Origin of the sequence: Shinella sumterensis, assembly GCF_004514425.2 — a bacterium.
GTDB classification, from domain to species: Bacteria; Pseudomonadota; Alphaproteobacteria; order Rhizobiales; family Rhizobiaceae; genus Shinella; species Shinella sumterensis.
In genome coordinates this window covers 1-57671 of record NZ_MYFN02000017.1, presented here as the reverse complement: position 1 = coordinate 57671, position 57671 = coordinate 1, and the positions used below count along the sequence as shown (strand labels likewise).

The window sequence follows — 57671 nt, the reverse complement described above, 5'->3', positions numbered from 1 at the left end:
GCGCGATATCGGCCGAGGTCAGCGGGGCGCGGAAACGCTCGAAGCGCCTGACCACGTCGCCGGCGAAACTTTGCAGTGGCTCGCAATGATCGCCGGGTACCAGCGCGAAGAAGGAACCGAGGCGCCCGACCACGAGCTCGGGAATGTCGAAGGCTTCCATCTCGCAAACGAAGCGGCCGATTTCGGCGACAAGCTCGGCTTCGCTGCGGCCTTCGGCCAATGCGAACGGCGCCTTCAGGGTGGCATGGAAACCGTAACGGCGCGGGTCTGCCGTCAGCCCCGCGACCGCCGACGCCTCGAAATTGCCGATCGCCGGCTGCTCCAGCGCAGCACCGGTAAAGGCGTTGCGTCCGAGCCAGCGCTGGGCGGCAAGGGTCAGAGGATCGCTGGCGGGCGGGGTGAAGTAAAGGGCGTATCGCAAAGGCTCATTCCTGTGAACTCGTTCGACGTCGCCCGCGAAGGCGACGCCGGATCATGAAAGCATTCCTGTGGCAGCATCATGCCGCCATGCCATCAATGCATCGGCTTTCCGATCAATCGCGACCTTAGCGCATTCGAAATTCCATCGAACACAAAGACCACGATGAGGATCAGCACCACCATATAGGCCACCTTGTCCCAATCGGCATTCGTACCCATCGCCTCCAGGAGCTTCAGGCCGATGCCGCCGGCGCCGACCGCGCCGATGATCGTCGCGGACCGGGTGTTCGATTCCCAGAAGTAAAGCGACTGCGAGACGAAGACCGGCAGGACCTGCGGCAGCACACCGAACCGGTTGACGGTCACGGACGATGCCCCGACGGACTTCACCCCCTCGCGCTGCTTTTCATCGACATTCTCCAGCGCCTCGGCATAGACCTTACCAAGCGCGCCCGTGTCCGTGAAGAAGATCGCGGCGATACCGGGGATCGGTCCGGGGCCGAAACCGCGCGTGAAGAACAGCGCCCAGATCAGCATGTCGATCGACCGCAGGAAATCGAAGAGCCGCTTCATGCCCCAGTTCGCGGCGCGGTTCAGCGTGATGTTGCGGGCGGCAATGAAGGCGAGCGGCAGGGCAAACAGCGTGCCGAGAAGCGTGCCGACGAAAGCCATGACCAGTGTCTGGAGCAGCTTGGACAGGATATCGGCATGCTGCCAGGCGCTATTGCCCAGGAAGTCATCGACCATATGGCGCACGTTCGAACGATCCGGATCGACGCGCTCGGCCAGGAGCGCGAGGTTCGCGATCTCGCCGAACGATTTCCCCCAGAAGGGCGAACGGATATCGAAGAAGAAGTTCGCCCAGCCGAGGAACCGGCGCTGGACATAGACCTGCGATCCGCGGATCTCGGCACTGCCCTCGAAGCCATAATCGACCATGACCTTCGTGCCGTCGAAAACAACGCCCGCAGGCGCGCCCTCCGGCGGCTCCACACCCTCCGCGGTGATGTCGACCGGATAGGATGCTCCGTCGACAAAGATATCGACGCGATCGGGATGGACGTCCAGCCGGTTCCCTTCACCGTCGTAAATCACGCTATAGCCACCATTCGCCATCGGGCGCAGCCAATCGATATCAGCACCCTCAGGATATTGCCGGCGGCTCGACCATTGCGGCACGACGGCGTCATCGACGAAACGCAGGCGCGGTTGCGCGCGCCAGGAATACCAGTCCTGGACATAGATGGCGGCACGGTCCCAGCGCCCCTGCATGAACGCGGGGCCGACATTGAAGGCAACAAAGCAGACGGCGAGATAGAGGACGGTAACGCCGGCACACAGCGCCAGTCCCCAACGCTGCCAGAAGCTGCGCCGGAAGACATCGGGATAGGAGGCCAGAAGCCGATCGCGCTCGGCGGCGTGGATCATGGTCGGCGACATCAGACGGCTCCCCGTGCGGCGTCGAGGAACTGCTGGCCGATCAGGCGCCGGCGCAGCCACGACGAAAACTGGTCGACCGCGATGATGGTGACGAGCAGGAGGATGACGATCGCATAGGTCTTGGCGGCGTGGTCGCGGCCGATGGCCAGGCGGAACACCTCGCCGATGCCGCCACCCCCGACGGCGCCGATGATCGTCGAGGCCCGCACATTGATCTCGGCACGCAGCAGCGTGTAGGACACGAAATTCGGCAGGACCTGGGGAACGATGGCATAACGCACGCGCTCGACCCAGCGCGCGCCGGTGGCGCGCAGCCCCTCGTCGGGTCGCATATCGACGTTCTCCACGACCTCGAAGAACAGCTTTCCGAGCGCGCCGATCGTGTGGATGGTGATCGCCACGATTGCGGCAATCGGCCCGATGGACAGGATGGCGGTCAGGAGGCCGGCGACCACGATTTCCGGAAAGGCGCGCATGATCTCCATGATCCGGCGTACGACCCAGCGCGTGGCGCCCGCGCCGACGAGATTGGTCGAGGCGAAGAAGCAGAGCAGGAAGGCCAGCACGAAGCCGATGATCGTGGCGATCAGCGCAATGTTCACGGTGATGATCAACTGGTAGATGAAATGCGGGATATAGAAGCCATCCGTGATGTAGACCCGCTCGGACGTATAGTCGTAGCGCAGTGACCCGTCGGCATAGGGCGACGGCAGGTCGAACATCGCACGCACGATTTCCATCGGGCTGTCGGGCACGAAATTGCGGATGAAATCGAAAACGTACGGCAGGCGTTCGAAGAACTTGCCGGAATTCGCGCTGTTGGCGAAATCGAGCGACGCCCACAGCGCGACGAGGAAAACGACGATCGCGAGGACGGTATAGATCCGCCGCGTGCGCAGCTGCTGCTGGTAGTGCCGCATCACCGCGGCGGCGGACGGTCCAAGACCGTTCATCGTGTTTTCAGCCGTGCCGGACGCCATGCCGCTTCCTCCTGTGGGGTGGGTGGCGTCTGAAGACGCCACCCACAACATGTTGGCGATCAGCCGCCGATGACGGACTTACGGGCGTCGATGATCGTCTGGTAGAACGACTGGTCGACCTTGATGTAGTCCTTGTTGGCGCCCTGCGTGTAGGACTGGAAGCAGGCCAGGTCCTTCTTCGGCAGCTCGAAGAAATACTGCTCGACCTTGGCGCGCATGTCTTCCGGCAGCTTGTTGGACACCATCAGCGGGCCGTTCGGGATCAGCGGCGACTTCCAGACCTCGACGATGTCGTCCATGTCGAGGTTGCCCTTGTTGACCATCTGGTAGAGGTTGCCGCCCGTATACCCCTCTTCCCACTTGCCGACGCCCGAACCGAAGGTCGTGCCGACATCGAACTTGCCATCGAGAACGGCGAGAACGAGGTTCTCGTGGCCGCCGCCAAAGCCGGTTTCAGAGAAGTATTCCTTGACCGGCATACCGATTTCCTTCGGCAGCGTCACGCTCGGAACGAGGTAGCCCGAGGTCGAATCCGGGTCGGCGAAGCCGATCTTCTTGCCCTTGGCGTCGGCCAGCGTCTTGATGCCGGAATCCTTGCGGGCGACCATGATGGAGTAATAGCCGCTGGAGCCGTCCGACTGCGTGTAGGTCAGGATCGGGTCGACAGCCTTCGGGTCCTGAAGGTAGATGGCGGCGTAGGACGAAGCGCCCATCGAGGCGATGTCGATCGTGCCGCCGAGCAGGCCCTGGATGACGCCGTTATAGTCCGGCGACGGGAAGATCTGGACTTCCGGCACGCCGGTCGCGGCCTTCAGGCCGTCGGCAACGCACTGGGTGTTGCGGATCTGGTCGGCTTCGTTTTCCGAGCCGTCGAGACCGATGCGCAGGACCTTGACGTCCTGGGCCATGGCGGAACCGGCCGTCACGGCGATTGCGACGGCGGCGAGCAGAGCTTTCTTCAACATTGCGTTCTCCTTTTGCCGGCCTCGCCGGCAGTCGAATCCTGTCGGTCTGTGTTGCCCTTGACGCGGGCGTTCGATCCCGGCGGGTCAGAGACCGGCCAGTGCCAGCGGTGTGGGGCTGGCGGATTCCTTGTCGTTGTCGGGTTCGTTGTCCTGCCGGGCAGGATTGCGAATGGCAGTGGACGTGACCCTCTCGTCGATCTCCGCGCCATCTGAACCCGTGCCGTAGATCGTGCGCACCGCCTCGGCGTCCAGCTCCCGCGACGGGCCGTCGAAGACCACCCGGCCGCCCGACATGCCGATGATGCGCTCGCAATAGGCGCGCGCCGTATCGAGGGTGTGCAGGTTGGTGACCACGGTGATGCCCTCGCGCTCGTTGATGTCGCGCAGCGCATCCATCACGATCTTGGCGTTCAGCGGGTCGAGCGAGGCAATGGGCTCGTCGGCAAGCAGCATCTTGGGGTTCTGCATCAGCGCGCGGGCAATCGCCACGCGCTGCTGCTGGCCGCCCGACAGCGTGCCCGCGGGCTGGAGCGCCGTCTGCTCGATGCCGAGCCGTTCCAGCGCGGCAATTGCCATGATGCGCTCGTCGTTGCTGAAGATGCTCAGCAGGCTGAGGATGGTCGAACGATGGTTGAGGCGGCCGAGCATGACATTGGTCAGTACATCCAGGCGCGGCACGAGGTTGAACTGCTGGAAGATCATCGCGCAGTCGCGCTGCCAGTTGCGCAACGCCGGGCCGCGCAGTGACGACACCTCGATATCGTTGAAATGGATCGTGCCCTCGCTCGGATCGGCAAGGCGGTTGATCATGCGCAGCATGGTCGACTTGCCGGCGCCCGAACGGCCGATGACGCCGACCATCTGGCCCTGCGGGATATCGAACGTCACGTTGTCGACGGCAACGCGCTCGCCGAAACGGCGGGTGACATTCTTCAGTCGGAACATGGCAGCTCCCTCTTCCTTCGTTCGGCGCCCGGGCTTGGGTCCTGTCGCTTTCGGGACTGGCTCTAAACGTCGTTGATGAAGGGGCCATGTCAGTTCCATGTCGGAAAAATAACAGTCCACAGGCCTGGTTTTCAGGCGTTGCGGTACGTCTTCTCACCCGCCGTAGCGGGAAAGGAAGGCTTCTGCCTCAAGTTTGCGAAAGTCATCGAGCGCGCTGCGCAGCCGGGCATGATCCCAGTCCCACCACGCCAGTTTTTCCATGCGATCGGCGATACTTCGCGGGAAGCGCTCGCGAATGACTTTCGCCGCGACACCGCCGACGATGGTATAGGGTTCGACGTCTTTGGTGACGACCGCACCCGATCCCACGACCGCGCCGTTGCCGATCGTAACGCCCGGCAGGATGGTCGAACCGTGGCCAATCCAGACATCGTGCCCAATCGCGACCCGATGCTCGCGTCGTTGCGCGAAGAAATCCGCCTCCTGGTCGGCATCGGGCCAGTAATCGTTGGCGCGGTAGGTGAAGTGATGCAGCGTCGCGCGCCACATCGGATGGTTCGTCGCGTTGATGCGCACGCAGGCGGCGATGTTGACGAACTTGCCGATCGTCGCGCACCAGACCGAGCCGCTCTCCATGATATAGGAATAGTCGCCGATTTCGGCCTCGCTGATGCGGCAGTTCTCGGAAACTTCCGTGTAACGGCCAAGCATCGTATCGGAGACGATCGCCGTCGGGTGGATCAGCGGCGTTTCGGAGAGCTTCGTCATGCCACGGCCTTTCTCGGCGAGAAGGCGGAGACATCCACGATGCGATCGGCGACCCTTTCGCGCACATCTTCGTCGTGGAAGATGCCGAGAAGCGCCACCCCTGCGGCCTTCTTCTCCTCGATCATATCAACCACGACGGCACGGTTCTTCGCGTCGAGCGAAGCCGTCGGCTCATCGAGCAGGAGGATACGGTGATCGGTGATGAAACCGCGGGCGATGTTGACGCGCTGCTGCTCGCCGCCGGAGAAGGTGGCGGGCGGCAATTGCCACAATTCACGCGGCAGGTTGAGGCGCGCCAGCATGGCCTCGGCCATACCCCTCGCCTCTTTCGCGTCCGTTCCCCGCGCCGTGAGCGGCTCGGCGACGACATCGACAGCCGCGACCCGTGGCACCGTTCGCAGAAACTGGCTGACATAGCCGAGCGTTGCCCGGCGCACGGACAGGATCGTGCGCGGATCGGCGCTCGCCAGGTCGAGCAGGCGGCCGCCGTGTTCGATGAGGATCTGGCCGCCATCGACGGCATAATTGCCATAGACCATCTTGAGCAGCGAACTCTTGCCAATGCCGGAGGGACCGCCCAGCACGACGCATTCGCCGGCCTTCACCGAAAAGGTGACGTTGGACATGACGGGCAACCGGATGCCGTCGCGGAGATGCATGGTGAAGCTTTTGGCGACTTCGGAAACGACGAGAGGAGTAGCCATGGTTAAACCTGCAAGATCGAGGAAACGAGGAGCTGGGTATAGGCTTCGCGCGGGTCGTCCAGCACGCGGTCGGTCAGGCCCTGCTCGATGACGAGGCCGTCCTTCATCACCATTATGCGGTGCGAAAGCAGGCGCGCGACGGCAAGATCATGCGTGACGATGATCGCCGAAAGGCCGAGATCCTGAACAAGGCCGCGCAGGAGATCGAGCAGGCGGGCCTGCACCGAGACGTCGAGGCCGCCGGTCGGCTCGTCCATGAAGATCAGCCGTGGCGACGTCACGAGGTTGCGCGCGATCTGCAGGCGCTGTCGCATGCCGCCGGAGAAGGCGCGTGGCTGGTCGTCGATGCGGTCCCCGCTGATCTCCACCCGGCGCAGCCAGTCGCCGGCTGTATCGCGGATATTGCCATAGTGCCGCTCGCCAACGGCCATCAGCCGTTCGCCGACATTGGCGCCGGCCGAGACTGCCATGCGCAGGCCGTCCGCCGGATTCTGGTGCACGAAACCCCAGTCCGTACGCATCAGGAAGCGGCGCTCCGCCTCGCTCATACGGGAGAGGTCGCGCATCTGGCCGTCACGCATGCGGTATTCGACGGAACCTGACGTCGGCATCAGCCGGGTGGCAAGGCAATTGAGCAGCGTCGTCTTGCCCGACCCGGATTCGCCGACGATGGCCAGCACCTCGCCCGGCCAGAGGTCGAAAGAGACATTCCGGCAACCGGTGCGCGCGCCGTAGAATTTGGAGATATCGCGGGCCTTGAGAATGGGCGTGTCGGTCATTCGGCAGCCTCCTTATCATAGGCCAGATGGCCGCGGTGGCCCCGTGCACAGCGGTCTTCGCAATGGTCGGTGTCGGAGCAGACGAACATCCGTCCGCCCTTGTCGTCGAGCACGACCTCGTCGAGATAGACGTCCTCGGCGCCGCACAGGGCACAGGGCTTGTCGAAGGTCTGGATCTCGAAGGGATGGTCCTCGAAATCGAGGCTGACGACCTCGGTGTGGGGCGGCACAGCGTAAATGCGCTTCTCGCGTCCCGCGCCGAAGAGCTGGAGCGCTTCCGACATGTGCATCTTCGGATTGTCGAATTTCGGCGTCGGCGAAGGATCCATGACGTAACGCCCCTCGACTTTCACCGGATAGGCATAGGTCGTGGCGATATGGCCGTTCCTGGCGATGTCCTCGTAGAGCTTCACATGCATGAGGCCGTATTCCTCCAGCGCATGCATCTTGCGGGTCTCGGTCTCGCGCGGTTCGAGGAAGCGCAGCGGCTCGGGGATCGGCACCTGGTAGACCAGCGTCTGGCCGGCCGTCAGCTTTTCCTCCGGGATGCGGTGGCGTGTCTGGATGATGGACGCTTCGCGCGTCCTGGTGGTCACCGCGACATTGGCGACCTTCTGGAAGAAGGCACGGATGGAAACGGCGTTGGTTGTGTCGTCGGCTCCCTGGTCGATGACCTTCAGCACATCATCGGGCCCGAGTATCGCCGCCGTCACCTGCACGCCGCCGGTGCCCCATCCATAGGGCATGGGCATTTCGCGCGAGGCGAACGGCACCTGATAGCCGGGAATGGCTATGGCCTTCAGGATTGCTCGGCGGATCATGCGCTTCGTCTGTTCGTCGAGATATGCGAAATTGTAGGTTGCGAGATCGCTCATTTGCTCACCGTCTCCAGCCTGGAATAGCTCGCCAGCCGCTCGTCGAGCGTGCCGCTGTGCAGTTCGAAAAGATGGTTGTCGTCGTCGTGGAAATAGAGGGATCGACCCTCCCCCTCCACGCGCGGGCGTGGCGGCCGCACATCGAGGCCGAGCCGTTCGATGCGCTCGCGATAAAGGTCCAGCGTGTCATCAGGCACCTTGAAGGCGATGTGATTGTACGTGCGCTCGCAGAGCGGCTCGCCTTCCATGATGGCAATCCAGAGCCCGCCGATGACGAAGAAGCGCTCCGGCGAAAGGGAGAACTGCCGCTTTCCGCTGGCATAGACCTGCTTTGCGTCGAAAACGCCCTGCAGAATGTCCGTCATCCGGTCGAGATCACGCACGATGAACGTGATGTGGGAAAGGCCCTCGATCATTCCGCGGCCTCCGCGATGTCATCGGTACTGCCGGCCAGCTTCTCCTCGTATTCACGCCGCATGCGGCGCACGAGGGCAAGTTCGGCCTGGAAGTCCACGTAGTGCGGGAGTTTCAGGTGCTCGACGAAACCGGTCGCCTGCACATTGTCGGAATGGGAGATAACGAATTCCTCATCCTGCGCGGGCGCAACGACATCCTCGCCGAATTCCTCCGCGCGCAAGGCACGATCCACCAATGACATCGCCATGGCCTTGCGTTCGCTCTGGCCGAAGACGAGCCCGTAGCCGCGCGTAAACTGCGGCGGGGTCTTCGCTGAGCCCTTGAACTGCGCGATCATCTGGCATTCGGTGATCTGAATGCGGCCGAGCGACACGGAAAAGCCGAGCTCCGTCATGTCGAGCTCTACCTCGACTTCGCCGATGCGCACTTCCCCGACGAAAGGATGGGTGCGGGCATAGCCGCGCTGGGTGGAGTAGCCGAGCGCCAGCAGGAAACCCTCGTCGCCCCGAGCGAGTGCCTGCAAGCGCAGGTCGCGCGCCATCGGGAACTCCAGCGGCTCGCGGGTGATATCACCGGGCACATGGCCGTCCGGCAGGCTGCCGTCGTCCTCTACAAGGCCTTCTCCGGCGAGGATATCGGACACGCGCATGACCGGCTCCCCGCTGTCTTCGCGCTCCAGCGGCGCGTCGATATCGGCGTCCGCCAGCAGGGACGGGTCGAGTAGACGGTGCGTATAGTCGAAGGTCGGGCCGAGAAGCTGGCCGCCGGGCAGATCCTTGTAGGTCGCGGAGACGCGGCGCTCGATCACCATGGCGGACGTATCGACGGGCTTCGAATAGCCGAAGCGCGGCAGGGTCGTACGGTAGGCGCGCAGGATAAAGATCGCCTCGATCATGTCGCCCCGCGCCTGCCGGATGGCGAGCGCCGCAAGCGCCCGGTCATACAGCGAGGCTTCCGCCATCACGCGGTCCACGGCAAGGCCGAGCTGCGCGACGATCTGGTCGATGCCGATCGCCGGCAGTGCGCGATCGCCGCGGCGGCGATCGGCGAGAAGGCGGTGAGCGTTGGCAATGGCGGCTTCGCCACCCTTGACGGCAACATACATGGCTCAGGCCTCCTTGATGTGCAGAACGGTGGTGCGCGGCAGGCAAAGGACCCTGCTGCCGGCGACAAGGATCAGGTCGACACCGCGGGGGAAATTCTGTCGGTTCTGCGCCCGAAACTGCGCAAACATGTCGGGCAGACCCACCGGCGCGATAACCTCTTGCGTGCGAATACCCGGCCCGGTGAGCGTGAACGGGCTTCCGCCTTCGAATGCCTCGATCTCGACCACAAGCGTGGTGGAACGATCCGGGTAGTCCTGCGTGCCCTGCGCGAAGAGGCAAAGATCAGGCAGGACGCCGCCCTTTTCGACGAAGGCAAATCGGGCGTCCTGTCGCTCGGCGGTAATGGCCGCACCCGTGTGAAAGGCAAGCCAGGCGGGCAATGCCGATGCGGCAAGCGCCGGGGTCAGCCACACGGCCGTATCGTGATCGCACAGCGTGAGTGCAATGGCGCCGGCTGCCGGAGAGAGAGGTGCGGGCGGCACCGCATCGCCGGTGATGTCGCCGACCGTGCCGGGACGGGCCATGCCGTCCATCAGCGTGCGAAAGACGGCCTGCGCTGCGAAGACCGGCTCCGGGAAACCGCCGGAAAAGGTGTCGGTATCGGGTGTCATCAGTCCTCTCCGCGAACCATGGTGAAGAAATCGACGCGGGTGGCGGCCGTCTGGCGAGCCTTTGCGGCATCCTCGCCCGCAACACGCGCCGCAATGGCCGCAAGAAGCCTCTCGACCGCGGCCTTGCTTGTCGGCTGCTGGAAAAGCGCGTCGAAGATCGCCGCAAGCCGGGCCTTCGCGCCGTCCGTGCCCAGCGTCTGGCCGTGGCCGACCGTGCCGTCCCCAAGTCGAATACTGGCGCGGCTCACCGTCGCCTCCCCGAGATTGAACGGCGCGCCACCGCCGCCGATACGCCCGCGAACCATCACGAGGCCGGTCTCCGGGCCGCGGACCGGCTGCGCGTCCGGCTTGTCATCAAGCGCGTCGAACGCGGACTGCAATTCGGCGCGGGTCGCTTTTGCCAGAAGGCCGATCGCTCTGCGCCGCTCGCCATCGGCATCCGTCGCGCCGGGGTCGGCAGATTTTTGAACTGATGCCATTGCCTCACTCCTTAATGTCTATTAATCTAGATAACTATACATCTAATTCTTGTCTTAATCCGGCGGAATGACAAGGGTGTGACAGATCTTTACTAGGGCGGCGAAAATGGTGGAACGACAAACGGGCGTGGCGCTCTGGCGGCAGATTGCAGACCGCATGCGCCTTGCGATCAACAATGGTGATTTCGACGAGACCGGAATGATGCCGCCGGAGACGGTTCTTGCCGCACGGTTCGGCGTGAACCGCCATACGGTGCGCAGCGCCATGGCGACGCTTGCAGATGAAGGCATCGTGCGCGCCATCCAGGGTGTCGGCACCCGCATCGAGCGGCGCGACAGGCTGCGGTTTCCGATTTCACGGCGAACGCGCTTCTCGCAGGGCCTCGGAAATCAGGCGCGCGAGATCGAAGGCCGGATGCTGGAGGCGGACACGGACGTTGCGCCCGCTTTGGTCGCGCAGGCGTTGGGATTGGCGGCAGGAACGCCGTGCGTGCGAATGGAAACCGTCAACAGTGCCGACAAGCGCCCCATATCACGTGCAACGCACTATTTCCCTTCGGAACGGTTTGCCGGCATTGCCGAAGCTTACGAGAAGACGCGTTCGATTACCGCAGCGCTTCGCGAACTTGGCGTGTCCGACTACGTGCGCCGGTCGACGGAGATTTCCGCGATCCATGCCGAAGGCGACGACATGCGCCACCTGAAACTCTCGCCTGGCGCGATCATCCTTGTCGCGACGGCCATCAACACCGATCTCGCGGGTATGCCGATCCAGTATTCGCGCACACGCTTCGCCGCGGATCGCGTCAAGCTGACGGTGGAGCCCGAAAATGACGATATCGGTGACCTTGGCCAATCCGCCTAGGTCACCGACCGTCACGTTTCTCGGATTACAGGATCAGTTCGCGGTGCCGTCGGGCGTCACGCGCTGGCTTTCACCGCCCGTGCCGGACTGTGGCGTGGGATCGCGGTCTGTCGGAACCGTCTGGCCGTTATCGGGAGCGGTGTCGTCGATCGCGCCATTTGGTGTGGCGTTGCCGGTGCCCGTCGATGTGCCGCTGGTCGATGTGGCCTGACCGCTATCGGTGGGGTCGGAGGGCGCGATACGGTTGCCCCAGATCTCGACCACGCCCCAGACGAGAAATGCGAGCACGAGGCTCACGCCCAACACCTTCAGAATGGGAACGCCGGGACCGCCCTGCCTCGTCTCGCGAGCCGCATATTCCTTTCGGACGGGCTCGTGGGTGCGGGTGATCGGATCGCCGCGTTCGTCTTTCTGATGGGCCATGTCAGCACTCCCTGCATTTGATGTCAGGAAGGGAACTTCTCATCGGCACGAAAGTTCCGGGCCTCAGGCTTCCGCGGGCCCATCCAGCCCGAGTGCGTCGATCAACCGGCGCTGCCTGAGCAGGAGCGTGGTGAGCGCGACGACGTCGCCGCGCGTCGGCTGGTGCGTCATGCTTTCCTGCACCGCCTCGACGATTGCCTCCAGCGTATCGGTGATTTCGCGCGAGACATCGTGCAGGTCCAGGAAACGCGGATCGGCGGCCGCGGCCGCGAGCGTTGCAACCGAGACGCGCCCGATACCGTGCGGCACCTTCGAGCCTGCATCGCTGTAGCCCTCCGGCAGGTCGCCCTTGAGGTTGCTGACCCGTCGCCTGAGGATGACATCCATGATCTGGTCGACCGCCTGGCAGGCACCCGCCACGCGGGAGGGATGATCGGTATCGGCGGCCGCATGCGGTAGAAGTTCCAGCTTGCCGGGATGCCGCTCCGCGACCTTGAGATAGGGCAGCATCGGCCCGCTCAGGACGCCGCTCGTCGCATTCTTGAAAAGATCGGCATCGATTGCGGCGTGGCGCAGCCGGCCGGAGGTGAGTGCCCTGTCGAGCGCGGCCGTATCCACCACCTCACCGCGGTCATAATTGACCAGAACGGCGCCCCGGTTCATCGCCGAAAGCACGGCCTCGCCGACGAGCCCGGCATTGGCATAGCGGCGGGTTTCCGCATCCAGCCGGCCCAGGCCGACATGGACGGACAGCACATCCGCGCCGCTCGCTGCCTCGACAGGCGTTGGTGCGAAGTCGAAGCCTTCGGCTCCAATCCATTGCCGATGACTCGGGCGGGCGTAGATCGACACCCGCATGCCGAAGGCACGGGCGAGCTTCGCCACTTCGCGGCCGATATTGCCATAACCGAGCACCGCCATCTTGCGGCCCTCCAGCTTGGCTGTGGGGTAGGATTTCAGGTCGCGGCCCGTGTCGAAATCACCCGCCGCAACACGCTGGTGCAGCACATCGACCGGGAGATCCGGGATCACGTTCAGGATCGCCTTCATCACCATCTGCGCGGTCGCGCGGCTGTTGATGCCGGGCGTGTTCATGAGCGGCGCGGTACCGCCCTCCCCGTTGCCGCCGCCCCAGGATGCCGATCTCATATTGCCGGTGCCGGCGCCGATGCGCGAGCCGCCGAGTGGAAAGACGGCTTGTTTGGGGATGAAGGTCGCAGCGGCGATCAACGCATCGTAGCGACCGTCCGCGGTCTGCGCGATGATTTCAACCTCGGCGCTGAGATCGGGCTGATAGAAGAAGTGAATGCCCGGCGGCAGATCCTCGCGCTTGTAAGCCCCGTCGTGAAAATGCCCGCCGCGGGCTTCGATATAGGCGCGCACTTCGCCTGCGTCGGGCCGCCCCTCCGCATCGAAGCGCAGGCCGACCAGATCGGCGATCAGGACCTTGTAAGCGCGATCGAGGCCATCGGTCGTTTCGGTTTGCCGCTCCTGCATGTTCCCCTCCAAATCCTCACCCGTTTCGTAGGCGAGATTGCCGGACCGGGCAAGCCGATCCGGTTGTCAGGTGCCGCCCAGCGGCGCGGAAAGAACGGGACTGTCCCCGCTTTCCAAGAACTCCCGCACCGTTGGCGGAAGCAGTCTGGAGTTCTGCGGCATCACTCCGCAGCGTGACAGCAGGAGCCGGCGGTCGGTATCGGCGCCGAGATGGCGCCAGATGGCCCGCGACGCATAGGGCTGGTTCTGCTTCCGCCAGGATATGCCGAGCGTCATGCCCTTCAGATAAACGCGCTGATGGGTTTCGAACGGCGCCAGGATGGTCTCGGCGATCATCGGCTCGTCGCGCGTGCTGCGCTCGACGATGAAGATGCGGTTCTGCAGGAAAGAGGCCAGCCCGACATACTTCGTGAATTGCCGGATCTCATGCGGACGATCTTGAATTCGCTCGATGGTTTTGACGCGGACCACGCCGTCTTTCTCGTCGATCCGGGCGCAGGAACAGACGATCATGCCCGGCCATGACAGGGAGACGTGGTAAGTCTGGTAATAGCCGAGATGCCGCCGCAGCGCCGGGAGATTGCCCGGAAAGCACGCCTGGAGCGCGTCCGCCTCGAAGGCAGCGCCCGATGAACTGAGCAGGCGCTGCTCGAATTTCACCGGATCAAGCGAGAAATCGCCCGGCCGCATGCCGAAGAACGCCGCGATACGTGCCAGATTGTGCGGCGACGGCATTGCCTCGCCGTTCACATAGCGATTGAACTGCTGGCGGTTGACGCCGAGCTGGCGGCAGATCTCCGACACCGACTTGCGCGTGCTGCAAGCGTGGCGGAGATTGACCGCAAATGATGTGTCCTGCATGTCGATCCTTTGCCACGGTAGCGTAAACCAGCGTAATCTCGCGTCAAGTCGTGAAATATCAACGCACCAGGATATTCGCTACGACTGGGCACGACGACCCCGGCCATGTTCCGGGGTGACCACAAGAACGGGAACCGCCCACATGACGCCTACCTGGAAGTCCGAACCCCACGCCAATGCCGGCCTCAACCGCCGCGCCTTCCTCGGGGGCACCGCAGCCCTCGGTGTTCTCGCTGCGACCGCGACGAGCCTTGCGCCCGGCCGCGCGAAGGCCCAGGAGCCGAAGCGCGGCGGACACCTGAAGCTTGGCCTGAACGGCGGCGCTGCGACCGATATGCTCGACCCGGCAGGCTACAGCGCCGGCGTCGCCTTCGTCACCGGACGCTGCTGGGGCGACACGCTGGTGGAATCCCATCCCGAAACCGGCGCGGCCGTCCCATCGCTCGCCGAATCCTGGGAGCCGTCTGCGGACGCTTCGGTCTGGACCTTCAAGATCCGCAAGGGCGTGCAGTTCCACGACGGCAGCGAGATGACCGTCGCCGATGTGCTGGCCACGCTCAAGCGTCACGGCGACGCGGGCTCCAAGTCCGGTGCGCTCGGCCTTCTCGGCTCCATCAAGTCGATCGAGGACAAGGCGGGCGACCTCGTGATCACGCTTACCGAAGGCAATGCCGACCTGCCGCTGATCCTGTCGGACTATCACCTGATCATCCAGCCGGGTGGCGGCGTGGAGAACCCGCACGCTGCAATCGGCACGGGCCCCTATAAGTTGACCTCCTTCGAAGCGGGCGTGCGCACGACCTTCGAGAAGAACGCGAACGACTGGCGCAGCGACCGCGGTTTCGTGGAAAGTGTCGAGATCATCGTGATGAATGACACGACGGCGCGCATTGCGGCCTTGTCGTCCGGACAGGTCCATTTCATCAGCATGGTGGAGCCGAAGACCGCCGCTCTCCTGAAGCGTGCTCCGACGGTGGAAATCCTTCAGACCGGCGGCAAGGGCTTCTACAGCTTCCTGATGCACTGCGACACCGCGCCGTTCGACAACAACGACCTGCGCCTCGCGCTCAAATATGCCATCGACCGCCAGGAAATTCTCGATCGCGTGCTCGGCGGCTACGGAAAGCTCGGCAATGACTATCCGGTCAACACAGCCTATGCGCTGGCGCCCGACGATATCGAGCAGCGCATGTTCGATCCCGACAAGGCCGCGTTCCATTTCAAGAAGTCTGGCCATTCCGGCGCAGTCGTCTTGCGCGCTGCCAATGCGGCTTTCCCGGGTGCCGTCGATGCCGCCGTGCTCTTCCAGGAAAGCGCCAAGAAGGCCGGCATCGCCATCGACGTCAAGCGCGAGCCGGATGACGGCTACTGGACGAATGTCTGGAACCTCCAGCCGTTCTGCGCCTCCTACTGGGGCGGCCGGCCGACGCAGGATTCGCGTTACGCGACCTCCTATGTCTCGAACGCCGAATGGAACGATACGCGCTTCAAGCGTCCGGACTTCGACAAGATCATCCTCCAGGCACGCGCCGAACTCGACGACACCAAGCGCCGCGAACTCTACCGGACGGCGGCGCTGATGGTGCGCGACGAGGGCGGACTGATCCTGCCCGTTTTCAACGACTACCTCAACGCCTGCTCCAAGCAGGTGAAGGGCTATGTCCACGACATCGGCAACGACGTCTCGAACGGCTATGTCGCCAGCCGCGTGTGGTTCGACAGCTGAGCCCAGCGCCGCATCGGCCTGACGGGGTGATCGATCCCGTCGGGTCAGCCGCCTCCCTTTGACCAAACGGATACTGTCCATGTCCCGCGCCTTCACCGTCATTGAAAACGAATGGATCACGCTTGCCGATGGCACGCGGCTCGCCGCCCGCATCTGGATGCCGGACGGCGCGGTCGATGATCCCGTGCCCGCCGTCTTCGAGTTCCTGCCCTACCGCAAGGGCGATGGCACGAGCCCGCGCGACGAATCCACCTATCCGGTCTTCGCCGCTGCCGGCATTGCCGGCGTGCGCGTCGATATCCGCGGCTCGGGTGAATCCGACGGCGTCATTGACGGCGAATACACGCCGCTCGAGCTGGCCAATGCGTGCGAACTCATTGAATGGATTGCAGCACAGCCCTGGTCGAACGGCTCGGTCGGCATGATGGGCATCTCCTGGGGCGGGTTCAACTGCCTGCAGGTCGCGGCCCTCAAGCCGCCGGCGCTGAAGGCCGTCATTTCCATCGCCTCCACCGTCGATCGCTACAATGACGACATCCATTACAAGAACGGCACGCACCTTTCCGCCCAGCTGTCCTGGGCCGCAACGATGCTGGCCTATCAGTCGCGCTCGCCCGATCCGGCGATCGTCGGCGACCGCTGGCGCGACATGTGGCTGGAGCGCCTTCAGAAAGAAGACTTCTTCATGGAGGAGTGGCTGCAGCACCAGCGCCGGGACGCCTTCTGGCAGCACGGTTCCATTTGTGAGGATTTCGACGGTTTCCCGCTGCCCGCGCTCGTCATTGCTGGCTGGGCGGACGGCTATCGCAACACGCCTCTGAAGGCGGTCGAAGGCCTTGGCGACAAGGCGAAGGCACTGATCGGCCCCTGGGTGCACAAATATCCGCATTTCGCCTGGCCGAAGCCGCGCATGGACTTCCATGCGGAAGCCATTGCCTGGTGGAACCGCTGGCTGCGCGGCGAGGAAAACGGCATCGAAAAGACGCCGCAGGTCCGCGCCTATATCCAGGATGCGCCCAAGCCCGCGCTGCGCCGCGAATTCGACCCCGGCTTCTGGGCCGCGAAGGATAGCTGGGAGACGCCCGAAATGGCGACTTTCTATGTCGAGCAATATGGCACCCTTGCGCCCGGCATGCCGATAACGGGTGCGTCCGGGCATGACCGCTACCTGAAATCCCCGCTCGATACCGGGATAATGGCGGGTGAGTGGTTCACACTGAAGCCGGATGCGGAAATGGCGCTCGACCAGCGGCTCGACGATGCCGGATCGCTTGTCATTGAAACGCCACCGCTTGCCGAAGCGCAGGATTTTCTCGGTCAGCCCGTGCTCGAACTCGACATCTCGACGGAGGCGGAGATCGGCAACCTCTGCGCCCGCCTTGTCGATATTCATCCTGACGGTACGGCGACACGCGTCACCTTCGGCGTTCTCAACCTTGCCCATCGCGATGGAAATGCCGAGCCGAAGGCGATGCCGAAGGGTGAGAAAACCCGCATCCGCCTCGTGCTGGACGCGATGGGCTACCGGTTCCGCCCCGGCCATCGCATTCGCCTGTCGCTCTCCACCGCCTATTGGCCCATGGTATTGCCGCCGCCGGTCGATGCGGGGGTGACCATCGACCTCGCCTCGCTCGGCCTTGCCCTGCCCAAGCTCGGCGAATTCAGGGTTATCGGCCTTCCCGAGCCTGAAAATACCGATCCCTTGCCGAAATACACCGAGTTCGCGCCCGGTGAAACCGCGCGCGGCGTGGAGCGCGACCTGACGAATGGCCTCACGGAGTACACGATCTACGAGGATACCGGTCTCCACGAGCATCCGGGCACGGGACTGGCGACACGGCAGGTGCGTGACGAGCTTTGGTCCATCGCCGAAAATGACCCTCTGTCGATGACCGGCACCTCCGTCTGGACCTGCGACATGCAGCGCCCCGGCTGGTCCGTGCGCACGATCTCCACCTCGTCCATCGCCTGCACCGCCACGGACTGGCTGATCTCCGCGAACGTGCGGGCCTTCGAGGGCGACACACAGATCTTCGAGAAGACCTTCGAGAAGAAAATCCCGCGCGATTTCATGTGACCCAAACCATTTCCGGTGCATGTGAATTCACCGGAAATGGCTCTGTCTTTTTGTTTTCGCGGATTTTCCGACGACGAAGCATTCCCTACTTCGGCTGGGAATATTCTAGTGAAAATCGCGCGATTTGACTCGGATTTCGTCGATATGGCCGTAGCCGTCGACAAGATTGCGCAGTTTGACGAGTTTCGGCATGTCGCGCCTGTCGGGCGAGGGACTGCCGTGGTGAAACTCGTCACCCCGGCCATGCGGCAACGGGAAGGGTCCTTCGCGCCGGCCGACGCTGGCGAGCATGCCGGACAGGTCCGTGAGGTGCTGCGCCACGACATGCACCACCTCGCCTTCCCGCTGGACATAGCCCTTCACGCCCAGCATGGATGCCCCCATCACGACCCTGCGATAGGTGGCGAATACCTTCTTCCAGACGACGAGATTGGCGATGCCCGTCTCGTCCTCGATCGTCACGAAGATCACGCCCTTTGCCGAGCCCGGCCGCTGGCGAACGAGAATGACGCCGGCTGTCTCGACCGGTTGCCGGTCGCGCAGATTGGCCGCGACATGACAGGAAACGATCTTTCGGCGCGCCAGATCTTCCCGCAGGAAGCTGACGGGATGTGCGCGCAGCGTCAGTCCGACATGGCCGTAATCCTCGACGACCTCGTTGCCGGCGGTCATGGGACGGAGGGCAACCTCGGGTTCGTCCAGCTCCGCGATGACCGCCTCTTCCCGCCGTGCCGCCGCGGCAAAGAGCGGCAAGGGTTCGTCGCGTAGCGCGCGGATCGCCCAGAGCGCCTCGCGCCGGGCAAGGCCGAGCGACGGCCGGAAGGCATCCGCATCCGCCATTTCGACAAGGGCGGCAACCGGCAGGCCGGAGCGGCGCCAGAGATCGTCCACCGAGGCGAAGGGCTCATCGGCCCGCGCCTGGATGAGCCTGCCTGCCTCCGTGTTGTTCATGCCCTTGATCATCCGCAGCCCGAGCCGCACGGCAAAACGATCCGGGTCATCCGTGGGCTCCAGCGTGCAATCCCACCGGCTTTCATTGACGCAGACCGGCAGCACCTTGACCCCATGCTCCTGAGCATCACGCACGATCTGTGCCGGGGCATAGAAACCCATCGGCTGCGAATTGAGCAGGGCCGCGCAGAAGACATCGGGGTGGTGGCATTTCATCCAGGCTGAGGCATAGGCGATGATCGCGAAACTGTAGGCATGGCTCTCGGGAAAGCCATAGGAGCCGAAGCCTTCGAGCTGGCGGCACATGCGTTCTGCGAATTCCCGGCTATAACCTTTGTTGAGCATGCCATCCCGTAATTCATCCCGGAACTTATCGACGCCGCCCGTCTGCTTGAATGTGGCCATCGCCCGGCGCAACTGGTCGGCGCGGCCAGGTTCGAAACCGGCGCATTTGATCGCAACTTGCATGGCCTGTTCCTGAAACAAAGGAACACCAAGGGTTTTCTTGAGAACCTTCTCGAATTCCGGCTTGGGGTACTCGACCTTCTCCAAACCTTGCCGGCGCCTGAGATAAGGATGCACCATATCGCCCTGGATGGGGCCGGGACGCACAATCGCCACCTGAATGACCAGATCGTAAAGCTTTTGGGGCTTGAGCCGCGGCAGCATGGACATCTGCGCCCGGCTTTCGATCTGGAAGGTACCGAGCGTATCGGCCTTTGAGATCATATCGAACGTCGCCTCGTCCCTGTCGGGTATAGAAAGCGTACAGATCGTCCCCTTGTGCTCTCTTAGGAGATCGAAGGCTTTGCGCATGCAGGTGAGCATGCCCAGTGCCAACACATCCACCTTCATGAAATTGAGGCTTTCGATATCGTCCTTGTCCCATTCGATCACCTGGCGATCGTCCATGGCGGCAGGCTCAATGGGTACGAGATCATCAAGCCTGTCCTGCGTCAGTACGAAACCGCCTGGATGCTGGGAGAGATGGCGCGGCGCGCCCGTCAGTTCTCGCGCAAGCTCGACAAGAAGACGCATGCGCCGGTCATCGACATTGAAGCCGATATCCTCGATCTGCGCCTTAGGAATATCGTTCGACCACCCCCAGACTTGAGAAGACAGCGCCTTAAGCACATCTTCCGGCATGCCGAGCGCACGCCCGACATCCCGCATGGCACCGCGCGAGCGATAACGGATGACCGTGGCACAGAGGGCCGCATGGTTTCTGCCATAGGTCTCGTAAATCCACTGTATGACCTCTTCTCGCCGCTCATGCTCGAAGTCGACGTCGATGTCAGGAGGCTCGCCGCGTTGTTCGGAAACGAAGCGCTCGAAAAGCAGGCCGTTGTTCGTGGCATCGACAGAAGTAATGCCCAACACGTAGCACACCGCACTGTTGGCCGCAGATCCCCTACCCTGGCAGAGAATGCCCATCTTGCGGGCCTGGCGGACGATGGAGTTCACCGTCAGGAAGTAAGGCGCATAGTTCATGCGCGCGATGAGGGCCAGTTCGTGGTTCAGCTTCTCGCGCACTTCCTGCGGCATGCCCTGGGGATAACGCTCCTCGGCCCCCTCCCAGGTGTATTTCTCCAAAGCCTCCTGCGGCGTGTAATGCGCGTATTCTTTTTCCTCGGGATACTGGTATTGCAGCTCGTCCAGCGAGAAACCGCATCGCTTGACGATCTCCAGCGTACGCCCGAGCGCCTCAGGGTAACGGGCGAAAAGCCGGTGCATCTCCTCCGGCGGCTTGAGGTAGCGGTCGGCATGGCGCTCGCGCAGGAAACCCGCATTGTCGATGACCACATTGTGGCGGATGCAGGTGACGACGTCCTGCAACATGCGGCGGCCGGGCTCATGGTAGAGCACGTCATTGGTCACGACGGTGGGAACCCCATGCTGGGCGGCGAGATTGGAGAGCTGCCAGAGCCGTAGCTGGTCGTTCGGCCGCCGGCGCAGGGTCAGCGCCAGATAGCAGCGCCCGCGGAAGGTCTCAGTCAGTCGGCGCAGATGAAAACCGGCCGTTTCATCGGCCTCGTCAGGCACGAGGACGGCCAGAAGCCCCTCGCTCCACGCTACCACGTCGCGCCAGTCGAGATGGCACTTGCCCTTGCCGGCCCTCTTCTTGCCGATGGTGAGCAGGCGGCAAAGCCGGGCATAGGCCTCCCGGTCCGTGGGATAGACGAGCAGGGACATGCCATCGACAAGGTCCAGCCGGCAGCCGACGACGAGACGGACCATGTTTCCATCGGCCGGCAGTTCCTTGACCGCGCGATGCGCCTGGACGATGCCGGCAAGACTGTTTCGGTCCACCACGGCCAGGGCTTCGATACCCAGCGCGCTGGCCTGGGCGAACAATTCCGCGCAACTGCTCGCCCCGCGCAGGAACGAGAAATGGGACGTGACCTGAAGCTCGGCGTAGCGCGGGTTCATGCGAAAATCCCGTGCAGGAACCAGCGGCCGAGGCCGCCCGCGGCCTGAACCTCATCGCCGGAACGAAACAGCCAGAAGCGTTCCCCCACGGCATCCTCGACCTGGAAATAATCCCGCACGGCCGCGCGTTCGCCGTCACGCTTCCACCATTCGCCGAAGACGCGCTCGGGGCCATCGGCACGTTTCACCAGCCGCCGCACGCCGCGCCAGGTGAAGGAGGCCGGCGGATGGTCCGGCAGGAGCGCCATCACCTCTATGGGTTCAGGGCGGGCCAGCAGACGCGCCGGACGTGGCCACTGCCCCTGCCATGTCGCACCGGCATCCGGCGCCAGCGGCGCGACACGCTGGAAGGACCGTTCCGGGACATCGCTCTCGACCGGGGCGATGCGGTAAAGGCGGGCGGCGCCGATGCGGTTGGCGATGACATCGACGAGGCCGGCAATATCGGCAGGCGCCTCCTCGATCAGCGAGGTCGCCGCCTGTTGCAGGACAAGCGGTTCGGCCAGTGTCGCGGAAAGCTCCATAACCTCGATGCCAAAGCCGGGCTCGATGGTCTCGATCCGGTCGCAGAGCAGCCGGGCAAGGCGTTTTTCATCGCGTACCGGACGGGCCGTCCCGATACGGATCGCCTGCAGGGAATTGTCGACGCGGTGAAAGATGAGGTCGAGCCGGCGGGCGCCGAGGCCGCGCTTTTCCAGGGCTAGACAAAGGTCATGGACCAGCGCCGTCGTATAGCGTGCAATGGTTTCGGGCGCACCGATCGGCTCGCCGAAGCCTTTGCGTGCGACAATCCGCTCCGGGTCGCGCAGCGGGTCTACGGGCTCGCGGACAATCCCTTCCAGCTGGTCCAGCCGGCGGCCAAGGAGAGGCCCGAAGCGCAGCACCAGCGGTGCGCGCGGCACGGCGAGCAGGTCGCCGATCGTCGAAAAGCCGAGCACATGCAGCCCCGCCACGATCTCGGGGGGAATGCGCAGCCCGTGGATCGGCAGCGGCGAAACGCTTTCGACGGCGCTTCCCGGAGGGATGACACGGACCGGATCGGCAAGGAAGCGGGCTGCTGCAAAGGCTGCGCCCCATGTATCGGCCACCGCGGCGCGAGCGATAATGCCGGAAGCGCCGAGGCGATTGACGAGGCCGCTCAGCATAAGCGCTTCTCCGCCGTGCAGATGGTCGGCGCCGGTCGTGTCGATGACGAGGCCATCCGGCGGATCGGGCGCGACGATGGGGGCATAGTGCTGGAGAGCCCAGAGCGAAAGCCGCTCGAGGGCTGCCGCATCGGCCGCAGGATCGGCCGGCAGGGTGAGGATGTCAGGCAGGAGCGCGTGGGCCTTGGTAAGCGGCATGCCGACACGCAGGCCAGCCTGCTCGGCCGGGCGGCTGACCGCCGTCACGACGCGGCGCGTGCCCTCGCGACCGACAAGCACAAGCCGACTGTCAGGCGGAGGCGCTTCCGCGCCAAGCGCCCGCCGCAGCCGGTCGATCGGCCAGCCGGGGAGAAAAAGCGATACGACCCTCGGCATCGGATGCCTCCACTTCGAATTCCGCCGCCTCGCCCGCGCGGCATCGGGTAAGCTCCAGCAGCCATCGCGCCCGGCCGACGCCGGGCACCGGAAGCGGCACGGATGGCCGCACGGAAACCCGCCAGCGCGTCACCGCGGCCGATGGCAAGGTGAAGGCATCCGCCTCGGCACGGCTGCGAAAGCGGCGCACGGCAAGCCCGAGCGTGCCACCGGCCTCCGCCGCGAGTTGCAGGCGGCGCGACGCGGTCATGGACAGACGCGCGACTTCCGCCACCACAGCCCCAAGCCCGCCATGGCGCAGCCCCTCCTCGAAACAAAGGAGCAGGCTCTTCTCGTCACCGGCTTCCACGTAAAGGACGCGCCCCGGGGCAAGCCCCGCCTGGGCAAGCGCCGGCGCAAACAGGTCGGGCCGGGTCAGGCACCAGAGCACCTGCCCCCGGGTCCGCGCGGCGATACCCGCGGCAAAAAGCATGGCGGCCGCGCCCTGGACGGCATCGTTGCCGCCGCCGCAGACTTCATGAAGGCTGGCAAGCACAAGCCCGCCGCCGGGCAACCGCTCATCGATCTCCGGCACGCCGAAGGGCAGCACCGCCCGGTCGCGCACCGCCCGGCCATCGAATTGCCGGATGCGGTCGCGCAGGCCGGCGAGGACAGCGCGGGCGGCGGCGGAGGACATCGATACAAAACTCCCTGCTCGGACAGAATGTTCTTTATTTGTTCTCAATCTTAAAAAGAGTCAATTGCTCTTGCCCATGGGAAAGATCACAGTTTGAATCATCTGTGGGAACCAACTTGCCCGGCGGAAGTTTCCCCTCACGCCATTCCAACAATCCAGGAGACACATCCATGGCTGACGAAAAGAGCACCGGAAAGCGCACGCTCGGCGTCGTTGAAGGTATCGACAGCATTTCAGAGGAAGCCCGCACTGCTGCAGCCGAGGCGGACATCAGCGCACAGATCGAGGCCCTGAAGACGGAAATCAGCCGCATGAAGGAATCGGTCGGTCTCATTGCGGAAGGAACCGGTCAGCTTGCCGTCGCCAAGGCGGAATCGCTGCGCGAAGATCTGCGCCAGACGATCCAGGCCAATCCCCTTGCCACCCTCGCCGGTGCGGCCTTCATCGGTTACCTGTTTGGCCTGCGGCACCGCTGAGTTTTTCGCAAGCCACACCAAAAAGCCCGGCAATGCCGGGCTTTTCCGTATCGACGATCGCTGTTCTTAGAACCAGCGCTGGCGGCGGGGCTCGCTTTCATAGGAGCCGAGCAGGTAACCGATAAGGACGCCGGCAAGTCCAGCCGTCAGAACCACGGTGGAAACGGCAGCCGGATGCTCGCGTGCGGTCTGGGCAACAGCAGCACCTTCATTGCGGACATAGCGGGTAGCAGAACGCACGGCAGGGCGCGCAGCGTCTACAGCCTCCCCTGCACGCTCACGGACCGCTTCGTAAGCCTCGGCGCCACGCTCCCCAAGATCCTTCTGGAGGGCTGCGATTTCTTCACGAAGAGCGGAAATCTGGGATTGAACGTCATTGCTTGCCATTACGGTCTCCTTCTTAGCAATGAGACACGAACGGTTGGCGCGTAACTTGGTTCCAGGGCTGCGGCAGAATTACAGGTCAGCTCGCCTGCCGGCGGCCGTCGCGGCGGATCTGCGAGGGCGTGTCGCCGAAGGCAGCGCGAAAGCGGCGCGTGAAATGCGACAGGCTCTCGAAACCGGTTTCAAGCGCGACTTCGATCAGCGGCTTGTTGCTGCGCATCACCATGTTCAGCGCCGCCGCCATGCGGATCTTCATGTAGACCGCGCTCGGCGAAGCCCCCATGTCGCTTTCGAAAAGGCGTTCGAGCTGGCGGCGGGAAACATTCGTCATGTTGGCGATGCTGTCGATGGAAAGCAGATCCTCGGTGTGCTGCTCCATCATCATGATGGCGAGATGGACCCGGCGATCGCGGGCCTCCAGGCCGAGCGGGTTGCGCGGCTGGATATCCGTCGCATCACGCCGATGGCGGATCTGCAGGATTTCCAGCGCATTGCGCTCCGCGGCCTCACCGACATGGTGGCGCACCAGCGTTGCCGCGAGATCCGCGACGCTGCTGCCGCCGGCACAGGTCGCAACCTTGCCGTCGAAACGGAAAATCTGCTCGGACGTCGCCTCGATATCGGGATAGCGCGCGCGGAAATCGCGGTGATGCAGCCAGCTCACACAGGCCGTGTGGCCCTTGAGCAAGCCGGCCTCGGCCAGGATGAAGCTGCCCGTACACAGGCCGATCAGCCCGACGCCCGCCTTGGCCGCCTTGCGCAGATAGTCCCGGGCATAACTGTCGATCGGCTCCTCGACCGACAGAAGGCCGCCGACGACGGCGATGTAGTCGAAACAGGAGGGGTCGGCAAAGGGCGCGGTCGGCGCGACCTGGATACCGCTGGAGGAGGAGATGAAATTGCGCGTGCTGCTGATCACGTCCCAATCGCAGTTGACGCGGCGCGAGCGATCCTCGCTGTCGCTGGCAAGCCTGAGCGTATCGACGAACAGGGCGAATGCCGACAGGGTGAAACTCTTGGACAGGATAAAGCCGACGCGCAGCGCCTTCGGCGCCGATACGCCGTGCATCTCTTTCGATGTCCGAACCCCTACGCCCATCCATATCTCCTATTGTGCCTGCCACTATGGCCGCCAATCGGCCCTTCTGGCAAGAGGCTCATCGCATTCGGCTGCCGTTGGCCAATCCCCGGCAGGCATCAACCGCGCTCCTTGACCGTCTCCATCGCCACATTCGTCGACGTGCTCGCGACATAGGGAAGATTGGAGATACGCTCGCCCAGCACCAGGCGGTATTTCTTGATGTCGCGCGTGCGGATCTTCAGAAGATAATCGAAACGCCCCGCGATCATATGGCATTCCTCGACCTCCCGGATCTTCTTGACCGCCGCATTGAAGCTCATCAGCGCCTCTTCCTGCGTATTCGTCAGCTTCACCTCGGCGAATGCGATATGATCCAGGTTCATCTTGGCGGGATTGAGGATCGCCTTGAAGCCCTGGATGAAGCCATCGGCGATCAGCCGCTTGAACCGGTTCTGGCACGGCGTCTTGGAAAGACCGACCTTTTCGGCAAGTTCGGCCACCGGAATGCGGCCGTTTTGTGCAAGCTCCTCGAGGATTTTCCGGTCGAAGGAATCCAGCGGACTATCAGCATTGACTATTTCAGGCAAAGAAACCTCCAAAATTGGAAAAATAGAACCAGATGGCCTAATTTTCAGCAATATGAGGTCAATTCGCTTTCGTGCGCAATGGTATTGTTTTGATGTCTTTCCGTGCAGACATCGAACCGCTTCCGATAGGTCCTTCCATGCAGAACTCTCCAGCCGCTTCCGCTTCCCCCTCCGGCGAAGTCGTTCCACCATTTTCGCACTTCGCGCCGCCCATTCGCGAGCAAAGCGAGTTGCGTCGGGCGATCACCGCAGCCTATCGCCGGCCTGAGACCGAGTGCCTGCCGCCGCTCGTGGCCGCCGCGCGTGTTTCCGAACGCCAGCGTTATGACATTCGCAGCACCGCCCGCACGCTGATCGAGGCGCTGCGCGCCAAGCACAAGGGCACGGGCGTCGAGGGGCTGGTGCAGGAATATTCGCTGTCGAGCCAGGAAGGCGTGGCGCTGATGTGCCTTGCCGAGGCGTTGCTGCGCATCCCCGATACGGACACGCGGGATGCGCTGATCCGCGACAAGATCGCGGAAGGGGACTGGACCTCCCATATCGGCGGCGGCAAGTCGATGTTCGTCAATGCGGCGACCTGGGGCCTCGTCGTCACCGGCAAGCTCACCTCCACGGTGAACGACCGCGGCCTGTCCGCCGCCCTCACCCGGCTTATCGCGCGCGCCGGCGAACCGGTCATCCGCCGCGGCGTCGACATGGCCATGCGCATGATGGGCGAGCAGTTCGTCACCGGCGAGACCATCGAGGAAGCGCTGAAGCGCTCCAAGCCGCTCGAGGCGCGCGGCTTCCGCTATTCCTACGACATGCTGGGCGAGGCCGCGACCACCGCCGCGGACGCCGAGCGCTACTACCGCGATTACGAGAAGGCCATCCATGCCATCGGCAGGGCCTCCGGTGGACGCGGCATCTATGACGGTCCCGGCATCTCCATCAAGCTGTCGGCGCTGCACCCGCGCTACGTTCGTGCACAGGCCGGGCGCGTCATGAGCGAGCTGCTGCCCAAGGTGAAGGCGCTCGCCGCCATCGCCAAGAGCTACGACATCGGCCTCAACATCGACGCCGAGGAAGCAGACCGCCTGGAACTGTCGCTCGATCTGCTCGAAAGCCTTTGCCTGGATGCGGACCTCAAGGGCTGGAACGGCCTGGGCTTCGTGGTGCAGGCTTACGGCAAGCGATGCCCCTTCGTGCTGGATTACATCATCGACCTCGCCCGCCGCGCCGGCCGCCGCATCATGGTGCGCCTCGTCAAGGGCGCCTATTGGGATGCCGAGATCAAGCGCGCACAGCTCGACGGCCTCGAGGGTTTCCCGGTCTATACGCGCAAGATCTACACGGACGTCGCCTACGTCGCCTGCGCCCGCAAGCTGCTGGCCGCGCCGGATGCCGTCTTTCCGCAGTTCGCCACGCACAACGCGCAGAGCCTCGCCACCATCTACCAGCTCGCCGGCCCTGATTTTTCCGTCGGCAAGTACGAGTTCCAGTGCCTGCACGGCATGGGCGAGCCGCTCTATGACGAGGTGGTCGGCAAGGACAAGCTGGACCGTCCCTGCCGCATCTATGCGCCGGTTGGCACCCATGAGACGCTGCTTGCCTATCTCGTGCGCCGCCTGCTCGAAAACGGCGCCAACTCTTCCTTCGTCAACCGCATCTCCGATCCGAAGGTTTCGGTGGAATCGCTGATTGCCGATCCCGTCGATATCGTCGCCGCGATGCCGGTCGTCGGTGCGCCGCATGACCAGATCGCCCTGCCCGACGCTCTGTTCGGCAAGGCCCGCGCAAATTCGAAGGGGCTCGACCTTTCCAACGAGACGACACTTGCGGAGCTTGCCGGCGAACTCGCGGACACCGCAGCACAATCGTGGCATGCCGCACCGCTGCTGGCCGACGGCGCCAGCGACGGCGAAACAAGCGACGTGCTGAACCCGGCGGATCATCGTGACGTGGTCGGCCGTGTCACCGAAATCCGGCCCGAGGATGCGGAACGCATCGTTGGCGTCGCGGCGGACAATGTCGCCGCCTGGTCCGGCGTTTCGCCGGCCGAGCGGGCCGCCTGCCTGGACCGCGCGGCTGACATCATGGAAGCCCGTATCGAACCGCTGATGGGCATCATCATGCGCGAAGCCGGAAAGTCGGCGGCGAACGCCATCGGCGAGGTGCGCGAGGCGGTCGATTTCCTGCGCTATTACGCCGAGCAGGCGCGCCGTACGCTGGGCCCGTCGCATCTGCCGCTCGGCCCCGTCGTCTGCATCAGCCCGTGGAACTTCCCGCTCGCCATCTTCACCGGGCAGGTTGCCGCCGCCCTGGTGGCGGGCAACGCGGTTCTCGCCAAGCCGGCCGAGGAAACGCCGATCATCGCGCATGAGAGCGTGAAGATCCTGCACGAGGCGGGTGTCCCCGTCGGCGCGCTGCAATTCGTGCCCGGCGCAGGCCGCGTCGGTGCAGCCCTCGTCGGTGCGGCGAAGACGGCCGGCGTCATGTTCACCGGTTCGACCGAAGTCGCCCGCCTCATCCAGGCGCAGCTTGCCGAACGTCTCTCGGCCGGCGGCAAGCCGATCCCGCTGATCGCCGAAACCGGCGGTCAGAACGGCATGATCGTCGATTCCTCGGCACTTGCCGAACAGGTCGTCGGCGATGTCATCGCATCGGCCTTCGACAGCGCCGGCCAGCGCTGCTCGGCGCTCCGGGTGCTCTGCCTTCAGGACGACATTGCGGACCGCACGCTCACCATGCTGAAGGGCGCGCTCAACGAACTGACGCTCGGGCGCACCGACGGCCTCAATGTCGATATCGGTCCCGTCATCACCGCCGAGGCCCGCGACGGCATCGTCAAGCACATCGAGCATATGCGCAGCCTCGGCAACAAGGTGGAGCAGCAACCGCTGCCTTCAGGCACGGAAAACGGCACCTTCGTCGCGCCGACCATCATCGAACTGAAGACGCTCGCCGATCTCAAACGCGAAGTGTTCGGCCCGGTCCTGCACGTCATCCGCTTCCGGCGCGCCGATCTCGACCGGCTGATCGACGATATCAACGCCTCCGGCTACGGCCTGACGTTCGGCCTGCACACGCGCCTCGACGAGACGATCGCGCATGTCACGAGCCGCATCAAGGTCGGCAACGTCTACGTCAACCGCAACATCATCGGCGCGGTGGTCGGCGTGCAGCCCTTCGGCGGGCGCGGCCTGTCCGGCACCGGCCCCAAGGCCGGCGGTCCGCTCTATATCGGCCGCCTCGTGCAGAAGGCCCCCGTGCCGCCGCAGCAGGATTCGGTGCATACCGATCCGGCGCTCAGGGATTTCATCACCTGGCTCGACCGCAAGGGCAAGACCGACGAGGGCGAGACCGCCCGCAGCTTCGCCAACCGCTCCGCGCTCGGCCTGGAGCGGGAACTGACCGGGCCCGTTGGTGAACGCAACATCTATGCGCTTCATCCGCGCGGCCGCGTGCTGCTCGTTCCGAAGACCGAAACCGGCCTTTTGCGTCAGGTCGCCGCCGCACTGGCGACGGGCAACCAGATCGTCATCGACCATGTCGAGGGCCTGAAGCCCGTCATCGCGGACCTGCCGGCCGCCGTTGCCGCCCGCCTGTCGTGGTCGACGGACTGGACGAAGGACGGCCCGTTTGCCGGTGCGCTGGTGGAGGGAGACGCGGCGGACATTCAGCGCGCCAATGCGCGAATTGCCGGCCTGCCCGGCCCGCTCGTGCTCGTACAGGCCGCGACGACCGACGAACTCGTTGCTGATCCCGAAGCCTACTGCCTCAACTGGCTGCTGGAGGAAGTCTCCACCTCCATCAACACCGCCGCTGCCGGCGGCAATGCCAGCCTGATGGCCATCGGCTGACGCTGTAGTGGTACGGCCCGCGACAGGCAGGCCGTACCCTCCTTCCCTTCACGACCTCCGCTGCTCGCGGATATGCGTGCCGAAGGAAACGCCGACCAGCAGCAGGCAGAAGCCGAGCGCCAACGGCGCGTAGAACGCCTCTTCCTGCAGCACGGCATTCGCGCAGATCGTAACGACGGTGACGAAGGCGAAGAGGAAATCGGGCTCCCCCGTCTCCGACAGCCGGCGGCCGGCGGCGACGACTATGCCGGCCAGGAAGCCGAAGAAGGCGAGGCTGCCGATCCCCATCTGCGAGAGCATCACGCCCACCGCGCTTTCGACGGGAACCGCCGAGATGCCCTCCCCCTGCGCACGGTCCCAGTCCAGATTGGCGCCGTCGCTTGAGAGATTGCCGCCAATGCCGAGCCCCTGCCCGAGCGGGTTGCCCAGAAAATCGCGAATGCCTGCAAAGAATCCGAGCACATGGTAATCGCCATGGCGCGCACCATAGACGGTGGCGGCGAGCGTCCACACTGTGGCAAGCGAAAGGACGACGGCGAGCGTCAGGCGGAGGCTGGACGCCCGCCAGAGAAGGCGGCTTATCAGTGCAACGCACAGCAGGAAGGCTGCCCCCTTGGAGCCGATCAGCAACAGAAGCGGAAAGGCGGCAAGCGGCAGCGCGCGATGCCCCCGGAAAAGCAGCCAGGCGGATGAGAGGCTGAGAGCATAGGCATAGCTGATCGGATGGAAATTCGGCCCGGCATTGCGGAAGATCCGCGGCAGCGCATCGCCGAACAGGGCGGTGTTGAAGAAGGTTGCCGTCATGGTGTCTTCCAGCCCCCGCAGCACGAAACCCGTCTCCCGCAGGGTCTTCTCCCAGACGCCCGCCTCGATCTGTGCCTTGAGGCCCCGCTGGACATAGAGATCGCCATGGAAAAGCCCCAGGAAATCCATGCGAAAGACCTGCTCGAAATAGCCGTAGGCCATCGCGATGATGCAAAGGCAGATCATCGGCAACCGCAGGTCCACGCGGTAGAGCGTGGCGGCAACGATCGCGATGTGAAAGCAGGCGATCGGGGTGATCGTGTTTCGGAAGTAAACGATCGCATCCCGCGGCTCGCCACGGACCGCGCCGAGCAAAAGATAAAGCAAGATCACAAGGCAGAGAACGAGGGTCATGACCAGCCATAGCCGCAGCCCCGACACTGAACGAACCCGGGGCGAGAATGCCGCCAGCACAAAGAGGCCGAAGCCTGTCATCAGGATGACGAAGTTGGCGCCGCGCAATGCATCGAACGTGCCATCGTCAGGCACGAACGGGGTGAACCACGCGACGACGAGATTTTGAAACAGGAACGCGCAGGCGATGACCGCCGGCAGCGCCGGTGGCACGGCAATGGCAAGAACGGCCGTCAGGAGACCCGTGGCGACGACGCCGAAGGGCGTCCATACGGCGAACGACGCCACTGCGACGATGATCGTCATGAGGGCCAGGAAGAGATGAAAGGCGCCGTCGGCCGGCTCGACGACCGGCCCGAGCGCATGAGGCTGAAGAGAGGCCGGAGCTGCGATTTCAACCTTCGCCATCAGATCGGTCTTTGATAGCGGGATCATCATCGACGGCGACGATAAGGGTCGCACTTCGTTTCACGTCATCGTCTCGAAGTTTGTGGCGCAGCTGGTCGCGCATCCGCGCACCGGCATCCGCCGGCGTGAAGGTGAACAGCATCAGATCGGCGGAGGCGAAAAAAGCCGTTTCCCATCCATGAAAATCACTCGGCGGCGCGAGCAACAGGATAAAATCGAAGCCGTCGGCGAGATGATCCTCAAGCATGAAGGCCGTGCCGTCCGTGCCCGGGGCAAGCGGCCGTACGATGGTCGGCAGGCCGCTTGCCCCGTTGACGGATACCCCGGCCATGACCGAACCGGAGCGTCCGTGTTTCACGAATTCGACGATGAGGACCTTCTGGCCCGCTTGCTGTAGCCCAAGACCGATCATCGCGCCTGTCAGTTGCGCTTCCGATGAACTGTTCACGGAGGAGACCAGCAGCGTGTAGGGCGCCGGATGCTCTTCGAGACGAGCGACGATACGCCGGATGAGCTGGAGCGTGCTTCTGGAAAAGACGGCTCCGGCTGGCTGGAGAAGCCGCCGCCTCATGGCGCGGATGCGGGCGGGGATACTCGATCCCGGCAAACCCGGAAGTTCATAGCGGCCGAGATGGACGGGCACGGCCTGGCTGCCTGAGAGCGATCGGTGCGCGCGCATATCCACCGGCTTGTCTTCGGCGCGGCCCGACGGGACGGATCCGCCTGCCGCGGCAAGCCCACACCCCGCAAGGAAGCCGATGGCGGCGCTGACCGGCAGGATAAGCGCGGGTGTCGGCCAGGACGGCTGGACGGGCGGCGACGCAACGCCGATCACCCTTGCCTCGGACAGCTGGAGACCCCGCATCTGTGCGGTCTCCTCCGTCCGTTTCAGCACATCGTCCAGCACTGTGCGGGCCGCCTCTGCCTTTGCTTCCAGCCGGCGCAGTTCCACACGCGCCGCATCGGCCGCCTGCGACTTGGCGCGCATCTCGACGAGCTTGGTTTCAAGAACCCGGACGGCGTCGTCGGCCAGGTCCCGCTTTGCTTTCAGCTCGCGCGTGATGCGCCCGGCTTCGGCGGTCATCAACGCCTTGGTCCGGGACAGTTCCGATCGGAGGCGGCGCACGGTCGGATGATGAGGCTGATAGACCGTATCGGCATTGGCGATGGCCGCGGCGCGCTGGTTGTAATCGGCGCGCAGTCCGTCCAGAGCGACCGACGAGACGATTTCCGAAAGCCTTGCCGCGCCCGGCTGCGCCCGCTCAGCCGCGACCGCCTGTTCGTAGCGCCCCCGCGCGGCATCGGCCTTGGCTCGCGCGTCGATCACCTGCGTGGTGAGCTGGTCGATCTGCGATTGCAGCGTGCCGCCGGCTGCGGGATCGAGAAGTTCGTGCCGAACCTTGAAATCGGCGACGGCACGCTCCGCTTCGGCGACATTGCGCTGGAGGTTGGAAAGCCTTCCCTGCAGGCGTGCATTGACGTCGTCATTGGCGTTCTCGCGCTCGCCGGCAAGACCCGCGGTGTAACGTGCCACGATCGCATTGGCGATTGCGGCTGCCTTCTGCGCGGAGCGGGACTTGAAGCCGACCTTGATCACATAGGTCAATCCTGCGCGTTCCACGGACACGCGCTTTTCGAAACGGCGGAAGATGGCATCCCGTTCCCGGCCGCCTGCCCCCGTCAGGAAGGAGAGGATGCCGGGATCTGAGAATTCCGGATCCTGCGCGATGCGCTGGCTTTCGAACACGCGCATCAGCAGATCCCGCGACTCGATGACGAAGACCTGGCTTGCGACGGCTGCGCTGTCGGCGCCGATACCGGGCAGAACCGTCTCGAACTGGGTGGAGCGCGCATCTCGCGGGTCGACGAGCAAGGACGCCGTCGCCGTATAGGTCGGCGTCGTCATGGCAAGATAAAGCAGCGCCAGCGAAAGAGCGGCGCCCACACAGAACAACACCCGCCAGCGCCCGCGCCAAAGGCGCGCCGAGAGGTCTCCGACGTCGAACAATGGCGGGAGAAAACTCCCGGCCGATGCAAGTGCAGTCATCCCTGCCGTCCATGTGAACCGGGGCGAGCATAAGCCGCGCCGTCAACCACTACCCAAGGTTACCGTAACCGCAGAAAGTAACCATAAGGTGTATCTTTTTGAATTGTGCCTCATGGGTTGTGTTATTCGTAAACACACGCATTAAGGGATTTCCTAAAGTCATACAACCGAAGGATAGACGATGAGCCAGCGCCCGATGCTTTCCCTCCATGTGCTCGCCGGCAAGGGCGTGGCCGCAGGCGTGGTGAAGCTCGCGAGCGCCGCCCTCACCTTCACGGTTTTCGTCGTTGTCGCCGCCACCATGGACGAGCGTCAGTTCGGCCTGTTCAGCACCGCCTATGCCGGCGCAAGCCTCGTCTCCTTTTTCTCGCTCGCCGGCCAGCATGCCGCCGTCCTGCGCTTCTGGCCGCAATATGCCGGAAGCCGTGACGACGGCCGCGCCAACACAATGATGGCTCTGTCCATCCGCATCACGGCGGCCGCCGTCGCCGTCGCGGCTCTCGTGGTTCTGGCGGCAAGCGCGCTTCCGCTCTCGCTTGGCCCCGAATGGCCGGCGATCATGGCAGCGACCGCCCTTCTTGCGGCGGCACTCGGCTGGTCGGAATTCAGCGCCTGCGCCATGCGTGCAAAAGGCGCCGTCGTCAGCAGCCTGCTGCCGCGGGACGTCGTCTGGCGCGTCCTGAGCATCTTCGTCTTTGTCATCGCCGGGCGCCTCGCGACGGACATGACCGCGGTCACCGCCCTCTGGCTGACCGCCCTGCTGCTCATTGCCAGCGTCCTGCCCCAGACGGTGACATTGCTGCGTGACACGCTGCAGGTGCCGCAAACCCCTCTCAGCGCCGGAGAGGCCGCTGAATTCCGCGCTGTGTCTCTGGGCTTGTGGGGCGTCACCGCCCTGCCGCCGGCCCTTGGGCAGGCAAGCACGCTCGTCGTCGCAGCGCTGCTCGGCCCGGAAACGGCAGGCGCGGTCTTCGTGGCCGATCGCATCACGCGCCTTGCGGCACTTGCGCTGAACGGCATCAACCAGGCGGCCGCACCGCAGATCTCCGCCGCTTTCCATGCCGGCGACCGGGTCCATGTGCAGCGCATAACCGGCCTCGTCGCCATGACCGGCTTTGCCGCCGCACTCGCCGTGCTTGCGGCGCTCGTCGTCGCAGGCAGCCCGATACTGGCGCTCTTCGATCCCGCCTACGCCACCCCGGCCATGCATGGCGTGCTGGTCATTCTCGGGCTCGGCGTGCTCGTCGGCACCGCCTGCGGGCCAACGGAACTCACCATGCAGCTGACGGGCCTGCAACGCGAACTCTTTCGCACGCTCGTCGTCGCGAACGGCCTTGGGCTTGCGGTGACCGCCGCGCTTGCCCTCACCCACGGACCGGCGGGTGCTGCGATCGGCATGGCCGGCACGACAGCGCTTTGGTGCCTCGCCGGCGCCAGCATCACCCGCCGCAAGATCGGCGTCGATCCCTCCATCCTCGGTTTCCTCCCAGGACGGCGGCACCTCGCCCTCCGCACAACCCAGAAAGGCCGGCCATGAAAATCCTCCAGGTCCAGACGCAGGCGGAAGCCGCCGGCGCGCAACGCATTTCCGATATGGTGGGCGAAGGGCTTCGAGCCCGCGGCCATGACGTCCGCACGGTCTTCCTGTATCGCAAGACCGCCGTCTATGACCGCGATCCCCATGCCGACTTCATCCTCATGCACCCGCCGCGTGGCGTGCTTGAGCAGGTGCTGGCGGTGCTCGGCCTCATCGACCACGTGCGCAAGATCAGGCCCGATGCCGTCGTGTCCTTCCAGCATTACGGCAATATCGCTGGAACGCTTGCCGCTCGGCTCTGCGGTGTAGGGGCCATCGTCGCCAACCAGAGCGGCGCACCCCAGGGCCGCGGCCTGCGTGGCTTGCTCACGCAGGTCGACAAGCTCATGGGCATGGCCGGTATGTATCACGTCAACATCGTGAACTCCGCTTGGACCGAAGCACAGTTCGCCGCCTTTCCCGCTGCCTACCGCAAGCGCCTGAAACGAATCGATCACGGTGTGCCCGCGCCGGCGCGGCTGCCGGCCAGGAAGCGGGCGCGCGCGGCGTTCGGACTGCCAATTGGCGTTCCGCTCGCGATCTCGACCGGCCGGCTGGCGCCTTCGAAGAACCACACCGCCCTTGTGGGGGCGCTAGCGATGCTTCCGCACGTGCATCTTGCCATCGCCGGCACGGGTCCGGAGAAGGAAATGCTCCTCGCGCTTGCCGCGCGGCTCAATGTGCAAAGCCGCCTCCATCTCGTCGGCGAACTCTCCCCTGCTGGCATCCACGACTTTCTCGCGGCGGGCGATGTCTATGCCTTTTCATCGACGACGGAGACGTTTGGCCTTGCGGTCGTGGAAGCTGCCATCGCCGGGCTGCCGATCGTGTCGAGCGACCTGGACGTGCTGCGCGAGGTTCTGACCACAGCCGATGGACGCCCGGCTGCGCTGTTCGTGCCGCCGGATGCCGACGGAATCGCGGCCGGCCTTGCGCAGGTCTTCGCAAATCCCGCACTCGCTGCGACGCTCGCGAGGGCCGGGCGCCAGTTACGGGAACAGTATTCACCCGCAGCCATGTGCGCAGCCTATGAAGCCCTGTTTTCGAACAACGGCTTTCGAACCGGCACGATCCCGTCGATCACCTCGAGCGGACCAGAGCGGTTGAGCGTGTGAATGCGTGGATAGGGCCAATCCCCGTCGGCAACGATGGGGTGTGGTGGTGAAAGATGAACGGTATCGCTGTCGAGTAAGAGCAGTTCCGACAATCCCAGCCCCCCGCCATAGCCCAGCGTGCCATCCTGAACCGGCAGGAATAACCGCCCCGCCCGGTCGCGCACGAAAGCGCCGCCCGGCCGCGCCCGCCGGCGATCGATCAGGATCGGGTTCAGCGGGTGCGGCCACCAGGGGCCGGCAAGCGCCTCGGCCTCGAAAACCACGAGCGTATCGGATGTGCTGCCGAAGCCGTCCCTGTCCGTTGCGAAAAGCCACAGCCGTCCACCGTGTGCGAGCAGGGTCGCGTCGGATATCTCACCTTCGGCGAGAACAGCCTCCGCCCGCCAGTGATCCGGGAAGGCCTCGGCGCGGTAAAGGGTGAGCTTCCCGCTGGCGCTCGCCTCCGGCAGCATCCAGATCGCCCCATCCCGCGTGAACACCTGGGGATAGGACAGGTGGTGCGGTTCTTCCAGAACCACACGGGCCGACTGTGGAATGCCGGCCGCGTTGAACGGCACGACGGATATCACCGCCTTGGCGGCTGCGTGCAGATAATCCTCGACGAAGAGGAAGGCGCGGTCCTGCCAATGGAAGACGAAGGGATCGGCATAAAAGCGATCTCCCGCATCCGCAAGCAAGGTCCATCCAGTCCCGAGCCTGCCGGTATCGGCCACGCCGGGGCCGTCATGGAAACGATAGCCGACCTGCCAGTGCGCCTGCCGGAAGCGAAGCCGCCGCCAGGCCTCCCGGCCAAGGCGCGGCAGGGCGCTCGTCAGATAAGCAGGCAGAAGCCGATGGTCTGCTTGGAGCGGGGCGATGGCTTCGAGCCGGTCGAGCCGGTCTGCTGCAAACGCCTCCACCGCCGACACCAGCGCCGTTATCGCTCGGGCAAGAACATCCTCCACCCCAAGCGACGCGGCTTCGCGCCGGTCGATCATCGGCCAGGCCCTGCCGACGACGTGCGCGCCATCGAGCACCACGTCCAGCACCGGTAGCCGGCCTGCCGCAACCAGCGCCGGGACGGCGCGAGCGTCGTATGCGCCATCAAACCGCAATGCGAGGGTTGGCGCGTCCCGCACGGGTGCATGTCCGGCAAGATCGACGCGCAGGTTCGTCGCGACATGCGGAACGCCGCGCATAGGCGGGTCGATCTGTGATGCCAGCGCCCGCGCGCGTCGGCGGAAAAGCCGGTGTTCGAGTGCAAGCGTACCGTTCGCCCAAGCCGGCCACCCGTCCGCAACGGGATCAAGGGCGACAGCCACCGCATGCCCGGCCGCCGTCAGGCGCTCGATCAGGACTTCATGCCAGTACTGCGCGCCGCGGGCCGGAACAATGACATCGATCGCAAGGCGCCGGCCGCTCATCAGGCGTCGAAGACCGCGAATTCCGTGAACGCAAGGTCACCCGGCCAGGGTGGATTGGGCCCTTTCGCATATTTGGGTCCAACACCGGCAAAATAGCGCCCCGTCAGCCCCGGCACAGGTCCGCAGGCATCGACAACGGCGAAGAACAGCCCCTTGCGCGCGAGATGACGCCCGAGCGCATGGGCGCATCGGCTTAGATCCGCATGCGAGCGGCAGTAGATGACCTGGCTGCATGGAATGAGGCCGCGCAACACGCGTCGCGGCTTGAGAACGAAGGGGTAAGCATCGTCTCCGTCCAGACAGACGACCGAATCGCAGCCGAGGGCGGCATGGTCGAGCAGGAGGGTGCGGTCTTCTTCCGGCAGTCTGTCGAGTTCCGCGAGCCCCGGCCGTGCAACGACCGCGCGGATCGCCCCCGTCGCCCGGCTGAGGAGCGGCACAAAGGCCTGCTGCCCCTCAGCAAAACGGCGGAACCGCAATGCCTCTGTCACCTTCAGCGTCACGGGCGCCGGCGTGATCGACAGAAAGGTGACATCCCGGCGGCGCATTGCCGTCATGATGAGCTTTCCCGCATAGGAGCGGAACTCCTCGTCCACCGCCCAGCTCGAGAGGTTGCAGCGAATGGCATCGCCCGGATGGCGAAAGTACAAAGCCAGCAGCACGCCAACGACACGGCCTTCGCAATCCAAGAGATAGCCGTAGCGCGGCAGGTCCTGCACGGCGGCACAGCCTGACATGCGTTCAAGCGCCCCCTCCCAATGGCGCTGCGACCGCTCGGGAAATCCGCGCCGAAGGCAATCGATAACGCCTGGCCAATCCGCCTCTTCGATCGGGCGGCAGACGAGACCTTCGGGAAGCGGACCCAACACGCTCATGCAGCCTCCAAGATGTGATTCTTTCGATTGAGGACGATGCGAAAATACAACCAAAAGAAAATGTGCAAGTCAAATGCACAACCGGAAGAATGCGCATCAATCTCCACCCACTTGCCATGCCTTCGCCGATCGGGAAGGTTGGTCGCAGTCAGACGAAGCATTCTCAGGAGCCGGCATGGCCGTTACCGACATCGCAACCCGCACCTACGATCATAATTTCCGGCTCGATCCGATCGTGCGCAGCCTGCTGGATACGGATTTCTACAAGCTCCTGATGCTCCAGATGATCCGCCGCCAGTATCCCGAGGTCCACGCCACCTTTTCACTGATCAACCGGACGAAGAGCGTGCGGCTCGCCGACATCATCGACGAAGGCGAGCTTCGTGCGCAGCTCGATCACGCCCGTGAAATCCGCTTTACCAAGAAGGAGTTGATCTGGCTTGCCGGCAACAGCTTCTACGGCAAGGCGCGGATGTTCGGACCTGATTTCATCGCCTGGCTTGCCGATTTCCGCCTGCCGGAATACGACCTGCACAAGGTGGACGGCCAGTACGAGCTGCATTTCGACGGGCCGTGGACGCACACGACCATGTGGGAAATCCCGGCGCTCGCCATCATCAACGAGCTGAAGTCCCGCGCGGCCATGCGCGGGCGCGGCCGCTTCACGCTCGATGTCCTCTATGCTCGCGCCAAGGCGCGGCTGTGGGAAAAGGTGGAGCGGCTGGCGAAGCTGCCGGATCTCGTCATTTCCGACTTCGGCACACGGCGCCGGCACGGCTTTCTCTGGCAACGCTGGTGCGTGGAAGCCCTGAAGGAAGGGCTCGGGGATCGCTTCATCGGCACGTCGAACGTGCTTCTCGCCATGGATGCCGACCTCGAGGCGATCGGCACCAATGCGCATGAATTGCCGATGGTCGCGGCCGCGCTGGCCGACGGCGACGAGGCGCTGGCGCGTGCCCCCTATCAGGTTCTGGAGGACTGGCGGCAGCATTATAACGGCAATCTCCTGATCGCCCTGCCCGACGCCTACGGCACCGCGGCCTTTCTCGCCAACGCGCCGGACTGGGTCGCGGACTGGACCGGTTTTCGCCCCGACAGCGCGCCGCCGATCGAAGGCGGCGAGCAGATCATCGACTGGTGGCGCGCCAGGGGGCGCGATCCGCGCAAGAAGCTGCTGATCTTCTCCGACGGCATGGATGTCGATACGATCGAGGAGACCTACCGGCATTTTCACGGGAAGGTGCGCATGAGCTTCGGCTGGGGCACCAATCTCACCAACGATTTCCGCGGCTGCGATCCGGACGGCGGAACCGGGCTCGACCCGATCTCCCTGGTCTGCAAGGTCACAAGCGCCAACGGCCGTCCCGCCGTGAAGCTTTCCGACAATCCCGCCAAGGCGACCGGCGACCCGGCCGAGATCGACCGCTACCGCCGCGTCTTCGGCATCGACCGCCAGACCGCGCGGCCAGTCGAGGTCTAGCCGACCGCGCCAGAAGCATCACTGCGGCCCGGCACTTATCGCCCTGGAACGCTTGGCGCGTCTACCGGGAATGTCCCGCCATTCGGATTACCCTTCCGTGAAAAAAGTGCCGGCAAGCGGATTTGCCGGTTTACAATAGTAATACAATATGATGTTTTATCGACGCTGCTGAGGAGCAGCTTTGTTTGGGAGGAAATCATGAAGTTCAAATTCGCACTCGCAGGTGCCACGATTCTGGCTGCATCGGTCTTCAGCGCGGCTTCCGCGTCCGCGATGACCGTGGGCTTTTCGCAGATCGGTTCCGAATCGGGCTGGCGCGCCGCAGAAACCACACTGACCAAGCAGCAGGCTGAAAAGCGCGGCATCGACCTCAAGTTCGCCGATGCCCAGCAGAAGCAGGAAAATCAGATCAAGGCCCTGCGCTCGTTCATCGCGCAGGGCGTCGATGCCATCCTGGTCGCGCCTGTCGTCGCCACCGGCTGGGACGAGGTGCTGCAGGAAGCCAAGGACGCAAACATCCCGGTCGTTCTGCTCGACCGCACCATCGACGCGCCGAAGGAACTCTACCTGACCGCCGTCACGTCCGACCTCGTGCATGAAGGCAATGTCGCCGGCAAGTGGCTGGTCGACACGGTTGCCGGCAAGCCGTGCAACGTCGTCGAACTCCAGGGCACGACCGGCTCCTCGCCGGCCATCGACCGCAAGAAGGGCTTCGAAGAAGCGCTTGCCGGAAAAGACAACCTGAAGATCGTTCGCAGCCAGACCGGTGACTTCACCCGCACCAAGGGCAAGGAAGTCATGGAAAGCTTCCTGAAGGCCGAAGACGGCGGCAAGAACATCTGTGCAGTCTACGCGCACAATGACGACATGGCCGTCGGCGCCATCCAGGCGATCAAGGAAGCCGGCCTGAAGCCGGGCACCGATATTCTCGTCGTGTCGATCGACGCGGTTCCGGATATCTTCCAGGCCATGGCCGCCGGCGAGGCGAACGCCACCGTCGAACTGACGCCGAACATGGCCGGCCCGGCCTTTGACGCGCTCGATGCCTTCATCAAGGACGGCAAGGAGCCGCCGAAGTGGATCCAGACGGAATCGAAGCTCTACACCCAGGCTGATGATCCGATGAAGGTCTACGAAGAAAAGAAGGGCCTCGGCTACTAATCCCTATCGGTCCTGCGCCCGGCCTCGGACGGCCGGGCGCACGCCACCGCTTTGCCTGCCGACGCGCGTCTTGTTACGCTGCGGCCGGTTTCTGTCATACGGGTCGGGATCATGCAGTCGGTCAGTTCCTATGTTCTATCGGCGACGGGGATCGACAAGATCTTCCCAGGTGCCAGGGCGCTCAACGGCGTCGATTTCTCGCTCGCGCGCGGTGAGGTCCACGCCCTTCTGGGTGAAAACGGCGCCGGAAAATCCACGCTCATCAAGTGCCTGACAGGCGCCTACCGGCGCGATGGCGGTCGTATCCTGCTCGATGGCGTCGATGTTGATCCGCACAACACGCTGGAAGCGCAGAAGCTCGGCATCGGCACGGTCTACCAGGAAGTGAACCTGCTGGCGAACCTCACGGTTGCCGAAAACCTGTTCCTCGGGCGTCAGCCGCGCCGTTTCGGGCTCGTCGACGCGCGCGCGATGAACAAGCAGGCCCGCGCCCTGCTTTCCGAATACGACCTCGACATCGATGTGACGGCGGAGCTTTCAGCCTTCTCCGTCGCCGTCCAGCAGGTCATTGCGATCGCCCGCGCCGTCGATCTTTCGGGCAAGGTGCTCATCCTCGACGAACCGACGGCCAGCCTCGACACGCACGAAGTCGCGATGCTGTTTCGCATCGTGCGCCGCCTCAAGGAGCGCGGCCTCGGCATCATCTTCATCACGCACTTCCTCGAACAGGTCTACGAGATCTCGGACCGCATCACCGTTCTGCGCAACGGCCAGCTGGTCGGTACACGCGAGACCGCGGCGCTGCCGCGCCGCGAACTCATCGCCATGATGCTGGGTCGCGAACTCGTGCAGGAAGTCGGAGAAGCGAAGCACAGCGAGACGAAGGCGCCCGGCGAAGCGCGCTTCCGCTTCCGCAGCTTCGGCCGGAAGGGACATATCCAGCCGTTCGACCTGGACGTCGCATCCGGTGAGGTCGTCGGCATTGCCGGCCTGCTCGGCTCCGGCCGCACGGAGACGGCGGAAATCCTGTTCGGCGCCGAACGCGCTGACAGCGGTACGGCGCAGGCCGATGGCCGCACGCTCGATCTTTCCTCACCGCGCGCGGCGATCCGCGAGAAGTTCGGCTTCTGCCCCGAGGACCGCAAGGTCGATGGCATCGTCGGCGACCTCTCGGTGCGCGAGAACATCGTGCTGGCGCTGCAGGCGCGGCGCGGCTGGGCACGGCCGATCAGCCGAAGCGAGCAGGACAGGCTGGCCGACCACTACATCAAGGCGCTCGACATCCGCACGAGCGACCGTGAGAAGCCCATCCGGCTTCTGTCCGGCGGAAACCAGCAGAAGGCCATCCTGGCCCGCTGGCTGGCGACCAATCCGGAATTCCTGATCCTGGACGAGCCGACGCGCGGCATCGATGTCGGCGCCCACGCGGAAATCATCCGCCTTATCGAGACCCTCTGCGAGAACGGCATGTCGCTGATCGTCATATCCTCCGAACTGGAAGAGCTGGTCGCCTATTCGAGCCGCGTCCTCGTGCTGCGAGACCGGGCACATGTGGCCGAGCTGACGGGTGAAGAGGTCACCACGAACGCCATCATCGAGGCGATCGCCTCCGCGCATGAAGGGAGACCGGCATGACGGGCACGCTCAAGGCCTATGCCGTCAGGCTGTTTCCGCAGGTCGCGGCGCTCGCCATCATCCTGTTCATGGTGTCGCTCGCCTTCCCGGGCTTCTTCAAGCTGTCGTTCCAGAACGACCGTCTCTACGGCAGCCTCATCGATATCCTGAACCGCGGCGCACCGGTCGCGCTGCTGGCCATCGGCATGACGGTGGTGATCGCGACAAAGGGCATCGACCTTTCCGTGGGTGCGGTCATGGCGATCTGCGGCGCGGTCGCGGCCGCCTCCATCACCGCCGGCCATTCGCTCGCCTTCACGCTCGCCGTGACGATCTCGACAGGTATCCTGTGCGGCCTGTGGAACGGGGTGCTCGTCGCCGTGCTCGATATCCAGCCGATCATCGCGACGCTGGTGCTCATGGTGGCGGGACGCGGCATCGCGCAGCTCATTACCGAAGGCGCGATCCTCACCTTCAATCATCCGGGCCTGATCTTCATCGGCAGCGGCTCGCTGTTCGGCCTGCCGATGCCGGTCATCATCTGGTTGGGCTTCGGGCTGATCGTCGCGCTGCTCGTCCGGCGAACGGCGCTCGGCATGTTGATCGAGGCCGTCGGCGTCAACCGCCGCGCCTCGCGCCTTTCCGGTGTCTCCACCGGTGTCCTGCTCATCGCCGCCTACATGCTCTCTGGCCTCTGCGCCGCCCTGGCCGGCATCATCGCGGCCGCGGATATCCGCGGCGCGGATGCCAACAATGCAGGCCTGTGGCTCGAGCTCGACGCCATCCTCGCGGTGGTCGTCGGCGGCACATCCCTGCTCGGGGGGCGTTTCAGCATCGCCGCCTCGCTGCTCGGCGCGATGATCATCCAGTCGATCAACACCGGCATCCTGCTCTCGGGCTTCCCGCCGGAATTCAACCTCATCATCAAGGCGGCGATCATCGTGCTGATCCTGGTCATCCAGTCCCCGCGCGCGCAATCGGCCTTCATCTGGCTGTCGCGCGCCCGCGCCACCGAGCCCACGAAGGGGCAGGAGGCGAAATGAACCCGCGTTACCTTCCGCTCACCGCGACCGTCGCGATCTTCCTCATCGCCTATGCCGTCTGCATCGCACAGTACCCCAACATGCTGTCGACCCGGGTGATCGGCAACCTGCTGACGGACAACGCCTTCCTCGGCATCGCAGCCGTCGGCATGACCTTCGTCATCCTCTCCGGCGGCATCGACCTGTCGATCGGCGCGGTGATCGCGTTCACCGGCGTCTTCCTCGCCGTGCTGCTGCAATCGACCGCGATCCACCCGCTCGTCGCCTTCGCCCTGGCGCTGATCATCACCACCGCCTTCGGCGCGATCATGGGCGCGATCATCCATCATCTGGAAATGCCACCATTCATCGTCACGCTGGCGGGCATGTTCCTCGCCCGCGGCATGGCCTTCGTGCTTTCCATCGATTCGATCCCGATCAAGCACCCGTTCTATACGACACTGAAGAGCTTCTATTATGTGCTTCCCGGTGGCGGGCGCCTGACACTGATCGGCGGGCTGATGCTCGTTGTTTTCCTTGTCGGCATTCTGATCGCCCACCGCACCCGCTTCGGCGCCGACGTTTATGCGCTCGGCGGCGGCACCGCCACGGCGCGGCTCATGGGCGTGCCGATCGGCCGCACGACCATCCTGATCTACGCTCTGTCGGGGTTTCTCGCCGGCCTGTCGGGCATCGTCTTCTCGCTCTACACGTCGGCCGGCTATTCGCTGGCGACCGTCGGCGTCGAGCTTGACGCCATTGCGGCCGTGGTCATCGGCGGCACGCTGCTGACGGGCGGCTCGGGCTTCGTCGCGGGCACGCTGATCGGCATCCTCATACAGGGGCTGATCCAGACCTACATCACGTTCGACGGCTCGCTTTCGAGCTGGTGGACCAAGATCCTCATCGGCCTGCTACTCTTCGCATTCATCCTGCTGCAGAAGGCCCTGATCCTCCTGTCCGATCGAAAGAGACGCCATGCCTGACGTCAAACAAAAGGCGGCGGCTATTGCGCAGGGCGACCCCGAAAGAAGGGGATAGCACATGGTCCGCCGCAAGGGAGTGCTGGATACGGTCATCACGGGCGCGGGTGTGCGCACAAGCCATTGGCAGGTGGTGAACGCCCTCGGCAAGGCGATCATCGCCGGGGAGTTCCCCGTCGGCGCCACCCTTCCCGGCGACGCCGAACTGGAGGCGCGCTTCGAGGTTTCCAGAACCGTGCTGCGCGAGGCCATGAAGACGCTGGCTGCCAAAGGCCTCGTCGTGCCCCGCGCCCGCATCGGCACACGCGTGACGCCGAAGAGCCAGTGGAACCTCTTTGACGGCGATATCCTCACCTGGCATTTCGCCGTCGGCGTCGACGAGAATTTTCTCCTGCACCTGAGCGAGATCAGGCTCGGCTTCGAGCCGCATGCGGCCGCCCTCGCCGTACGCCATGCCTCCGAGGCCGATATCATCCAGATGATGCATCTGGCCGTCGCCATGGGCGATCCCAGCCACACCCCCGAGACGATGGCGATCGCCGACCTGCGCTTCCATCTGAGCGTCATGGAGGCCTCGCGCAACCCCTTCATGCGCACGGTGGGAAGCCTTATCGAGGCCGCCCTTGCCGGCGTCTTCGAACTGAGCTCGCCGGCAACTGCGGATATCCGTATCACCGACGTGTCGTCGAGCCATATCCGCATCGTGGAGGAAATTCGGCGGCGGGACGAGGACGGCGCACGCCGGGCCATGGAAAACGTCATCCTCGTTGGCCGCAACCGCATACTCGGCGCAATGCACGCAGCGCCGCAGGAAGAGAATCGCGAAAACGATGCTTCCGCATTGAGTTCTGACTGACGCTGCGCGGGGGACCGCTCTTCCCTTCAGACTGTGCTGGCAACCCGGCTGAGGATGTCCAGATAGCCTTCGACAGTCCAGGCCGAGCGTCCGATGAACAGTCCGTCGATATGGGCCTGCGACACGAGTTCCGCGCAGTTGGCCGGATTGACGCTGCCACCATATAGCAACGGCAGACGACGGCCCATGGCCTCTTCGACGACCGCGCTGATCCTCTCGTGACGGGCATTGGCATAGTCCATCGTCGCAGGGATGCCGTTCACTCCGATCGCCCATACCGGTTCATAGGCGATAAGGATTCGCACCTGCTTTTCCGCCGGAGTGAGCAAAGCTAGAGCCGCCGTTACCTGACGTGCCAGCACTTCGTCCGCCTGCCCAGCCTCTCGTTCGGCAAGCGTCTCGCCAACGCACACGAGCGGGATCAGGCCGTGGCGCACCGCTGCCGCAGTTTTGCGGCCAACCGCCTCATCTGTCTCGTTGAAGAACTCACGACGCTCGCTATGCCCGATCTCGACAAGGTCTGCATTGCAGTCCTTCAGCATGACCGGCGAGATCTCGCCGGTCCAAGCCCCACCGTCATCCCAGTGCATATTCTGCGCACCGACCTTCACGCTGGTCTGCGCAAGGCGGCTCTTTACCTCCCTGATGGCAGTGAATGCGGGCAGGATGAAGCGTTGAACATGCCGCGCGCGTTCACCATCCGCCGCCTTGAGGCCGTCTGCGAAAGCCAACGCCTCCGCAAGCGTCTTGTTCATTTTCCAGCTTGTGCCGACCCAGAGCGATTTTGTCATGTGTTCTTCCTTCCTCAGCCGCGAAAACCGTTCATGCCGGTGTCGATATGCGGTTCCCAATAGGCGACCGATTCCCGGATCATCTCGACGACACGGCCATCCGTCGGTTCGCGTTCGCGAAACGACAGCTCCATGCAGATCTCGTTGTCCGTGCCGCCGGCCTCCTTGACGGTACGGATCAGTTTCTCCGGCTGGATGCGGCCGTCCTTGTTGTGTTCGGCGGTGAAGGGCCAGTGCCCGCCCTTGTTCATGGAGGACTGCTTGACATGGATGATCGGTGATTCCTGCGGGAACGCCGCCGCCCAGGCATAGGGGTCGATATCATCCGGATTCGAGGAGGTCACGTCGCCGTGGTCGATGTCCACGATCATGCGGAACGGTATGGCGAAACCCGCGCTAGCGAGCCGCCGGTCGAGCGTGCGGCAGGCGGCAATCGTCTGGCCAAACTCACGGCCAACCGACATCGGCTCCCAGAAGATGTATTTGAGCCCAGCCGCCTTGCCCTGTTCCGCCACGGCCTTCCAGCAATCGAGGACGGTTTCGATCAGTTCCTGCCGTCGCGCCTGGTCGTTGTAATCCTTCTGCGTGAAGACCGCGAACTGTGAGCCCATGCCGTCCGCACCCAGTTCTCCGGCAATGTCTGCCAATGTGCGGAACCATTCGAGATAATAGGCGCGCACATCGGGGTCGGGATGGCCGAAATGGTTCAGGCGGCCGTAGGTGCTCGTCATGACGGATGTGACCCGCACGCCGGTGCGGTCCAGCGCGCGGCGGAAGGCACGAACACGACGCGTGATGACGGAGGCCGGCCAGGATGGATTGATGAACTCCGGGGTCAGCTGGATATGACCGATGCGGATTCGCTCGGCGATCGTCTCGATGAGATCGTCAACGTCGGCGAACCGGTTGACCAGCGGATTGGTGTTGAGCGACAGCCTCAGCGGCATTTTCTTCTCCCCAAGAGTTGTGCGGTGCCGGCTCCGGCCGGCATCAGGATGTCAGGTTGCCGCCGCTTGCTCCGCCTGAAGCGAGGCGATGGCATCGGGCAGTTCGGCGAAGGTATCGATGAGCCGGTCGGCGCCGAGATCGTCCAGCGGCGTTTTCGTGTAGCCGTAGGTCAGCGCGATCACCGGCACGCCGGCCGCCTTGCCGGTTGCTATGTCGACCTCTGAATCGCCGACGAACAGGATGGGATGCCCGCCACCGGCCGCCGCCGCGGTTTCCGTCAGATGGCGGGGGTCCGGCTTGCCGACGCCGAAAGTATCCGGCCCTGCCACCACCGCGAAGTGGCGCGAGAGGCCGAGATGATCGACGATCTGCCGGGCGAAGCGCTCCATCTTGTTGGTGCAGACCGCCATCCGCCACCCCTCACCCGCAAGACGTTCCAGCACGGTCTCGACATCGGCATAGGGCCGTGTCTCCTGCGCGGCGCGTGCGCCGTAGATCTCCGTGAAGCGCTTGACGGCGGCAGCGCCGGTGTCGTCCTGCCACTCGACGCCGCGTTCGGCCAAAGCCCGGCGCACCAGGTTGGGAATACCGTGGCCGATCAGCCGGCGCGCGGTTTCGACACCGATCGGCGCCAGCCCCCTTTCTTCCATCAGCGTGTCGAGAGACCCTGCCAGGTCCGGTACGCTGTCCACCAGCGTGCCATCGAGATCGAAAACAATCGTGCCTTTGCTCATGTCCATCCTCTATGCGTGAATCGCGCGTGAATCGGAGGCCAGCGTAGCCTCATGCAGCGCTTCCGACAGCGTGGGATGGGGAAATATCGTGTGGAGAAGATGCTCGCCCGTCGCGCCCATGGTCAACGCGAGAGAAAAGACCGGCACGAGTTCGCTGACCGAGGGACCGATCATGTGCGCGCCGACGAGTCGACCGCTCACCTTGTCGAACAGGACTTTGACGAAACCGTCTGTTTCGCCAATGGTCACCGCCTTGCCGTTTCCGCGAAAAGCGAAGCGTCCGATATCGACGACCAGCCCTTTTTGGAGAGCGGCCTCTTCCGTCAGACCAATAGAGGCGACCTGTGGCGCGGCGAAAATGCAGGACGGGACCGGTCCCATGGCAGCGTGCGGTCCACGACCCGCGATCGCCTCGACACAGCGCACACCCTCATGCTCGGCCTTGTGCGCCAGCATGGGCGGGCCCGCGACGTCGCCGATGGCGTAAAGCCCGGCAATGTTGGTCCGGCCGGCCGCATCGGCAGCGATTGTGCCGTTGCGCAGGGCGACCCCAAGCTTCTCCAAGCCAAGCCCATCGACATTTGCCACGACACCCGCGGCGGAAAGAAGCTTATCGGCTGTGATTTCACGAGGACCATCGGGATCGCTGAAGCGCACAGTCACGCCGGCCACATCGGACGACACCTGCGAAATTTCAACGCCGGTCAAAACCTCGATCCCGCGCTTGCGCAGGGACTTGCTCATCTGCTCGGCCACCTCGGCGTCTTCCTGCGGCAGGATACGAGCCAGACGCTCGATCAGCGTCACTTTCGCGCCCAGCGAACTATAGAGGCTTGCAAATTCCACACCGATGGCGCCACCACCCACAATGGCAATGGACGCCGGCAGCACCGCAGGCGTCATCGCATGATGATAGGACCAGATGCGTTCGCCGTCGGGAACGATGCCCGGGAGGCGGCGTTCGGAGGCGCCAGTGGCGATGATGATATGTGCCGCATCGTAATCGCCGGGTGCAAGCGTGCCCTTCGGCGCTTCGCCCTCACCGGCCGTGACGCGCACCATGCCGGGCGCCAGGATTTCGGCGGCACCCCAGATCACGTCGACCTTGTTCTTGCGCAGCAGGAATTGCACACCGGTATTTAGCTGGCCCGCGACCGTGCGCGAGCGCGCGACAACAGTGGGAAGATCGACGGAGGGCGTTTCGCTTCGAATGCCGAAGGATGCCGCATGACGAGCCTCATCCAGAAGGGCTGCAGAATGGAGCAGCGACTTCGTGGGAATGCAGCCCCAGTTCAGGCAGATGCCACCGAGATGCCGGCGCTCGACAACCGCCGTCCTCAGACCCAGCTGCGCCGCACGAATGGCCGCGACATAGCCGCCCGGCCCCGCGCCGATCACAATGACATCATAGGCCGGCATGCGGCATTCCTTTCGAGGGATATTGGCTCGACGCGGCCACGCACCAGGGAGAGGTGCGTGGCACGGCCGGGAGGCGAAGCGCTCAGCTAGCGCTTCGAATGGTCTGCGACACGAGCCGGCCGACGAGCGGGGCGGCTTCGAGCTGCGGCAGGTGGCCGACCTGTGGAAGGCGGTGCAACCCCACATGCGCGGGCAATGCATTGCTGTGTTCTGCCGGAATGATCCGGTCCTGCTCTCCAACGATAACGCGAGCCGGGCCGCCGAAACGGTTGAGGGCATCACGCACGGAGAAGAGCTGTGTGCTTCCCGCAAAGACACCGGCGGCAAGCCGTGTCTGGTTCGCCACCATACCCGTTCCTTCGCGACCGGAGAGTGTCGCGCGGACCAGGACGCCCGGCAGGCTCGCCGGCTCGTGGACCAGAAGGCCGAGCCAGGCCTGAAGTGCTGCCTCGCTGTCGGCAGACAGGAACCCGCTCACATAGTCGCCGTTGATCTTGGGTCCGAGGCCGGCCGGCGCAATCAGCGTCAGCGACCGCACGTCGAAGTCACCACCACCGGCGATTGTCGTGGCGACTGCCGCGCCGAGCGAATGGCCGACCAGATGCAGCCGCTCGATCTTCTCGGCAGCTAGCGTGGCGCGCACGACGGCCACAAGATCGTCGAAGCTGTCGGCCGATGCATTCGCCGCGCCACCGTGACCGGGAAGGTCGATCGCGAGGATCGGATTGGCCACGCTGATATGGCCGATGAACGACCGCCAGGCGGAAAGCTCGGCTCCGAAGCCGTGAACGAACAGCACCGGATCTCCCACACCGGCTTGCAGCGTCTTGAGGACGCTGCGGCCGCTTGAAGCCGTCGAAGCGGCGCCGCCGAAGTTGACGAGCGTGCCCGAGCCGGAGGAGCGCTTGAATGCCTCCACATCGCGCTTCACCACAGCACCGCGCGGACCGGAGCCGGACACCCGGGCGATATCGATGCCGGCGGAAGCGGCAATCCGTCGGGCAAGCGGCGAGGAACCGCCGGTACCCGATTTCAGGTAGGCCGTCTCGTTTTCACGAACGGACTCTCGCGGGAAGACGGCGATATTCTCCTTGGCAGTTTCCACAATGGACTGGGCATCTTCGCCGGAGAAAGCTGCGACAGGAGTGGTGGCGGCTTCGAGCTTCTCGCCCTCGTCGCCGACCATCATGAGAGGTTCAAGAACAACACCCATGTCGCCGACATTATAGCGTATTTCGAGGATCGTACCCGTCTCGAAGGCCTCGACCTCGAAGACCGCCTTTTCGGATTCGACCTCGGCGACGATGTCGCCCTTTTTGACCTTGTCGCCGACCTTCACGAGGATCGCCGTGATCTTGCCTTCGGTCAGGTCCTGACCGACCTGTGGCATCAGAATGGGACGTGCCATGACGGTTCTCCTCTCAGGCCACGCGACGGTGGAGCGTTTCGACCGACTGCGCGACGAAATCCACGGTCTTGCGGGTGGCGGCTGCGAATTCAGCAGCCGTTGCGGCGAAGGCGCCAAAGCGTGAGAACTCCTCCGGCTTCATGCCGTCGAATTCATAGGCCTGGCGGAAATAGGGAATGCGCAGCAGTTTCTCGATGAGCTCCGGCGACGCGTCCGTATCGATTGCGGTGGGATCGAAATCCGGTAGCCGGTCCTCGGCCCTCATGAGTTGCGTAATGTAGCCCGGCGGGCAGGTATAGACGAAGTCGCCGCCGGCGATCAGCGCAATATGGCCGCTCGATGCCTTGCCGCCCTCGCCTTCGTCCTGCACGCGCATGGAGCATTGCAGCATCTTGCTGGGATGGTTGCGCTCCTTGCCGTAGCGATAGGCTCGCTTCAGCACCGCCATTTCGCCAAGCAGAATTTCCTCCGGCGAAAGCGAAATACCGCGCGCATCGGCCTGAGCCTTGAGGTCGCCCACATTCCCGAGACGGGACGACATATGGGTGATCACCGAGCGCCATTTCGACAGATCGACACCCGCTGCCCTTGCCCGCTCAAGACCGCGTGAGACGGCGTCCATGCAGGCGATATATTGCGGAACGGTGAAGGACGTCGTGTTGTTGGTGGAGATGCCGTGGGCCGTCAGTTCCTCGATGACCTCGTAGCCTTCCTTCGAACCGGGGATCTTCACCATGACGTTCGGCGCAATCTCTGCAAGCTGGAGCCCCTGCTCCAGCATGCGCGCCTTGTCCGTGACGAAGCGTGGATCCACCTGGCCGGAGACATAGCCGTACTTGCCGCCCGATGTATCGAAGACCCTGCGGATCATCGCCGCGCCGCGGCGCACGACATCGAGATAGACCGCCCAGTAGATATCCTCGACATCATCGGCATTGCGTGTCGATCCGATCCTGCGGATCTCGTCCGCCCAGAAGGCCGGATCGGCCTGGATCGCCTGGAGCGAAAGCGGCGGATTGGTCGTGACGCCACGAAAGCCCATCGTTCCGTCACGTGCAGCGGTTTCCGCATCGAAGAGACGCGTCAGCTGCGCCTCCCATTCTGCCCGCTTTCCAGCAGGCGCATCCTCCAGGACGGCGGCTTTCCAACCCTCGTAGATCAGGGGTGAGGAATCCCACCAGATTTCACAGTCCGGATTTGTGGCCGCGAGCTTTTCCAGCACATGCAAGGACATGGTCGTCTCCCGATCTCTCTTCTCACTCAGCGGCCTGCGCCAGCGGCTTCGAATGAAGCGTGCGGCGCACGGCAAGCACGATGTCGTCCACCTGTGGAACGCTTGCCTTTTCAAGCTCAAGGTTGAACGGGATCGGTATGTTGAGACCGGCGACGATCTCGATTGGCGCGTCCAGCTGGTAGAACGCCTCCTCCTGAATGATGGACGCGATATCAGAAGCGACGCCGCCGCGACGCACGGCCTCTTGAACGATGACGGCACGGTTGGTCTTGGCGACCGAGCCAAGGATCATATCCTTGTCGAGCGGCACGAGCGTGCGCGGATCGATCACCTCTGCATCGATGCCCTCGGCCGCTAGTCTCTCGGCTGCTTCCAGCGTCCGCGGGATCATGTTTGACCAGGCGATCAGCGTCACGTCCTTGCCCGGGCGCTTGATATCGCCCTTGCCGAACTCGATGACGTGCTCGCCATCGGGAACGAGGCCCTTCGTCATGTACAGATGCTTGTGCTCCAGGAACATCACCGGATCGGGCTGCCGCAGCGCATATTTCAAAAGACCCTTCGCATCCGCCGGCGTCGACGGCATGACGACCTTCAGACCGGGAATATGATAGAACAGCGCCTCGAGGCTCTGCGAATGCTGTGCCGCTACGCCGCCGCCCGTCCCGCCCTGCGTGCGCATGACGAAGGGAACCCGACCGTCGCCGCCGGTCATCAGACGGAACTTGGCGGCCTGGTTGACGATCATGTCCATACCGAGCATGGCGAAGTCGATATAGAGAATTTCCACGATCGGCCGGGCACCGGCAATGGCCGCGCCCACGCCGACGCCGATCATGCCGGCTTCGGCAATCGGCGTGTCACGCACGCGCTTGGGACCGTATTTCGACAGCAAGCCTTCCGTAACCTTGTAGGAGCCACCGCGTTCGGCAATACCTTCGCCGATGATGAAGACGGTGCTGTCGCGTTCCATTTCCTCGTCGATCGCCTCGCGCAGCGCATCGCGGTACATGATTTCTCTGGCCATGGTATGATCCTCCCCGTCTGCTCAGTAGGCTTCGACGAATTCGTTGAACTCGGCGAGCGTGATCTCACGGCTCGCCTTGGAGAATTCGACGGCATCCTCGAATTCCTGCTTGATCTCGTTTTCGATCGCTTCGATTTCGGCCTGGTCGAGACCGACGATCTCGACGAGAGCATTGCGCGCGCGATCGACCGGGTCGCGCTCCTTGTAATAGGCCAGCGTGTCGGCCGGCATATACTTGCCGGGATCGTTCACATGGTGGCCCATGTGGCGGTAGGTCTTCGCCTCGATGAGGATCGGACCTTCTCCACGGCGGCACTTTTCAACCGCATCCTGCATAAGGTGATAGACGGCGAGTGAGTCATTGCCGTCGACCTGATGGCTCTCCACGCCAATGGCGAGGCCGCGCTTGTAGAGATCGACGTCGCGCGTGGATTCCTCGATGCGGGTGGAGACCGCATACTGGTTGTTCTCGACGACGAGCACGTAGGACAGGTTCCAGATCGCCGCCAGATTGAGCGATTCCAGGAACGTGCCGTTGTTGGAGGCGCCGTCCGTCGAGAAGGTCACCGTAACGGCGTCGTTACCCTTGATCTGGTTGGCGAGCGCCGCACCGACGCCGAGCGGCGTACCGGCGCCCACGATGCCGTTTGCCCCGAGATTACCGGCCCTGATGTCGGCGATGTGCATGGAGCCGCCGTAGCCGCGGCAGTAACCGGTCTCCTTCTGCAGGAGTTCGGCCACCATGCGCTTCACATCGGCGCCCCACGCGATGCAGTGGCCGTGCCCGCGGTGGGTCGAGGCGATGAAATCCCCCTCCTGCAAGGCCGCGCACACGCCGGTCGCGATGCCTTCCTGCCCGAGATAGGGATGGAAGTATCCACGGATCAGCCCCTGACGATAGAGCTTGATGCCTTCGGACTCGAAGACACGGATTTTGTAGGCCGTCCTGAAAAGTTTTTCCAGAAGCTCCCGCGAGGGTGCATTCGCCTTCTGAGCCTGCGCTGCCATGGATTTCTCTCTCCCCGATATGAAGATCGCTTGTCGATGAATGGCGTTCTAACATCCGAAAAACACGTTGTCGAGAAAATTTTCTTCATAAATGAAAGCGCTGAATTCAGCAGGGAAATCTCTCGTCAACAGATGACGAGCAACCAAAACCATTGTTTTTTAATGGCTTTTTATGTCATGCGGGATCGCAGACAAAAAATGGAGTAAAACTTCTGCCTTGTGCGGCCTGCGAAGCCAGCAGAGAAATCCAGCAAAAAGTAAAATTCTTTCCACAATCTGACGGGCGTGTTTATGGCGCAGCAAAACGAGCGATCACGCGGTGAGCTTTTCGCTGCACGTACCGGCTTGAAAAGCAGAGAGTAAACTTTTCTTCCTCAGGCGATAGTGCTACCAATGTTCAGCAGACCTATCGGCCGCGGCCGGCACCCTGGATTGAAGTCATGACTGATGCTCGACCTTTGAGCGACCTTAAGCAGAGCGACCTTCTGGAGCGGATTCAGGAACGCTATGGCACGCTCAGGAAATCGGAGCGCATCGTCGCGGACTTCCTGCGGGAAAATGCCGGACGGCGTCTCGATTCATCCATTACGGAACTCGGCCGCACGCTTGGCGTCTCGGAAGCCACGATCAGCCGCGTAAGCCGGGCGCTTGGCTATGACGGCTATTCGGACATGAAGCTGTCGCTTGCCGAGGGCGCACGCGCACGTGCGAGCTTCGTCAACCTGCCGCTCGAGATCGAAGATACGGACTCCCTGATCAGCACATCGAGCAAGCTTGCCAATCTTCTGATTGCCGGCGTAGACGGCACGCAGCGCATGCTGGACGCCCACAGGCTCGAGCAGGCCGTGGAAGCGTTGCGCAATGCGCGCAAGATCGTCTTCGTCGGCGTGGGTGGTGCGGCGGCGATCTGCGACGAGGCCGCCCATATGTTTATGAAGGCGGGCTTCGAGGCCACCAGTCTCCGCGACGGCTATACCCAGACGATCGTCGCCGCGACGATGACCGAGAAGGACGTGATGGTCGGCATCTCGCATACCGGCACCACCGAGACGGTAACGGACGCGTTGCATCTGGCACGTGAGAGAAAGGCAACGACGATTGCCATCACGAGCAATGTCGGATCGGATGTCGGGCGCGCCGCCGATGTCGCACTGACTACCTGGAGTGCGGGGCAGCAGCTCGTGCCGCTACACGGCGACTTTCTGGAAGGACGACTCAGTCAGCTGTTTTTGATCGACTTGCTTTATGTCGGCACGATCTTCCGTGCGGGCGAAGAACCGGCCAAGGCGTTGAAGGTCACAGGCGAGGCTCTCGAAAAGCGCTATCGGCATAAAAGCGGAAAAGCCGGCTGAACGAATCCGCCGGCTTGAACCACAGATCGGAATGCCAATTTTCAGGCGTCGATGAGTGCGCGGCAGAACGAGATATCGACGTTTCCTGCATCCAGATCATCCACGACCCGGTCAGCGAGCGAAAAATCCTCCTCGCCGGTATAGGACGAGATCGTCACGACGCAGTGCATGCCGGCCGCCTTGGCCGCGCGCAGCCCGTTGTTGCTGTCCTCGATTACCACACAATTGCTCGGATCGAGCCCGAGCGTCCGCGCGGCGAGATTGTAGATATCCGGCGCCGGCTTCTTGGCGGCGACCATGTCGCCCGCGAAAACTGTAATCTTCCTGGACCGTTCAGGTCCGAGCATCACATCGACCACCGCCTGGACGGCCTTCTCGTTCGATGTCGAGCAAACCGCGAGCGTGATACCGCTTGCAATGGCCTCGTCAACGATGCGCGCGATGCCGGGCCGAAGCGGCAGGCCGCCCTCCTCGATCAGTCGCATGAAGATCGCGGTCTTGCGCTTGTGGATCGTCGAAATCAACGCGTCCCGGTCCTCGGTGCCGGCGGGCCAACCCGTCTCATCGAAATGCCGCCGCATGCGTTCCTTGCCGCCAGCGGTCAGAAGCAGTTCGCCATAGCGCTCGACCGACCAGACGCAGTCTATGCCGAGTTCGGCAAAGGCCTCGTTGAAGGAAACGCGATGCCCGTCGCGCTCGGTGTCTACGAGAACGCCGTCGCAATCGAAAATAAGAGCCTGCATCGGTTCACGCCCCCGCCGCATGCGCGGCCTTGCCGGCCGATCCAAAGATGCGGATCATGTCAACGACGTCCTTCTTCATGGCGTTATATTGCCCGACGATGAAAGGGAGCGGCTCTTCCAGCTTGGGCTTTTCCGCACGCACGCCGATAAAGCCTTCGATGAAACGATGTTTGTGCATGGTCGAGATGTTGACCTTCGCGCAGCCGCCGGCAATGCAGCGGTCGAATTGGTCCTGGCTGAGCCCCGTCCCGCCATGCAGCGCAATCGGCACGGAAATCGATTGCGTGATGCGCTCGAGAAGATCATAGGCGATCTTCGGCTGCCCTTTGTAGAAACCATGTGCCGTCCCGATGGCGGGCGCGAAGACTGCGAGGTTCGGCATGTCCTTCACGAAGGCGAGGCATTCGTCGTAGTTGGCGAGGATCGCGGCATCCTCCGCCACGAACTTGTCGTCCTCGACGCCACCGATCGCGCCGATCTCCGCCTCCAGCCCGACGCCGGCCTGTTCGGTCATGCGGTAGATTTCCTCCGAGCGCGCCTTGTTTTCGGCAAAGGGCAGCGAGGAACCGTCGAACATGACCGACGACCAGCCGGCATCGATACAGCGACCGATCACATCCGCATCACTGCAATGGTCTAGATGAAGCGCCACCGGCACATCGACATCATCCGCCAGCATGCGCACCCAGGTGGCGATCGGCTTGTAGCCCCAGTGCTTGATCGTCTTCACCGAGACCTGCACGATAATCGGCGCATCCAGCTCCGCCGCGCCCTCGATGATCGAGCGCACGCTGTTGTAGTCGATCATGTTGAAGGCGGCGATGCCGTAGCGGGCCGCCTGCGCGCGCTTCAGCATCGGACCCATTGTGACGAATGCCATGACTTTCACTCCACCTGCCGGTTTTCGCCGCCTACGCCACGCGACGAAGCAGCACTATCGCTACAGTCTCCCTAGCAAGAAGATGTATTCATGTAAATTATTTTCTTGGATGGCATTGCGAAAAATCATTTGCTTCGCGCAGTTTAGCGCATCACTCAAAGAAGCCGCGACGCGATGCGCTCTCAACAGCCCGATCAATCTTCAAAATCATGAAATATTTTTTACTTCACCGCCACGACATGCAAACGGCCGGTGCGTGCCCGGCCGTCGCATGGTCTCAAAGGAAGAAAACCTCACTTCTGCCAGGATTTGACGAGTTCGTCGTAGTTTACGGTGAGGGGTTTTTCCTTTTCGTTTTCGATCTTGAGCTGTGGAGCGAGGTTGCCCTTTGCGACGGCGTCCTTGTTCCAGTATTCGAGATCGTGCTCTTCGGCGAGCTTGGGGCCCATGTCGCCCTGGACGCCGGCGCGTTCGAGGCGTTCGAGCACCTTCTCCTGCTCGGCGCACAGCGAATCCATCGCCTCCTGCGCGCTCTTGGCACCCG

Annotated in this window: 49 protein-coding genes and 2 pseudogenes (1 of these 51 running past the window's edge); 14 read left to right on the top strand and 37 right to left on the bottom strand. The window is 63.7% G+C overall.

Features of this window, described 5'->3' with window-relative positions; genetic code table 11:
* The 13 genes from B5M41_RS23355 to phnG form a co-directional block, all read right to left on the bottom strand.
* Positions 1-421 carry the 5' portion of a DUF1045 domain-containing protein gene (locus B5M41_RS23355; protein WP_134651245.1) on the bottom strand. It extends 287 nt beyond the left edge of the window, so only the first 421 of its 708 coding nucleotides appear in the window; the start codon lies at positions 419-421; its stop codon lies beyond the left edge, outside the window.
* A gap of 92 nt (positions 422-513) precedes the next feature.
* Positions 514-1863, bottom strand: coding sequence for a phosphonate ABC transporter, permease protein PhnE (gene phnE / locus B5M41_RS23350; RefSeq protein ID WP_134651339.1), 1350 nt, complete (start codon positions 1861-1863; stop codon positions 514-516).
* Entirely contained in the window at positions 1860-2780 is a 921-nt protein-coding gene (gene phnE, locus B5M41_RS23345) for a phosphonate ABC transporter, permease protein PhnE (protein WP_134651341.1), read from the bottom strand. The genes phnE (B5M41_RS23350) and phnE (B5M41_RS23345) overlap by 4 nt, the downstream gene beginning before the upstream one ends.
* 119 nt (positions 2781-2899) lie before the next feature.
* The gene (gene phnD, locus B5M41_RS23340; RefSeq protein ID WP_134651247.1) at positions 2900-3805 is read right to left on the bottom strand and encodes a phosphonate ABC transporter substrate-binding protein; all 906 of its coding nucleotides are present in this window, start codon (positions 3803-3805) and stop codon (positions 2900-2902) included.
* A gap of 84 nt (positions 3806-3889) precedes the next feature.
* Positions 3890-4750, bottom strand: a complete 861-nt coding sequence (gene phnC, locus B5M41_RS23335) for a phosphonate ABC transporter ATP-binding protein (RefSeq protein WP_134651249.1) — start codon at positions 4748-4750, stop codon at positions 3890-3892.
* Between the two features lie 153 nt (positions 4751-4903).
* Positions 4904-5518, bottom strand: coding sequence for a DapH/DapD/GlmU-related protein (locus tag B5M41_RS23330; protein ID WP_134651251.1), 615 nt, complete (start codon positions 5516-5518; stop codon positions 4904-4906).
* Positions 5515-6222, bottom strand: a complete 708-nt coding sequence (gene phnL, locus B5M41_RS23325; RefSeq protein ID WP_134651253.1) for a phosphonate C-P lyase system protein PhnL — start codon at positions 6220-6222, stop codon at positions 5515-5517. Before phnL ends, B5M41_RS23330 begins: the two co-directional genes overlap by 4 nt.
* 2 nt (positions 6223-6224) lie before the next feature.
* Positions 6225-7001 carry a phosphonate C-P lyase system protein PhnK gene (gene phnK, locus B5M41_RS23320; protein WP_134651255.1) on the bottom strand — a complete coding sequence of 259 codons (777 nt, stop codon included), beginning with the start codon at positions 6999-7001 and terminating at the stop codon, positions 6225-6227.
* The gene (locus tag B5M41_RS23315) at positions 6998-7876 is read right to left on the bottom strand and encodes an alpha-D-ribose 1-methylphosphonate 5-phosphate C-P-lyase PhnJ (protein ID WP_134651257.1); all 879 of its coding nucleotides are present in this window, start codon (positions 7874-7876) and stop codon (positions 6998-7000) included. The genes phnK and B5M41_RS23315 overlap by 4 nt, the downstream gene beginning before the upstream one ends.
* Positions 7873-8292: a FosX/FosE/FosI family fosfomycin resistance hydrolase gene (gene fosX / locus B5M41_RS23310; protein ID WP_134651259.1), complete on the bottom strand. Its 420-nt coding sequence runs from the start codon at positions 8290-8292 to the stop codon at positions 7873-7875. The genes B5M41_RS23315 and fosX overlap by 4 nt, the downstream gene beginning before the upstream one ends.
* Positions 8289-9398, bottom strand: coding sequence for a carbon-phosphorus lyase complex subunit (locus B5M41_RS23305; protein ID WP_134651261.1), 1110 nt, complete (start codon positions 9396-9398; stop codon positions 8289-8291). Before B5M41_RS23305 ends, fosX begins: the two co-directional genes overlap by 4 nt.
* A gap of 3 nt (positions 9399-9401) precedes the next feature.
* Complete coding sequence (phnH, locus tag B5M41_RS23300) at positions 9402-10010, bottom strand: phosphonate C-P lyase system protein PhnH (protein WP_134651263.1); 609 nt, start codon at positions 10008-10010, stop codon at positions 9402-9404.
* Positions 10010-10489: a phosphonate C-P lyase system protein PhnG gene (phnG, locus tag B5M41_RS23295; protein WP_134651265.1), complete on the bottom strand. Its 480-nt coding sequence runs from the start codon at positions 10487-10489 to the stop codon at positions 10010-10012. The genes phnH and phnG overlap by 1 nt, the downstream gene beginning before the upstream one ends.
* A 106-nt stretch (positions 10490-10595) precedes the next feature.
* Between phnG and phnF the strand changes: the two genes are divergently transcribed.
* Positions 10596-11354 (top strand): phosphonate metabolism transcriptional regulator PhnF, encoded by a 759-nt coding sequence (gene phnF, locus B5M41_RS23290; RefSeq protein WP_134651267.1) that lies wholly within the window; start codon positions 10596-10598, stop codon positions 11352-11354.
* 33 nt (positions 11355-11387) lie between these two features.
* Here phnF and B5M41_RS23285 read toward each other — a convergent pair whose 3' ends face one another.
* The 3 genes and pseudogenes from B5M41_RS23285 to B5M41_RS23275 form a co-directional block, all read right to left on the bottom strand.
* The gene (locus B5M41_RS23285; protein ID WP_134651269.1) at positions 11388-11777 is read right to left on the bottom strand and encodes a hypothetical protein; all 390 of its coding nucleotides are present in this window, start codon (positions 11775-11777) and stop codon (positions 11388-11390) included.
* Positions 11778-11840: 63 nt separating this feature from the next.
* Positions 11841-13241: pseudogene (locus B5M41_RS23280) on the bottom strand (NAD(P)-dependent oxidoreductase); the annotation flags it as partial.
* A 99-nt stretch (positions 13242-13340) separates the two neighbouring features.
* Positions 13341-14135 (bottom strand): helix-turn-helix domain-containing protein, encoded by a 795-nt coding sequence (locus B5M41_RS23275; RefSeq protein WP_134651273.1) that lies wholly within the window; start codon positions 14133-14135, stop codon positions 13341-13343.
* Between the two features lie 142 nt (positions 14136-14277).
* On the opposite strand from B5M41_RS23275, the gene B5M41_RS23270 reads away from it, so the two are divergent.
* Complete coding sequence (locus B5M41_RS23270; RefSeq protein ID WP_134651275.1) at positions 14278-15861, top strand: ABC transporter substrate-binding protein; 1584 nt, start codon at positions 14278-14280, stop codon at positions 15859-15861.
* Between the two features lie 79 nt (positions 15862-15940).
* Complete coding sequence (locus tag B5M41_RS23265) at positions 15941-17938, top strand: CocE/NonD family hydrolase (RefSeq protein ID WP_134651277.1); 1998 nt, start codon at positions 15941-15943, stop codon at positions 17936-17938.
* Positions 17939-18043: 105 nt separating this feature from the next.
* On the opposite strand, the gene B5M41_RS23260 is transcribed toward B5M41_RS23265, so the two are convergent.
* The 3 genes from B5M41_RS23260 to B5M41_RS23250 are packed head-to-tail and all read right to left on the bottom strand — an operon-like array spanning position 18044 to position 23515.
* Entirely contained in the window at positions 18044-21319 is a 3276-nt protein-coding gene (locus B5M41_RS23260; RefSeq protein ID WP_134651279.1) for an error-prone DNA polymerase, read from the bottom strand.
* Positions 21316-22839 carry a Y-family DNA polymerase gene (locus B5M41_RS23255; RefSeq protein WP_134651281.1) on the bottom strand — a complete coding sequence of 508 codons (1524 nt, stop codon included), beginning with the start codon at positions 22837-22839 and terminating at the stop codon, positions 21316-21318. The genes B5M41_RS23260 and B5M41_RS23255 overlap by 4 nt, the downstream gene beginning before the upstream one ends.
* Entirely contained in the window at positions 22754-23515 is a 762-nt protein-coding gene (locus B5M41_RS23250) for an ImuA family protein (protein ID WP_134651283.1), read from the bottom strand. The genes B5M41_RS23255 and B5M41_RS23250 overlap by 86 nt, the downstream gene beginning before the upstream one ends.
* Before the next feature lie 170 nt (positions 23516-23685).
* Between B5M41_RS23250 and B5M41_RS23245 the strand changes: the two genes are divergently transcribed.
* Complete coding sequence (locus B5M41_RS23245; RefSeq protein ID WP_134651285.1) at positions 23686-23991, top strand: hypothetical protein; 306 nt, start codon at positions 23686-23688, stop codon at positions 23989-23991.
* A gap of 66 nt (positions 23992-24057) precedes the next feature.
* On the opposite strand, the gene B5M41_RS23240 is transcribed toward B5M41_RS23245, so the two are convergent.
* The 3 genes from B5M41_RS23240 to B5M41_RS23230 form a co-directional block, all read right to left on the bottom strand.
* Positions 24058-24378, bottom strand: coding sequence for a hypothetical protein (locus tag B5M41_RS23240; RefSeq protein WP_134651287.1), 321 nt, complete (start codon positions 24376-24378; stop codon positions 24058-24060).
* Positions 24379-24454: 76 nt separating this feature from the next.
* A complete protein-coding gene (locus tag B5M41_RS23235) occupies positions 24455-25474 on the bottom strand; it encodes a GlxA family transcriptional regulator (RefSeq protein ID WP_134651289.1) in 1020 nt (339 codons plus the stop codon).
* A gap of 98 nt (positions 25475-25572) precedes the next feature.
* Entirely contained in the window at positions 25573-26043 is a 471-nt protein-coding gene (locus tag B5M41_RS23230) for an Lrp/AsnC family transcriptional regulator (protein ID WP_230640312.1), read from the bottom strand.
* 137 nt (positions 26044-26180) lie between these two features.
* On the opposite strand from B5M41_RS23230, the gene putA reads away from it, so the two are divergent.
* On the top strand, positions 26181-29885 hold the full coding sequence (gene putA / locus B5M41_RS23225) for a trifunctional transcriptional regulator/proline dehydrogenase/L-glutamate gamma-semialdehyde dehydrogenase (RefSeq protein WP_134651293.1): 3705 nt from the start codon (positions 26181-26183) through the stop codon (positions 29883-29885).
* Between the two features lie 48 nt (positions 29886-29933).
* Here the strand turns inward: putA and B5M41_RS23220 are convergent, their stop codons facing one another.
* Together B5M41_RS23220 and B5M41_RS23215 are read right to left on the bottom strand one after the other, a co-directional pair.
* Positions 29934-31451, bottom strand: coding sequence for a hypothetical protein (locus B5M41_RS23220; RefSeq protein ID WP_134651295.1), 1518 nt, complete (start codon positions 31449-31451; stop codon positions 29934-29936).
* Positions 31438-33498, bottom strand: a complete 2061-nt coding sequence (locus B5M41_RS23215; protein ID WP_134651297.1) for a GumC family protein — start codon at positions 33496-33498, stop codon at positions 31438-31440. The genes B5M41_RS23220 and B5M41_RS23215 overlap by 14 nt, the downstream gene beginning before the upstream one ends.
* A gap of 181 nt (positions 33499-33679) precedes the next feature.
* Between B5M41_RS23215 and B5M41_RS23210 the strand changes: the two genes are divergently transcribed.
* Complete coding sequence (locus B5M41_RS23210) at positions 33680-35035, top strand: lipopolysaccharide biosynthesis protein (RefSeq protein ID WP_134651299.1); 1356 nt, start codon at positions 33680-33682, stop codon at positions 35033-35035.
* Positions 35032-36189: a glycosyltransferase family 4 protein gene (locus B5M41_RS23205; RefSeq protein ID WP_134651301.1), complete on the top strand. Its 1158-nt coding sequence runs from the start codon at positions 35032-35034 to the stop codon at positions 36187-36189. Before B5M41_RS23210 ends, B5M41_RS23205 begins: the two co-directional genes overlap by 4 nt.
* On the opposite strand, the gene B5M41_RS23200 is transcribed toward B5M41_RS23205, so the two are convergent.
* Positions 36102-37592: a glucosamine inositolphosphorylceramide transferase family protein gene (locus tag B5M41_RS23200; protein ID WP_134651303.1), complete on the bottom strand. Its 1491-nt coding sequence runs from the start codon at positions 37590-37592 to the stop codon at positions 36102-36104. The two genes, B5M41_RS23205 and B5M41_RS23200, sit on opposite strands and share 88 nt — an antisense overlap.
* Complete coding sequence (locus B5M41_RS23195; protein ID WP_134651305.1) at positions 37592-38467, bottom strand: GNAT family protein; 876 nt, start codon at positions 38465-38467, stop codon at positions 37592-37594. The genes B5M41_RS23200 and B5M41_RS23195 overlap by 1 nt, the downstream gene beginning before the upstream one ends.
* Positions 38468-38642: 175 nt before the next feature.
* Between B5M41_RS23195 and pncB the strand changes: the two genes are divergently transcribed.
* The 6 genes from pncB (at position 38643) to B5M41_RS23165 (ending at position 45583) form a co-directional block, all read left to right on the top strand.
* The gene (gene pncB, locus B5M41_RS23190; protein WP_134651307.1) at positions 38643-39947 is read left to right on the top strand and encodes a nicotinate phosphoribosyltransferase; all 1305 of its coding nucleotides are present in this window, start codon (positions 38643-38645) and stop codon (positions 39945-39947) included.
* A gap of 198 nt (positions 39948-40145) precedes the next feature.
* Positions 40146-41108, top strand: coding sequence for a galactofuranose ABC transporter, galactofuranose-binding protein YtfQ (ytfQ, locus tag B5M41_RS23185; protein ID WP_134651309.1), 963 nt, complete (start codon positions 40146-40148; stop codon positions 41106-41108).
* 111 nt (positions 41109-41219) lie between these two features.
* The gene (ytfR, locus tag B5M41_RS23180) at positions 41220-42743 is read left to right on the top strand and encodes a galactofuranose ABC transporter, ATP-binding protein YtfR (protein WP_134651311.1); all 1524 of its coding nucleotides are present in this window, start codon (positions 41220-41222) and stop codon (positions 42741-42743) included.
* Positions 42740-43765 (top strand): ABC transporter permease, encoded by a 1026-nt coding sequence (locus B5M41_RS23175; RefSeq protein ID WP_134651313.1) that lies wholly within the window; start codon positions 42740-42742, stop codon positions 43763-43765. The genes ytfR and B5M41_RS23175 overlap by 4 nt, the downstream gene beginning before the upstream one ends.
* A complete protein-coding gene (gene yjfF, locus B5M41_RS23170) occupies positions 43762-44730 on the top strand; it encodes a galactofuranose ABC transporter, permease protein YjfF (protein ID WP_134651315.1) in 969 nt (322 codons plus the stop codon). Before B5M41_RS23175 ends, yjfF begins: the two co-directional genes overlap by 4 nt.
* Before the next feature lie 58 nt (positions 44731-44788).
* A complete protein-coding gene (locus B5M41_RS23165; protein ID WP_134651317.1) occupies positions 44789-45583 on the top strand; it encodes a FadR/GntR family transcriptional regulator in 795 nt (264 codons plus the stop codon).
* 26 nt (positions 45584-45609) lie between these two features.
* Here the strand turns inward: B5M41_RS23165 and B5M41_RS23160 are convergent, their stop codons facing one another.
* The 8 genes from B5M41_RS23160 to B5M41_RS23125 all read right to left on the bottom strand — a co-directional run bounded on the left by B5M41_RS23160 (position 45610) and on the right by B5M41_RS23125 (position 54152).
* The gene (locus B5M41_RS23160) at positions 45610-46374 is read right to left on the bottom strand and encodes a triose-phosphate isomerase (RefSeq protein WP_134651319.1); all 765 of its coding nucleotides are present in this window, start codon (positions 46372-46374) and stop codon (positions 45610-45612) included.
* A 14-nt stretch (positions 46375-46388) separates the two neighbouring features.
* Entirely contained in the window at positions 46389-47321 is a 933-nt protein-coding gene (locus B5M41_RS23155) for a sugar phosphate isomerase/epimerase family protein (protein WP_134651321.1), read from the bottom strand.
* A 51-nt stretch (positions 47322-47372) separates the two neighbouring features.
* Positions 47373-48056, bottom strand: a complete 684-nt coding sequence (gph, locus tag B5M41_RS23150) for a phosphoglycolate phosphatase (RefSeq protein ID WP_167719359.1) — start codon at positions 48054-48056, stop codon at positions 47373-47375.
* 9 nt (positions 48057-48065) lie between these two features.
* A complete protein-coding gene (lpdA, locus tag B5M41_RS23145) occupies positions 48066-49475 on the bottom strand; it encodes a dihydrolipoyl dehydrogenase (protein ID WP_134651325.1) in 1410 nt (469 codons plus the stop codon).
* 82 nt (positions 49476-49557) lie between these two features.
* On the bottom strand, positions 49558-50883 hold the full coding sequence (locus B5M41_RS23140; protein ID WP_134651327.1) for an acetoin dehydrogenase dihydrolipoyllysine-residue acetyltransferase subunit: 1326 nt from the start codon (positions 50881-50883) through the stop codon (positions 49558-49560).
* Between the two features lie 13 nt (positions 50884-50896).
* Complete coding sequence (locus tag B5M41_RS23135; RefSeq protein WP_134651329.1) at positions 50897-52117, bottom strand: transaldolase family protein; 1221 nt, start codon at positions 52115-52117, stop codon at positions 50897-50899.
* A gap of 22 nt (positions 52118-52139) precedes the next feature.
* Positions 52140-53144: an alpha-ketoacid dehydrogenase subunit beta gene (locus B5M41_RS23130; protein ID WP_202402432.1), complete on the bottom strand. Its 1005-nt coding sequence runs from the start codon at positions 53142-53144 to the stop codon at positions 52140-52142.
* A 21-nt stretch (positions 53145-53165) separates the two neighbouring features.
* Entirely contained in the window at positions 53166-54152 is a 987-nt protein-coding gene (locus B5M41_RS23125; protein ID WP_202402433.1) for a thiamine pyrophosphate-dependent dehydrogenase E1 component subunit alpha, read from the bottom strand.
* Positions 54153-54592: 440 nt separating this feature from the next.
* On the opposite strand from B5M41_RS23125, the gene B5M41_RS23120 reads away from it, so the two are divergent.
* Positions 54593-55504, top strand: a complete 912-nt coding sequence (locus B5M41_RS23120) for a MurR/RpiR family transcriptional regulator (RefSeq protein ID WP_134651331.1) — start codon at positions 54593-54595, stop codon at positions 55502-55504.
* A gap of 41 nt (positions 55505-55545) precedes the next feature.
* Here the strand turns inward: B5M41_RS23120 and B5M41_RS23115 are convergent, their stop codons facing one another.
* The 3 genes and pseudogenes from B5M41_RS23115 to B5M41_RS23105 form a co-directional block, all read right to left on the bottom strand.
* Positions 55546-56247 (bottom strand): HAD family hydrolase, encoded by a 702-nt coding sequence (locus B5M41_RS23115; protein WP_160872922.1) that lies wholly within the window; start codon positions 56245-56247, stop codon positions 55546-55548.
* 4 nt (positions 56248-56251) lie between these two features.
* Positions 56252-57127: a class II fructose-bisphosphate aldolase gene (locus B5M41_RS23110; protein WP_167719363.1), complete on the bottom strand. Its 876-nt coding sequence runs from the start codon at positions 57125-57127 to the stop codon at positions 56252-56254.
* A gap of 293 nt (positions 57128-57420) precedes the next feature.
* Positions 57421-57671: pseudogene (locus B5M41_RS23105) on the bottom strand (carbohydrate ABC transporter substrate-binding protein); the annotation flags it as partial.

Coding starts and splice junctions, on each gene's coding strand:
- B5M41_RS23265 (WP_134651277.1), top strand. CDS start 15,941: ATGTCCCGCGCCTTCACCGTCATTGAAAACGAATGGATCACGCTTGCC.
- phnK (WP_134651255.1), bottom strand. CDS start 7,001: ATGACCGACACGCCCATTCTCAAGGCCCGCGATATCTCCAAATTCTAC.
- gph (WP_167719359.1), bottom strand. CDS start 48,056: ATGAGCAAAGGCACGATTGTTTTCGATCTCGATGGCACGCTGGTGGAC.
- B5M41_RS23235 (WP_134651289.1), bottom strand. CDS start 25,474: ATGGGCGTAGGGGTTCGGACATCGAAAGAGATGCACGGCGTATCGGCG.
- B5M41_RS23315 (WP_134651257.1), bottom strand. CDS start 7,876: ATGAGCGATCTCGCAACCTACAATTTCGCATATCTCGACGAACAGACG.
- pncB (WP_134651307.1), top strand. CDS start 38,643: ATGGCCGTTACCGACATCGCAACCCGCACCTACGATCATAATTTCCGG.
- B5M41_RS23140 (WP_134651327.1), bottom strand. CDS start 50,883: ATGGCACGTCCCATTCTGATGCCACAGGTCGGTCAGGACCTGACCGAA.
- B5M41_RS23205 (WP_134651301.1), top strand. CDS start 35,032: ATGAAAATCCTCCAGGTCCAGACGCAGGCGGAAGCCGCCGGCGCGCAA.
- B5M41_RS23275 (WP_134651273.1), bottom strand. CDS start 14,135: ATGCAGGACACATCATTTGCGGTCAATCTCCGCCACGCTTGCAGCACG.
- phnG (WP_134651265.1), bottom strand. CDS start 10,489: ATGGCATCAGTTCAAAAATCTGCCGACCCCGGCGCGACGGATGCCGAT.
- B5M41_RS23200 (WP_134651303.1), bottom strand. CDS start 37,592: ATGAGCGGCCGGCGCCTTGCGATCGATGTCATTGTTCCGGCCCGCGGC.
- B5M41_RS23215 (WP_134651297.1), bottom strand. CDS start 33,498: ATGACTGCACTTGCATCGGCCGGGAGTTTTCTCCCGCCATTGTTCGAC.
- phnL (WP_134651253.1), bottom strand. CDS start 6,222: ATGGCTACTCCTCTCGTCGTTTCCGAAGTCGCCAAAAGCTTCACCATG.
- B5M41_RS23210 (WP_134651299.1), top strand. CDS start 33,680: ATGAGCCAGCGCCCGATGCTTTCCCTCCATGTGCTCGCCGGCAAGGGC.
- ytfQ (WP_134651309.1), top strand. CDS start 40,146: ATGAAGTTCAAATTCGCACTCGCAGGTGCCACGATTCTGGCTGCATCG.
- phnC (WP_134651249.1), bottom strand. CDS start 4,750: ATGTTCCGACTGAAGAATGTCACCCGCCGTTTCGGCGAGCGCGTTGCC.
- B5M41_RS23135 (WP_134651329.1), bottom strand. CDS start 52,117: ATGTCCTTGCATGTGCTGGAAAAGCTCGCGGCCACAAATCCGGACTGT.
- B5M41_RS23130 (WP_202402432.1), bottom strand. CDS start 53,144: ATGGCCAGAGAAATCATGTACCGCGATGCGCTGCGCGAGGCGATCGAC.
- B5M41_RS23220 (WP_134651295.1), bottom strand. CDS start 31,451: ATGGCGAAGGTTGAAATCGCAGCTCCGGCCTCTCTTCAGCCTCATGCG.
- B5M41_RS23160 (WP_134651319.1), bottom strand. CDS start 46,374: ATGACAAAATCGCTCTGGGTCGGCACAAGCTGGAAAATGAACAAGACG.
- B5M41_RS23110 (WP_167719363.1), bottom strand. CDS start 57,127: ATGGCATTCGTCACAATGGGTCCGATGCTGAAGCGCGCGCAGGCGGCC.
- B5M41_RS23165 (WP_134651317.1), top strand. CDS start 44,789: ATGGTCCGCCGCAAGGGAGTGCTGGATACGGTCATCACGGGCGCGGGT.
- B5M41_RS23260 (WP_134651279.1), bottom strand. CDS start 21,319: ATGAACCCGCGCTACGCCGAGCTTCAGGTCACGTCCCATTTCTCGTTC.
- putA (WP_134651293.1), top strand. CDS start 26,181: ATGCAGAACTCTCCAGCCGCTTCCGCTTCCCCCTCCGGCGAAGTCGTT.
- B5M41_RS23305 (WP_134651261.1), bottom strand. CDS start 9,398: ATGTATGTTGCCGTCAAGGGTGGCGAAGCCGCCATTGCCAACGCTCAC.
- B5M41_RS23285 (WP_134651269.1), bottom strand. CDS start 11,777: ATGGCCCATCAGAAAGACGAACGCGGCGATCCGATCACCCGCACCCAC.
- B5M41_RS23245 (WP_134651285.1), top strand. CDS start 23,686: ATGGCTGACGAAAAGAGCACCGGAAAGCGCACGCTCGGCGTCGTTGAA.
- yjfF (WP_134651315.1), top strand. CDS start 43,762: ATGAACCCGCGTTACCTTCCGCTCACCGCGACCGTCGCGATCTTCCTC.
- B5M41_RS23255 (WP_134651281.1), bottom strand. CDS start 22,839: ATGCCGAGGGTCGTATCGCTTTTTCTCCCCGGCTGGCCGATCGACCGG.
- B5M41_RS23240 (WP_134651287.1), bottom strand. CDS start 24,378: ATGGCAAGCAATGACGTTCAATCCCAGATTTCCGCTCTTCGTGAAGAA.
- B5M41_RS23330 (WP_134651251.1), bottom strand. CDS start 5,518: ATGACGAAGCTCTCCGAAACGCCGCTGATCCACCCGACGGCGATCGTC.
- B5M41_RS23125 (WP_202402433.1), bottom strand. CDS start 54,152: ATGGCAGCGCAGGCTCAGAAGGCGAATGCACCCTCGCGGGAGCTTCTG.
- lpdA (WP_134651325.1), bottom strand. CDS start 49,475: ATGCCGGCCTATGATGTCATTGTGATCGGCGCGGGGCCGGGCGGCTAT.
- ytfR (WP_134651311.1), top strand. CDS start 41,220: ATGCAGTCGGTCAGTTCCTATGTTCTATCGGCGACGGGGATCGACAAG.
- phnH (WP_134651263.1), bottom strand. CDS start 10,010: ATGACACCCGATACCGACACCTTTTCCGGCGGTTTCCCGGAGCCGGTC.
- phnD (WP_134651247.1), bottom strand. CDS start 3,805: ATGTTGAAGAAAGCTCTGCTCGCCGCCGTCGCAATCGCCGTGACGGCC.
- fosX (WP_134651259.1), bottom strand. CDS start 8,292: ATGATCGAGGGCCTTTCCCACATCACGTTCATCGTGCGTGATCTCGAC.
- phnE (WP_134651341.1), bottom strand. CDS start 2,780: ATGCGGCACTACCAGCAGCAGCTGCGCACGCGGCGGATCTATACCGTC.
- B5M41_RS23250 (WP_134651283.1), bottom strand. CDS start 23,515: ATGTCCTCCGCCGCCGCCCGCGCTGTCCTCGCCGGCCTGCGCGACCGC.
- B5M41_RS23120 (WP_134651331.1), top strand. CDS start 54,593: ATGACTGATGCTCGACCTTTGAGCGACCTTAAGCAGAGCGACCTTCTG.
- B5M41_RS23115 (WP_160872922.1), bottom strand. CDS start 56,247: ATGCAGGCTCTTATTTTCGATTGCGACGGCGTTCTCGTAGACACCGAG.
- B5M41_RS23175 (WP_134651313.1), top strand. CDS start 42,740: ATGACGGGCACGCTCAAGGCCTATGCCGTCAGGCTGTTTCCGCAGGTC.
- phnF (WP_134651267.1), top strand. CDS start 10,596: ATGGTGGAACGACAAACGGGCGTGGCGCTCTGGCGGCAGATTGCAGAC.
- B5M41_RS23195 (WP_134651305.1), bottom strand. CDS start 38,467: ATGAGCGTGTTGGGTCCGCTTCCCGAAGGTCTCGTCTGCCGCCCGATC.
- B5M41_RS23155 (WP_134651321.1), bottom strand. CDS start 47,321: ATGCCGCTGAGGCTGTCGCTCAACACCAATCCGCTGGTCAACCGGTTC.
- B5M41_RS23270 (WP_134651275.1), top strand. CDS start 14,278: ATGACGCCTACCTGGAAGTCCGAACCCCACGCCAATGCCGGCCTCAAC.